Here is a 57671-nt window from a genome sequence, read left to right on the forward strand (position 1 = left end):
ATTTGGGTTGTGCTAATGTTCCTCAGCCTCGCAGGGCTCATCATGACTCCGCTGCTTAGGAAGAGAAAATCACGTGACTGTAAATCTAAACGGCACTGAACGTTTGCTGCAACCAATACTAATCTGCGGGACTAAATGGAGAAAAGTCAACATCCAGCCACGTCCCAGGGCAGATCTCATGCAGACCCACCGGCAAGCCGATTTGATTCCTGATGCGTGTATCATTCCACTTTCATCATACGATATCCAACGCCGATGTGGGTCTGAATATACTGTGGAGAGTCTGGGGTGGGTTCCAGTTTTTTCCGGAGCGTTGCCATAAAGACGCGCAGAGAGGCGATATCATTGTCCCAGCTCCGGCCCCAGATATTCTGCGTAATAAAGGTATGCGTCAATACTTTTCCAACATTTTTGGAAAGCAGGCACAGCAGCTTATACTCGATTGGAGTCAGATGCAATTCCTGATCGTTCCAATAAGCGCAGCCACCGGCATAATCCACCCGCAGCTTTCCATTGACAAATACAGAGTTTGCCGTCAGCATCTCAGCAGTCATAAAGGAAAGCCTGCGCTGCGTCACCCGCAGTCTGGCCAACAATTCTTCCACAGAAAAAGGTTTTGTCAAATAGTCGTCCGCGCCGGCATCCAGCGCCTCGATTTTATCGTTGTCCTCGCTGCGGGCACTGAGAACGATGATCGGCAGATTCGACCACGAACGGATATTCTGGATTACCTGTACACCGTCCATATCCGGTAGCCCGAGATCAAGCAGTACAATATCCGGATTATGGGAGGAAGCTTCCAAAATAGCAGTTGCGCCGTTAGCCGCAACCAAATAACGGTAATCATTGGTTTTTAATGTAGTTGTAATCAGGTTGCGTACCGGAGGATCATCCTCCACAACCAATATCAAAGGTTTATTCATGCAATTCAACCTCCCCTGCCGGTAGTGTAAATGTAAAAACGGTTCCTTCTGGCTGATTATCCGCCACGGAAATCATACCTCCATGAGCCGTGACAATGGACTTGCACAAGGAAAGGCCCAGGCCCAAACTTCTGCGGCTGTCCGCAATAGTATTGGCTCCGCTGTAAAACATATCAAAAATGTAAGGCTTCTGCTCAGCGGGAATTCCCGGACCATTGTCAGAAACAGAGACTACAATCCACTTGTCCTTCTGGCTCGCGCAAATTTCTATGGCGGAACCTGCAGGCGTATATTTTACAGCATTATCAATCAGATTGATTAGGACCTGAACAATCAGCTTCGCGTCAATACGGGCCAGCAGCAACTCCTGGGAGGAACTAACGTGAATACTGTGTTCCTTGCTTTTGCGGTTAATATGCCGCAGAGCCTCCGCAATGACCTCATCCATCAATTCTACCGATTGCGTCAGACGGACCTGTCCGCCTTCGATTCTGGTCATCGCCAGCAGATTTTCCACCAGATTGATCAGCCACATGGAATCGTCATAAATATCCGTAAGGGACTGGACTCTGTGAGTATCATCCATCTTTTGATAGTTCGCCAACAGGTTGCTCGCGCTTCCGGAAATAGAAGTCAGCGGTGTGCGGAGATCATGAGAGATCGCCCGGAGCAGATTTGCCCGAAGCTGTTCGTTTTTTGCCAGTATTGCAGCATCCTCTTTTTCCTTTACGTTTTTAATGTTTTCCAAAGCCAGAGCACACTCTCCAAGGATTGAGAGCAGGACGCTGTTTTCAAAAGAATCCAAAGGGATCTCGTTCATGGCGATTCCCACCACGCCATATACCTGATGATTGACCCGGATTGACAGGTATAGACATTTGGCGCTGGAAAGGGTATCCGTGGTGGCGCCTGCATGCTTATTGTTTTTAAGGACCCATGATGCAACCGCTTTTTCGTTTTCAGAAACCAAGTCGTACAGGTCGCTGTCCGGTACCCGGTAAACGCGTGGCTCCGCCAGGCTACTGCCTTCCAGCGGATAAATTACCAGATCCCTTTTTAGGAGCTTGATAAGTTGCCCGGCTGTTGCGCTCAACACAGCCTGCTCATCCGTTTCCTTTTGAAGAAGCTGATTTGTTTCAAATAAAATTTTCGTTCGATAGGCTGCATGGGCAGATTGCTTTGCATTTTCCTTCAGTTTCGTGGCAAGAGAACCGGTTAAAAACGCAACCATAAACATAATTACAAATGTTACAATATAATTTGAGTCGTTAAAATGAAACGTAAAGCGTGGAACGGTGAAAAAGAAATTGAATACCAGTACGCTCACAAACGATGTCACAAGTCCGCAAAACCGATTTGTTGTAATAATTGATGTAATCAGGACGCCAAAAATATAAACCGCAACAATATTTGCTTCTGTAAATCTAAGAGAATAAAAGACATAGCCAATCAGCGTAGCCGCCAACAGAACCAGTATGCTTTTTGCAATATCCCGGACAGGCATTGCTTTGGACAGTTTCAGTTTGGGAAACCGATATTTTTCGCTGTTATTGACGTCTGGAATTACATGGATGTCCAAATTGGGAGCGGCGGCAATCAGTCGGTCCGTCAGATTGGGCCTGCTGAAAACGCTTTTTTTGGCTGCCGTACTGCGTCCAATCACAATTTGGGAAACACCGGAGAGCCTTGCAAATTCCGCAATCTGATAGGGAACATCTTCTCCATAGCTGGTTTCAATGGCAGCGCCAAGCTGCCTGGCCAAACGCATATTCTCCCGCAGCCTTTTTTTATCCTCCTGATTCATAGCTGCGGTATCCGGCGTCTCCACAAAGAGGGCGGTAAATGCTCCCCTGAACGCCCTTACCATTCTCGCCGCAGTGCGGACGATTTTCGCATTGGAGGGCGAAGATGAAAGGCAGACTAAAATGTGTTCGTCTGTATGGTAATCGCTCCGGCTTTGAATTCGTGCGCTCTCGGTCAGCAAATTTACTCTGTCCGCACAGCGGCGCAGGGCGATTTCCCGCAAAGCGGTCAAATTTTCCACGGTAAAAAAATTCACTGCCGCGCGTTCCGCCTGTTCTTCTCGATAGACATTTCCACTTGCCAAACGTTCCAGAAGTTCCGCCGGCTCTATATCCACCAGCTCCACTTGATCCGCTTCGTCGAAAACAGAATCCGGGATGCGTTCCCTTACCATAATTCCAGTAATCGCAGCGACCGTATCGTTCAGGCTTTCGATATGCTGCACATTGACGGTTGTATAGACATTGATGCCCGCTTTTAATAGTTCCTGCACATCCTGATAGCGTTTTGCGTGACGGCTACCTTCCGCGTTGGTATGCGCAAACTCGTCCACCAGGATTAGCTGTGGCTTTCTTTTCAGCGCGGCGTCAATGTCAAATTCGCGGAGGGTGATTCCGTTATACGAAATCTCCTTTACAGGTAGCTGTTCTAGCCCGGAGAGCAGGGCGGTTGTCTGCGGACGCGCATGCGGCTCAATATACCCAGCCACAATATCAAGTCCGCGCTCTTTCGCCTGATGCGCCGCCTGCAGCATGGCATAGGTCTTTCCAACTCCGGCGGCATAGCCAAAAAAAATTTTCAGCTTTCCACGACTGCCACTGGATATATCATTGCGGATCGCGCGCAATAGCTGATCCGGGTCTTGTCTTGCGATTTCCATCTGCACTCCTCCTTCAGCTTGAAATGTAATTATAACATAAGATGCCAGATCCTTCTACTTTTGCGAGTTGTCTTGTCTTTTATACATCCTACAAAGCAATTGGTGGATGATGTAGTGGCCTCCGTTAGCCATATAACCTTCTGTACGACGGCATCATCAGCAATAGGTTCGATGGATAAACCTCCATATTTCATAGTAACAGGAGTATAGTCCAACAAAACTTTTTTGATACCATAGCACCCGCCAGCGAGACCTTCACTATTTTCAGGCAGAAAAATAATGTCTAGTTTTCGACATAGAAGCCCATTTACCAGTTCATCCTCCGCCCCATAAAAAATTTGGACCGAACTGTCAGGGCATAGTCTGCAATATTGTTCCAAGCTATCGGTCAGGTGATCTGAAAATAATGGATTCGAGAGTCCGATCCGTAAGATGTCCTCGCCAGATGAAAGTTCCAAGCCCTGTACCTGACGGTTGTTCTCCAGAAAACGATCCAGCCTGTTCATCAAAACCCATCCAAAAACAAACACCGCCGCCACAACTGCCAGTAATAACAAATCCTGCATATATTTGTTCCCCGCTGCTCTATCTGCAAAAACATGGTTGCAGATTTTTGTTCCGGCCAAAAGCCGGCATAGTACTCTCCATTACCATTCTTTATCTGGTCCTTATCATAAGGCCGCTCTGATAAAGAGGGCAAAAGGATTTCCGTATCTGTATTAAGAAGGTATAAAGATACAAGATTTGTTTTTTTGGTATGCCCCAGTCCGACTTTAAGAGCGGCTGAAGATTAACACCAACCAAAGAGCCACGCCATTGGGAAAGCAATAACAACGGTACTAATACAGACGCAGATTAAAATAAAGAGTGGCATACCAACAAAGATGGCAAGGAATCCAAGACATGGGTGATCCCAGAAAAATTTTTCTGTTCTTATATCAAGTTCCCGTTCAAATTTTCGCATGGATTTCGAAATGCTCATAACCATTTTCTCCTTTCTTCCCTGTGTCACCAGAATACAGCAAAGAAAATTAAAAGGGGGGAAAGGGGAGGGGAATTTACATTAAGTTTATATTAAATTCAGTAAAGGTTTGGCATACAGCAGAGAAATGCCTTCTTTCACGCGAAAAGCCTTGAGCAAACTCGAATGATGGCGAGAGTAGGTTTTTTTTGCTGACGTAATTTTTGGGTTTACAGGCGCCTCAATATGGGGTACAATAAAAGAGAAATAGGCAGCAAGGGAGGACGACGATGCGCAGGGAAGATAGACGGTATGGCCGCCGGAATAAACAAAAAAACAAATTCGCCATCATCGCCAGTGTCATGCTCGTGATGGTATTAGCGTGTTCCGCCAGTGTTATATCTTGGTGGATTTATAATCAGGAATGCGGGGTCGTATTTGCAGGATCTCCGGCGCATCAGAGCGTGGATGACGCTTCCACCTCTGGGCTGGCGCTTCAGACCGGATCCTTTGATTTGGAGACGATTAACCAGGCTAAGGTCAAGACGCAGACTCTCATGTTTGAGGACTCGTTTACAGCGGATGGCGCATATCTGGTGGATATGCAGGGCAATACCTTGTACGAGAAAAATCCAGATAAGCAATTATATCCAGCGTCTATGACCAAGGTTATGACGGCGCTAGTAGCCGTAGAGAATGGGAACCTGGAGGATACGGTTACAGTTGGCCAGTTGGAAGGGTGCTATGAGGAGGGGAGTAAGCTCACATATTTAGAAGAGGGCGATGTGTGTACACTGCGGGATCTGCTGTACGCCACACTCCTGTACTCTGCCAATGATGCGGCCACAGCAGTTGCCATGTATATCGGGGGCGATGTCGCCACTTTTGCCGGGATGATGAACCAGAAGGCGGCAGAGTTGGGAGCCAACAATACACACTTTACAAATCCACATGGGCTGCACAATGACGATCACTATACAACGCCCAAAGATGTATCCCTGATTATGAGAGCGGCGACTGAGAATCCTACGGTCATGGAGATTATGCAGACGCCTACGTACAGCTGTACCATCACCAGAGAGAACGGTGGCGACAATCAACATCAATATACATGGAATAGCACCAATGTGTATATGCGGGGAAAAGATGCTTTAGAGGGAATCCAGTATATCTGTGGAAAAACCGGGTATACAGGAGAGGCGGGCCGTTGTCTGGTCTCCTATTTTCAGCTGGGTGAGGAATTCTATATCAGCGTCATCATGAACGCAGAGGATTATGCGTCTGCAACAAAGCAGTTGGTCTACTATAAACTGGAGCCGGCTCTGTTGGAAACGGCCATAAGCGCAACAACCGATTCTTAAACGAAAAGTTCGCGACAGCGAACTTTTTTCTTTTTGAGGTCAACCGTGGTTGTAAAAGACCAGGTCGGAGAAAGATCGTTTGGGAACGTGCAGCGTGCCTGTGCTGTCTTCATAGTATTGAATTGCATCGCCGGACATAGGTTCACTGACGGGGCTTTCATCAGGGTATCCGAGAGCGATGACGGAATGAATGAGAAAGCGGTGGGATATGTTGAGGACCTGGGCCAGCACCGGTCGGTTCACAGCGCCGAGCCAACAGCTGCCAACGCCATCTCCCTGTGCGCACAGAATCAAATTTTCTCCACAGGCGCCGGCGTCGGTGTCATACCCGGCAGCCTTGATCTGTGTATCGATAAGCAGTACAATATAGGCCACTGGCCGCTGGTCAGGTTCCGGCGTATGGTCAGGGTACAGGTAAGCCGCCCATTTTGTCGTATCAAATACCGGGCTTAACAGTGAGGGATCATCCACCACAAGATATTTGACAGGCTGAAGGTTTGCGGCCTGCGGCGCCAGTCTGGCTCCATTGATCCACCTCTCGATGTCAGTGCGCTCCAGAGGAATCTGTCGAAATTTGCGAATGGAACGACGATTGATAATTGCGTCGTATACGTTCATGGGTATGCCTCCTATTTCTATTTGCCGCTGAGACGGCGTATGGTACTGGTATCTTACCATATAGGGAAGCACAGTGCAAGTCCTCGTCAAAATCTTTCAAAATCCATACTTTTTATACGAATTCCAAAAATATCTTGTCAGATAAAATAAAACACGATATACTACCAACAGGGATATCAAGAGGGGAGTCTGTATATGGAATCCATTCTATCGATTGAGAACGTTAGCAAATATTTTGGCGGCAAAGCGGCAGTGGAACAGTTTTCGCTGTCGGTAGGGGAGGGAGAGATCTTTGGCTTGCTAGGCCCTAATGGCGCAGGGAAGACAACGCTGATCAAGATGATTGTCGGCCATCTGCGAGTGGACTCGGGCAGCATTATGGTTTGCGGACATGCCATCGGGCAGGAATTTGAGGCGGCGATGAGCTCGGTCGGCGCGATAGTGGAAAATCCGGCGCACTATCTCTATATGTCGGGGTATGAGAACCTAAAGCTGACCTCTATGCTGCATACGGACGTTGAGCGGGGGCGAATTCGCGAAGTCATTGAGCAGACCGGCCTACAGAGCCGGATTCACGACAAAGTAAAACGCTATTCACTGGGAATGCGGCAGCGGCTGGCTCTTGCCCAAACGATTCTACATCGGCCGAAGCTGTTGGTGTTAGACGAACCGACTAATGGCCTGGATCCGGCAGGAATCAAGGATCTAAGGGAAATCCTGCAAAATCTGGCAAGGGAAGGCATGACGGTTGTGGTATCCAGCCATATCTTATCCGAGATGAGTCTTCTCTGCACCCGCATTGGCATTATGCGCAGCGGAAGATTGGTTGCAGACTCCAGTGCACAGGCACTGCAGCGTTCGCAATATGGAAAGATTCGTTTGAGGGTTGGACAGCCGGGGGAAGCGGTTCAGATTTTGGAGTCACAGTTTACGGATATTGCAGTCGAGGTGCAGGAGGATGTGCTCTTGGTGGGCGGCGATGCACTCGATTCAGGACAGTTAAATCGAATGCTGGTTCTCAATGATGTGGATGTCTATGAGGTGGGAGAACAAAAGGAGACGCTGGAGGATGCGTTTATGGAACTGACAGGGGGCGGTGGAATTGCTTAAATTGATTCGGAGTGAACTCTTTAAGCTTCGGAAACGCAAACTGTTCATCGTTCTGCCGGTGCTTATGCTGTTGATCTGCTTTGGCTTTGCAATTTTGCTGAAAGGGATAGCGGCATATTCCGATAGAGACTGGAAAGAAGATCTAAAGAAGCAGATAGTGACAGAACAAGAGTATATCGAATCCATCGATCAATGGGAGTGGATGACGGAACAGGAGCGGGAGGCACAGAAGCGAAGCAGCCAGATTTCCATCATGGCCATGGAGTATCAGCTACAGGAGGATATCCAGAATGGGGATTGGCGCTATCCCCTTATATACGAGTATTTCTATAACCAGACGCTTATTGAGCTGCTGGAGGAGGGACAGGACCCGGAAGACTATAATCTTTCATGGCCGGGCGAATCGGGGACGGATGCCATATCCGAAATTCGGAAACAGAATGATGCGCTGATAAAGCAGATTCAGGAGGAGGATTACCAGCAATACAACCAGAGTCAGTTGCAGGCGTTGCGGGAAGAATACAATTCGGTTTTCAGCTCTGCCACCGATGAGCAGCGGGAGATCTATTCGGTACAGCTGGAGGCTTTGGAGCGGTATGTATCCTGCGATGTGCCGCCTCAGGCGAAGGATAACTGGAAAAGCGTCGCCATTGGCCGGATTCAGCAAAATAAAGAGTATTTGGTCCGATCTAAATACTCTGCCCAGAGAGAACCTAGTTACTTGACAGAGACACAAAAGTCTTACAATGGCGCGCGGGAGGCTGAGGTCGCCGCAGATGAGTATGCCCTGGCCAACCAGAAGATATCCCTCGATTTATACCAAATCGTCGAGGAGGAGGAGACCTTCTCCGATTATATGAGCGTCATGGTTTCCCTGATGCCACTTATGGTTTTGATTGGAATCATTTTAGGGGGAACGATGGTCGCCGGCGAATTCTCCATGGGCACAGTGAAAAGCTGGATTTTATATCCCTATAAGCGGGATAAACTCATGGCTTCGAAGATCATCACGCTGTATTTGGTTTTAAGCGCATGCACCCTTGTTTTCTTTGTCAGCGCGATTTTGGCCGGGTCCATACTCTTCAATTCCAGTGTCGCAACACCTGCTTATTTGAGTTTTACGGGCAGCGGAATTGTATCCATTCCCTTTTTGGCTTTTTCGGCTATGGGCTTTGGGGTGGGACTGCTGGAAGCGCTCGTCATGGGGACGATTGCGCTTCTCATCGGAACCATCAGCCGCTCCAGTGCGCTGTCCATCGGATTGAGTTTATTCGCCGCGCTGGTTGGCCCCATGGGGGTTCGGATTTTCTATTCCGCCATCTATCCATTTGCACCGCTGAAATTTGTACTGTTCGGCAACTTCGACCTGATGCAATATGTGACCAACACTGTGTCGGCGCCCTATGCCACCGCAGGGCAGTCAATGTTGACGATACTCGCGTACTGGACTGTAACCGTCCTCCTGTGTTTCATGACCTTTAGCCGAAAAGAAATCAAAAATTAAAAATGTTCTGCTCAGGGCAGCCGCTGTTGGCGGCTGTCTTTTTGTATGAAAAGCAAGAGTTTTTAATAAAATTGCGCCTCCTGGAAATACTACTATCAAATAGCACGCAGGAGGTATTAACATGCAGCATGAAACCATTCCGCTTCCGAAAACCAATGCCTATGGCTTTTATGAGATCCGCCTAGAAAGTATCGGGGGTTTGGGCGCGAATTTAAGTGGCAAAATTTTAGGCGAGCTAGGCGCACTTTATTTGCGGTATAACACGGCAAATTTTGCCAGCTATGGGTCCGAAAAAAGGGGGACACCAGTTAAGTCCTACATCCGGTATGCAGAGCCAGATAAGGAAATTCGGATTTCAAGTCCGGTGGAGAAGCCGCATCTCATAGGGATCTTTCACGAACGACTGGCGGGAAAAACTGGGGTTTTGGCAGGCGTGGACGAGGAAACAGCAGTGGTGGTGAACACTGCGAAATCCCCGGACGAGATTCGCAGAGAGTTTCAGATGCACGGTGGCGTCCTGACCTGTATTGACGGAATGAAAATCACAGTGGAAGAAAAGACTCGCATGAATATGATCATGTTAGGCGCACTTTGCAAGGCGTCAGGTTTCCTTCCATTTGAGTGTCTGGAGGAGATTATCCGGGAAACTATCGGGCGCAAGTATCCCGCCATGTTGGACAGCAATCTCCGAGGTCTGCGCCGAGGTTTCGAGGAGGGGACGACGAAAGCCTTTCCGAATGATGAGACCTATCCCTATGTTCCCTTTACAGAAGAGAGGCGCAGTTTAGGCTGGGATAATGCACCGTTGGGCGGCGTCGTTGTGACAGCCGGCTCGACGGTTAGCAATGATGTATCGGCAAGCCGGGAAGGATATGTTCCGCTGTTTCATCAGGAAAAGTGCATCCAGTGCGGCATGTGCGATACAGCTTGTCCGGATATGGTCTACCAATTTGTCAAAGGTGAATGGAAGGGAAAACCGGCTATGGTCAATCTCGGACCGGATTACCACCATTGCAAAGGATGCCTGCGGTGCGTGGAGGTGTGTCCCACAGCGGCAATTACAGCCGGAATTGAGTATGAGCAGGATATATGGAAACAGCATGTGCGGAATCAAGATTTGATTGTAGAGCGGCTGGAGTTTGAAGATCTCGGCGCAAATTCCATCGTGAATGAAGAAAAGTATTAGGATTTCATTCATGCCGCATAGCGCGGCAGCGAGGAGGAACTATGAACGAACAAAAACGAGTATTTCACAGTGGCAATGAGCTGGCCGCCTTGGCGGCCAAACAGATACGATATCATGTGATGGGGTATTATCCGATTACGCCGTCGACAAAAATCGCAGAGTATTTGGATGAGCTAAAAGCCGCTGGATTTTCTGACGTGCGCATGATTCCAGCGGACGGCGAACACAGCGCCGCCGGAATCTGCTATGGCGCCTGTACGGCTGGCGGAAGGGTCTTCAACGCCACGAGCGCCAATGGCCTATTATATGCGCTGGAACAGCTTCCCGTGCAGTCGGGAACCCGGTTTCCCATGGTGATGAATGTGGCATGCCGCACGGTGTCTGGGCCATTATCCATCAAAGGAGATCACAGCGACATTATGTACACGCTCAACACGGGCTGGATCATCCTCTTTGCCAAGAACCCTCAGGAAGTGTACGACATGAACCTTTGCGGTTTAAAGATTGCAGAAGCGGTTGCACTTCCTGTTATAGTCGCTTTCGATGGGTTTTTCACGAGCCATCAGGAGCGGGTGGCCATGATCTTTGAGAACGATGAGGATGTGAGATCCTTTGTGGGGGAGACCTACATCGCGCCGTATCATGTTCTAGACCCAGAAAATCCCATTACCATCGGCGCATATATGAACGAGCCGGATATCATGAATAATAAGTATCAGCTGTACCTTGCCATGGAAGAGGCAAGGCATGTCATACCACAAGTATTTCAGGAATACGCCGGCATTACTGGCCGGCAGTACAGCGTTGTTCAGGGATATGGGATGGAGGATGCCCAAGCCGCCTTATTCATCCTTGGATCCAGCTATGAGACAGCCAAGGAAGCGGTCGATCAGCTGCGAAAAGAAGGTTTGCCCGTAGGTGTCTTTACGACAAATGTGCTGCGCCCTTTCCCGAAAATGGAGTTATTCCAATTGCTGAGTCCGAAACTGACGGGGATTCTGGCGGCAGACCGGCAGGATAGCTATGGGGCAGAGGGCGGAAATATGAGCCTTGAGCTAAAAGCAATGTTGCAGGAACACGCCTCATCCATCAAAGTCATATCCAGAATCTATGGATTATCCGGCAAAGATTTCTACGTGGAAGAAGCCGTCTCTATGCTGCGCCAAGCGTATGCGGCTTCTCTAAAACAGGAGGTGGAAGTCTTTGACTATAGTGGCCGGTATCAAGGGGAAGAGGAGGCGGACCGGCAGCAATACTTTGCTCCCATCACCCTATCCAGGTCAACGCCGGGCATCACCTCCGCAGAAACGCTGGAGGACGGCTCGATCAAAATAAAAGGCGGAACGGTTCGGGATGGCCTGCAAATGCCGCGCAGACTGGCGCCAGGTCATGGAGCCTGCCCTGGCTGTGGGATTCCAATCAATGTCAACCTACTGTTAAAGGGTATTGAAGGTAACGTCGTCCTGTTGTTCCACACCGGTTGTGGCATGGTGGTGACGACTCCGTATCCCAAAACAGCGTTTAAAGTCTCCTATGTGCACAATCTGTTCCAGAGTGGGGCGCCAACTTTATCTGGCATTGTTGCCGCTTTTGAGGAAAGACAGAGGCGCGGCGAGCTGCCGGAAGGGGATGATTTTACCTTTGTGATGATCAGCGGGGATGGCGGTATGGATATTGGAATGGGAGCCGCCTTGGGCACGGCCCTGCGCAATCCGCGAATGATTTTGATGGAATACGATAATGGTGGATATATGAATACGGGCTATCAGCTATCCTATTCTACCCCTAAAGGAGCGAAAACCTCCACATCCCACGTAGGGCCAGCACAGTACGGCAAGACTATGTATCATAAGGATACGCCACAGATTTTTTCGGCCACCGGCATACCCTACATCGCCACCGTCGGAGAAAATCAACCGGCTGATTTTATCAAAAAAGCAGCCAAGGCGGCGCGATATGCCCAAAGCCACGGGATGGCTTATATTAAGGCATTATCCGCTTGTCCGCTCAATTGGAACGACAATCCGAGGTATGAGCGGAGTGTCATCGATGCGGGGGTTAATTGCTGTTATCATCCTCTCTATGAGATTGAAAACGGCATAACGACGCTGTCCTATGACCCGGAGGAAAAAGGGAAAAAGATTCCTGTGGCGGAATTTTTCAAGATGATGGGCCGGACGAAGCATCTGATAAAGCCTAATTTTGAAGAGATCATGGAGGACGTCCAGCGAGAGGTGGACCGGCGATGGGAGAGGCTCAAAGCGAGGGCGGAGAGTCCTGTTTTATGAGAAGCTAATTTATAGCGGAAGGCATCTTCTTTGGATATGCCTTCCGCTTACTGTATCATTCCGATAGAGTGGTGCTTGCGATAGTAAAAACGCAAAAAGGTGGCGCCCCTCACAAGGGGACGCCACGCCCACAGTACCTGCCCGAATTAGGCAGGAGGGAATCCCTCTCCCTTTTATGCTACTGTAAAGTCTTCTACAGCACTAGGTCCGAATGTTCACGCAGCTGGAGCAGCCAGTAGGCGACGTGGGATGCAAAGCCATGATTGCAGCTGGCCCTCTCTGTGTCATTTTCCCACAGCGTTCCAGTTTTCACCGCCATCCTATAGAAATAGCCTTTAAATTCCTGCAACATCTGTTCATAACACTGATACCGGTACAGAATATCCAAGCGCAGATAATTGCCGATAAATGCATTGGCAAAGGGGACATCGGGATACGCTTTGGTTTCTTTCCGCTGAGGCCCGAAGTCTGTGAGCAAAGTCTGGAAGAGCTCCGGATACAGCGATGGCGTCGCGACGTCGAAAAAGAAAGCGTAATACTGGCAGACCTCCGTTGTCGTCTCTGTAGGCGTCAGAACTCCATCAATGCGGATGGCGTTGTCGACAAAGAAAGATCCGTTGAAGGATTGTCTTCGAACCTGTTCCTTTATCGTGTGTCCTTTCACGCAGAGAGAGGGCTCATCATACAGATGGCCAGCAGCTTCAAGACAGGCCGCATAGGTCATGTTAGTCGGGTAGTTGACGCCGCAGACCACATCCTTATCGTTGGCGCGGGACCACTCAAGAAAAATCCAGCCATCTAAGTCTTCCAAAAGGCCGTCGCTGTTCTCAAATTTCTTAAAATAGTCCAGCAGAGCAAAAATGTGCCCCTTTAATTCGGCAACCAAGGCTTGATCGCCGCCGCGCGCATAGCGGTATTCTTCCAGCTCCAGCACAAACCACATAGCCCAGTTAGGAATAAAGCCTCCGGAATGATTGGACGGGTAGCACATGGGCAGCATTGCCTCTGGAAGGGGCGGGATGGATTCATAACCAGTGGAGCGCAGATAGTTTTCAAAAAAGTTATACTCCACCAGGGATTTTCCAGTGATGGCAAATTCGCTTCGCCCAGTAAAAAAGCTATCACACAGCCATCCAGCTCGTTCACGTGAGGGGCAGTCCATATAGACATCCGGAGCATTTTGGCGGAACGTATTGACAGCTGCTTCGAAGATTACTTGTATTTGCGGATCCTGGAAGGTGGTCGACGCAACGGGTGGATACGCGATCTCCTTCAGATAGTGGCGGTGGAGTTCCACAGCGCCCTTCGTGACACAGATCTGAATATAGCGGTACGTATAGGGTTCCATGCTGAGAAAAGAGTAGGTTCCCGGGGAAGCCATCAATTTTACGCAGCAAGTGGGATCAAAACGGGTATGACTGAGATGGCCGTCAATCAAGATTTCATCGAAGATGAGGTAGAGTTCACAGGCGTCTTTGACCGTGAAATCCAGTCCAATCAACCCAGTGCTGTTGGAAGCAAAACTGTATTGGATATACGTATTGTCAGTCAAAAGTTGATTTTGAGCAGGCATTTTTTCATGAGGAATACAATCGAGGGAGTGCATTTCTGCATGTAGATTGCATTCCAGCGCGTCGAACTGCTCCACCTTCGCATTCAACATCCGGTCAAAGTACCAGGGGGCTCCCTTGTAGGTTTTGCGTCCCAGGATGCCCGTCTCCGATATGCACTCCGGAGTCAACTCCACATCCACCGGATAGGGGACATTGCGGGTTAAGTAATTTGGAGTATCCTGAACAGCAAGCGTGACAGGATCATGGGCTGTCCGGTCGAAGTCGTAAACTTCGCAGAGGACCCGTTGGTAGGAGAATTTGCTGGCTTTCTGGATTCGCTCTGTCCGAACATAGCAAAGGGGCACATCCCGTCCTGTTGCAAAGACAACGGAACCGTTCGCAGTCGCTTCACAGGTTAGGAAGGATGGATGGTTTGCATACTCATAACTGAATACATTGTAGCCGGCCACGATGATTTCAACCTGATTTGTTTCCCTTTCCAGGTATGGAGTCACGTCGAGATCATCAACACGGAAATAGCCGTGCCCTGCCCTGGCAGGGCCCATCATAATAAAGTGATCGTTAATGAAGAGCTGATACGCAGTCGAAGCGGTCAGCTTAAGTCGAGTCGAGCCAGCGGCCAAAGGAAAGGAAAATACTAAGGTCAAGTTGATTTCTTCCTGGCGATCTTTGGCCCATACAGGCTTTGCAATCTGAAACATAGGACAATACCTCACATTTTACTAGTTTACCGGTTGCTGATACGCACCCGATGCGTATATTGTAGACTAGAATGAAAGAAAAGTCCAGCTTTTTCAGAGATAAAATCCATTGAAACTTCAAATCTAGAGTGCTATAATGAGAGCATACTATTGTTTGCATAAGTGAAGGACAAGAAGGGAGATAGACCCATGACACAGGAAAGGGATCGCAATGTAGAGCGGATTGAAAAGATGCATGGAGGACAGGGGCATGTTTTAATTGAAAGAATCCTCGGAGAGAAGGAACTGAACGGAAAATGTGGATTGTATGCGAAGGTTACCATTGAGCCTAAATGTTCCCTGGGGTACCATGAGCATCACGGGGAGAGTGAGACATATTACATCCTGTCGGGAACCGGCTTGTACAACGACAATGGCGTCGAGATCCCGGTGAAAGCTGGCGATTCGACCTTTACTCCCGATGGCTGTGGTCACGGATTGGTGAATGCGGGGGAAACCGATCTAGTGTTTATGGCGCTCATTATTTTTGATTGAGATGAAAAATAATCGGAATTGTTTCCAACAGGTAGACAGACAGAAGGGGCTCCTACCCCCATTGCGGGCAGGAGCCCCTTCTGCACGATTAAGAAGAGTGCTCTGTCTTTAGCCGATGAATCATTAATTTACACTTGTCAAGACACCATTGAACCCCGAGCCCAAGCTTGTCCATACACCAGGTAATATTTTTCATAGTGGGGTAGGCCAGCAGCGCAAAGACAACCAGGATTAAGGAGCCGCCGAAACTGAGAGGCGTGAGCATAAACAGGTCGCTGAAGAGAAGGCTGGCCAGGATGAAGGCTGCGACCATACTCCCCCATATGAGCCTTCGCTTGATATTGAAGGGAGTGCACACTTTAAACAACATGAGGAGGCCGACGATTCCCATAAGGGTGGCACAGATCGTTGACATTTCGCTGTCGGAAAAATCAAAGGCGAGCCAGAAGAGCAGAACTCCGATCACGACAAACAGATCTGTCAATGCCGCTGGAAAAGCCCGATGCAATACATTTCGCAGAAAATGACCTTTGACGATGTTTTTATTTGGCTCCAGGGCTAAAAAGAAGGAGGGAACCCCGATGGTCAAGGAACTGACCAAGGAGAGTTGGACTGGAGTGACAGGATAGGGAAGAGCCGCAAACAGGGTGATGATCGCCAATAGGAAGGAGAAGATATTTTTGACCAGGAACAGGGAGGCCGCCCGCTCAATATTATTGACGACTCGACGCCCTTCCATGACGACATGAGGCATCGATGCAAAGTTGGAATCCAAAAGAACCAACTGGGAAACATGGCAGGCCGCGTCGCTCCCTGACGCCATGGCAATGCTACAGTCCGCATCCTTCAAGGCTAATACATCATTAACCCCGTCTCCCGTCATGGCAACGGTATGACCCGATTTTTTTAAGGCTTGGACTAACATGCGCTTTTGATCCGGCGTAACCCGGCCGAATACTGTGTACTGATCCGCAGCCTGGAAGATGGCCTCCTTCGTCGTCAGAGTCGAGGCGTCCACAAATCGGTCTGCATTGTCGATTCCAGCCTGCGTTGCAATCTGAGATACCGTGAGAGGATTATCTCCAGAGATAACCTTGATGGCAACGCCCTGCCGAGCGAAGTATTGAAAGGTCTCCGGCGCTTCCTTTCGGATTTGATTGGCCAGAAGAACAAGAGCGATGGGCGTCACAGGGCGGCACAGTGGTCCGCCGTCCAGCGGCCCCTCATATTTGGCAAATAACAGGACGCGGTTGCCCTGTAAGGAGTAGTCCTCAATCTGAGGGCGAAGCGACTCATATGAGCCGTGGAGAATAAATTCGGGGGCGCCGATGACATAGGAGGCATCCCCGTAGGAGACTCCGCTGTACTTGAGGGATGAGGAGAAGGGGGATATATGAGTGGGGGTGCGGTAAGCGGGCATGTGAAAGTGGGCCTTTAGCGCCTGCATTGTGCTATTGTCCCCATCCATGGAAGAGACAAATCCACCCAAAAGCTTCTGAATCTCGCCATCTGTATACTGTTCCGGTTGCAGCGAGATCGTGTCAACAACCTGCATCTGAGGTTCCGTGATAGTGCCGGTCTTATCGACGCACAGAACATCGACGCGGGCCAGAGTCTCAATACACCCCATCTCATGGACGAGGGTTTTATGGCGGGCAAGGCGGATCACGCTGACGGCGAGTGCAACGCTTGTGAGCAGGTACAGGCCCTCCGGAATCATGCCGAGGAGCGCAGCGACAGTGGAGACAACCGACTGTTCCATGGTCAGCTGCAGTGTCCGGTACTGTTGAAAAAAGAGAAGCGCACCGATGGGAATGATTAAGATTCCAATAATTTGAATCAAGCGTGTCAAAGACTTCATCATTTCCGATTTTTTTCGCTTTTTCGCTTTCTTTGCCTCGATGGTGAGTTTTGCGGCGAAGGATTCCGCGCCGACCTTATCGAGCTGCGCACAGCATTTGCCGGAGATGATAAAGCTTCCGGAGAAAAGCGGGTCCCCCTGGCGCTTCGTAATCTCATTGGATTCCCCTGTGATGAGGGATTCATTGACTTGAACTTCGCCCTCCAAGACGATGGCATCCGCGCAGATCTGATTGCCAGCTGAAAATATCACAATGTCGTCCAGCACCAAATCCTCCGTGGAAACTTCCTGTTCTTCATGATTGCGGATTACGGTGGCCTTTGGCGCCGACAGAAGCGTAAGCTTGTCGATGGTCTTCTTAGCCCTCAATTCCTGAAAGATTCCGATCCCCATGTTGGCAAGAATGATCACCATAAACATAAGGTTTTGATAAGAACCCACAAACAGGATACAAGCAGCCAGAAAAAAATAAAGCAGATTGAAAAACGTAAAGACGTTGGAAAGAATAATCTGCCCAACAGATTTAGAAGGAGGATTCACGGAACAATTGGTATACCCGTGTTCCACCCGTTCTTGTATTTGAGCGTCTGTCAGGCCAGCCCGCGGGTCCGGCTGAATGCGCTGTATGGATAGTGCTTGCGTATCATCAGATATACTTTTTTTTCTCATTGTACACACCCCGTCCACTTTTAACTTTCGCTATTTATGTAGCACGTCACACATCGACGGCATCTTTTCTTATTCTAATTCTACCCTATTTTCAAAAAAATGACAAGCGCGAACCATAAGCTTTTGTTGTGATTTTATTAAGTTTATCTTATTTTTACGTCAACTAATGGTCCGCCTCCTGTAACGTACAGTACCGCCCTACGCGGAGCTTTTTCATAAGGCTCCTCATTTCATCCGTTACGCACCGCATTTTACACAGTTGGATTTCGGTAAAATGCCCATTATATTCCAACAGAGGCGACAAATCTTTTACGGACGCATTGTACAGGCCAAAGCACATTCCTTGCAGCCCCGCTTTTTTTAGTCTGCCCAGAGTGCTGATGTCCTCCAGATCGGCATCTTCTATATACAGTTGAGATACCGAATCTCTCCCTTCGAGGAACGATAGATCTTTCAGATTTTTGCCAAAGAATATATACAGTTGGCAAAGCGCGGGGAAGTCGGCAAGAAAGGTATACTCCTCCAGAGGGACAAAGATAAACACCGAGCGGACCTGGATCTGCTTTAGCATTTCGCGGATCTCCGGATCCCGGATGTCCTCCGGTGAGAGGAAGACATCTGGCAGTTTCATATTCATACAGGCTACGGTGCTATCCCAGGGCGCCGGAACAGAATGGCATTTTCCTCCATCTGCTGTGATTCCAAGGAAACAATACTCAGGGTTGCAGGCTTTTAGTTTTTCCATGGCGTTGCCGGATTCTTCGATACAAATTTCTTTTTCCATACGCGTCTCCCTTCTTCGTCAACATAAGCCGAAAATACTATTTTGCTTTATATTGTAACACAGCTCATTTCAAAATACAATAAAGCGACACAGCTGTAAAGGCGTATGGAATGAAGTGTCAGCCAGGCCCCAAAACTTGACAGTGCCAGGGTTTGTTGTTATACTGGAAAAGATGTTGAGAAGGTATTCGAGGGGGAGGATTTCGATGAAATCTGTTGATGTATCCTTATATCTGGTCACCAACAGTGATGGCTGCGATGAAAAACGCTTTTTGTCTATTCTAGAGGCAGCTTTGCAAAATGGAGTGACACTTGTGCAGCTGCGGGAAAAGGAAAAGACAAGCGAAGAATATTATACATTGGCCGTAGCGGTCAAGAAGATAACCGATTACTATGGAGTGCCACTGATCCTGGATGACCGCGCTGACATTGCGCTGGCGGCGGACGCGGCGGGGGTTCACGTCGGGCAGCAGGACTTGCCTGCGGCAAAGGTGCGGCAGCTGCTAGGCCCCAACCGAATCCTGGGAGTGAGCGCAAAAACGGTGGAACAGGCCATCGCGGCGGAGAGCCAGGGGGCAGATTATCTCGGGACAGGGGCCATGTTTCCAACAACAACAAAAGTGATAACCCAGCCTACGTCCTATGATACGCTAAAGGCTATCTGCAAGGCTGTGACAATTCCAGTTGTCGCCATCGGAGGAATCAACGAATCCAATATTCTACAGATGAGCGGCAGTGGTGTTCACGGGGTTGCCGTCGTTTCCGCGATTATGCGCAGCTCTGAGCCAGGGACAGCCGCAAAACGGCTGCGAGAGCTTTCCGACACCTTTCGAGTTCGATAAAAGGGGGATGGACAGATGGCGAAAGCGATGAGCAAAACCAACGCGATGCGAATTTTGGAGCGGGAGAAGATTCCCTACAGGGAGCACACCTATTCTCACGACGATGGAGCCATTGACGGTATCTCGGTCGCAGAAAAAATGGGGCAGGATCCGGGTCAAGTATTTAAGACCCTTATCACGCGCAGCTCCCATGGCGGTATCTATGTCTTTGTGATTCCCGTGGCGAAGGAGCTGGATTTAAAGGCGGCCGCCCGTGCCGCCGGTGTCAAGTCCATTGCGATGATTCACGTCAGCGAAATTCTGGAGATAACGGGATATATCCGGGGCGGCTGCTCCCCCATTGGAATGAAAAAATTGTACCCGACCAGCTTTGACTGCGCATGTCAGAATCTTGAGACTGTCATTGTCAGCGGGGGCAAAATCGGATATCAAATCGAAGTGGCTCCCCAGGACTTGATACGGCTTACCCGCGGAAGTGTCGCGCCTCTGACGAAGGAGGGTCTTTGAGGGCCTTATCCTTTACGAGTTTCACGTACTTTGCCTTTCCGACCTGAATTGTAACAGGAAGTGGGGCGGAGAGCAGGAAATCGCGGAGTATGATTCCCTCGGCTTTGACGCCAGCTTGGGCGACGAGCCTGCGAACCTCACTGCCGCTGGATGCGAGGCCCGCTTGTACCAAAACTTTGGTGAGATCAATGGCTCCCTCCCGCAGCACAGCGCCGGTGACGGGAAAGAGTGGAAGTGTGGCGGGGACAGCCCTTTTTTGAAAAATTTGGATAAACTCCTGGCGCGCCATGTCCGCCGCGGAGGCATCGTGATAGAGGCGTGTAATCTCATGGGCCAGCTCTATCTTAACATCTCTTGGATTTTCGCCCTCCTCAAGTCGAGATTGGACAGTGCGGATGTCCCGCGGGTGCAGGTCGGTGCAGAGCGTGTAGTAGGAGAGGATCTGTTCATCTCCGATTTTCATAACCTTTTGGAACATTGTGTTCGCATCTTCTGTGATTCCGACATAATTTCCTAAACTCTTGCTCATCTTTTCGACGCCATCCAATCCAACTAAGAGGGGCATAAACAGGGCGACTTGGCTTTCCATACCCATGGATTTCTGCAAAGTGCGGCCCATCAAAATATTGAATCGCTGATCCTGACCGCCCAATTCAATATCCGCTTGAATCTGGATGGAGTCCCAGGCCTGCATCAAAGGATAAAAGAATTCATGAAGACCAATGGGTTGCTGCTTCGCGAATCGATTGGCAAAATCATCGCGCTCCAGAATACGGGCGACGGTGACCTGGGAAGCAAGCTCCAGAACCTGACGGAAATTCATTTCTCCCAGCCAGGAGCTGTTAAAAAGAACGGTGGTTTTTTCCCGGTCTAGGATTTTGTAGAGCTGCTGTTGATAGGTCAAGGCATTGGCCTCTACCTGTTCCCGGGTTAGCTGAGGACGTGTTTTCGACTTTCCGGACGGGTCCCCGATAGCGCCGGTAAAATCTCCGATAATAATAATCGCTTCATGACCTAATTCCTGCATTTGGCGAATTTTGCGAAGGACGACGGCATGTCCTAGGTGAAGGTCGGGGGCGGAGGGATCGAGCCCTAACTTAATGCGCAGTGGGCGTCCCTCACGCAACTTCTCCTGCAGATCCTCCGTTTGAATGACCTCCAGCGCGCCTTTTGTGATGATTTCCATTTGTTCGTTCACAGGTAAAAACATGAAAAAAACTCCTTTCGAATTCGATAGATGGGGCATGCATGAATTAATCTATATCCGCCTCACGGCGGACTTTCCGAAGAATAAAAAATCCTTTGTAAGACAGTTGTCTTACAAAGGACGGATCATTCCGTGGTACCACCTTTTTTCGCTCACCAAATTCTGAGAGCCTCATGTAGGTACGGCAGCTATGCGTATACCCCTGCGAAGATAACGGTCGCAACTCCGTCAAAAGACCTACTTCGACACCATGGTCGGTTCAGCCCGCAGCTCCGAGATGTATTTCGATGTGGTTTCTTCCGCCCCTCGCACCGACCGGGAACTCTCTGAGGAGAAACAGGGACATCTACTTCTTCTTTTCATCGCCTTTATAGGGGCCATTGTATCACGGGGATTTTGTATTGTCAAGGGAGGTTCACAAAATAGTACTATTTTTAGTTTTCGCTTGTATTTCCGACTCTTTTTCCGTATACTGAGGAATAGAAACATAGAAATGTAGATTGAGAGGATTTGAAATATGAAACCCAATTCATCCCAGACACGGAATCAAGAGCGCAGCGCGATGTTGCGGGATGAGAAAGTCAGTGTGGTTTTGACTAAATTATCGGTGCCTGCGACTCTTTCCATGGCGGTGAATGCGCTGTATAATATTGTGGATACAATTTTTGTCGGCCGTGGCGTTGGAACCAACGGCATCGGAGGGCTTACGATAGCCTTCCCGATCCAGATGGCGGTCATGGCCGTCAGTCTAATGCTTGGAGTGGGAAGCGCCTCAGCGGCCTCCCGATATTTGGGCGCTAAAGACGAGGAGCGGGCGTGTCACTGCGTTGGAACGGCATTTAGCGCAGGGCTGCTCTGTGGATTGCTGATGGGCATACTGGGGCAGATTTTTTTAGAGCCGATTCTTGTTTTTTTCGGAGCGACAGAGACGTTGTTGGGAAGTGCGCGGGAGTATATGCAGATCATCTTGCTTGGGACGCTATATTACCCTATGGTCCTGGTAGGCAACAACGTATGCCGCTCTGAGGGAAATGCCCGCACTGCCATGTTTTCTATGATTGGCGGAGCTGTCTTGAACATTCTTTTAGACTTTCTCTTTGTGTTTCCACTCGGCATGGGGATACGCGGGGCGGCTTTGGCAACGATTCTGTCTCAGGGTTTCAGCCTGCTATATTTAGCACAGTATTTTATCCGGAGGAAAAGTATCTATCACTTGCGGCCGCGGCATTTTGTGATACAAGTCAAAACACTCTGGGAAATCGTTGGCGTTGGATTTGCTTCCTTTATCCGTCAGATTGCCAATTCCCTGGTTGCGCTGGTTTTGAATAACATGCTCAAAGACTTTGGTGGTGACACGGCCATATCGGTATATGGGATCATCAATCGGATTCTAACCTTTCTCTACATGCCGACTCAAGGGCTAGTGCAGGGCATGCAGCCCATTGTCGGGTATAATTACGGCGCCAGAGCTTACGACCGAGTCAAGAAGGCACTTCATCTATCCATTGTGGCCGGATTGGCATTTGCGGGCGTGTTTACGGCCTTGATTGAACTGTTCCCCGGCTGGATCTTCCGCCTGTTTAATGACGACGCAGTTCTGATTTCGGCCGGCGCCCATGCTTTGCGGCTTGTGTGTGTGCTGTCCCTTTTTGCGGCTGTCCAGATCGTAGGAGCTGGATTCTTCCAAGCGATCGGGCGTGTGATCCCATCCTTTATCCTGACGGCAAGCCGGCAGATCCTTTTCTTTATCCCGCTGGCGCTTATTCTGCCACAGATTGGCGGATTGGGAATGTGGGGAATCTGGCTGGCGTTTCCATTGGCGGATGGGCTGTCCGCTGTTGTTACGGTCATCTATCTAAGGCACTCCCTCACAGTGCTATCTTCAGGGCACGACGGCAATACAAGATAAGGAGGAATCCCCATGATCAAACGGGTCATCAAAGGGACAAATTTACAAATTGCACCTATTGTGCTTGGAACTGCTGATTTTGGAACGGCGATTGACAAGGACACGGCGTATGCACTGCTGGATATGTTTTATGCTCAGGGGGGAACGATGGTTGATACTGCCAGGGTATATGGAAATTGGGTTTCCGGGATGCACAGCCCCAGTGAAAAGCTCATCGGTCGGTGGCTGGCGGATCGAAGGCTGGAAGGACAAATGCTGCTCAGCACCAAGGGGGCCCACCCAGATTTGCGTTCCATGGAGACCCCGCGTATGAGCCGCCGGGAAGTGGAAGAGGATCTGGATGGAAGTCTCACGGATTTAGGAGTGGCGCGCATCGACCTGTATTGGTTGCACCGCGATGATACGAGCCGGCCAGTGGAGGAGATCGTCTTGATGATGAACGACTTTGTTCAGCGAGGCAAGATACGGTATTTTGGAGCATCCAATTGGACAGCAGCGCGTCTGGAAGCTGCCAACACATTCGCTAGCAGCCATGGGATGCAGGGATTTTGCGCGGACCAACTGATGTACAGTCTCGCCACCGTCAATCCCCATGAGATTGGAGACCAAACCCTTGTGGCCATGAATACGGCAAGCCGAGAGTATCACGAAAAAACAGCGCTGCCGGTATTCGCCTATAGTTCACAGGCCGGTGGTTATTTTACGAAATTGGTAGAACACAAAGTGCCGGATGGCTTGCAGCGTAAATACGGCAATACAGCCAACATGGCCATATTCGAAATGCTCAGCGAGATGAAGCGGCATTACGCCGGAAGCTCCGAGGGAACCCTGGCCTTAGCATATCTTCTGGGACAGAGTAAATTTACCTGTTTTCCCATAGTCGGCTGTCGGACGAGTCAACAGCTTGCCGACTCTCTCAGGGCGTGTCAATTCATTTTGCAGCCAAGGGATATACAGCGGTTGTATGTGGCATCCCAACATAATCAGAACGGATCGCAAATGCCGCAGGTAAGACGTGATAAGGGGACGTCCAAAAAAATTAAAATTCACTCTTGACAAATACCTCGATTCGCGGTACTATATAGTCATTCCGTTCGGGGATGTAGCTCAGTTGGTCAGAGCGCTACGTTCACATCGTAGAAGTCGCTGGTTCGAGCCCAGTCATCCCTATTCGAAACGTGATGGGGAGGAGCGCATGTGGTGTGCGCTCTTTTTTTGTCCTATAAAAGAGTCAATTCAACTGTCAGTGTACATCAAAGGGCGGCTGTATTATCTCGCAGGATTGATTTTGCAATGCCAGAAGCAATTCTTCCTGGGATGTAATGGGCTTCTCTGTCATAATACCGCTGTTGCCCACATCCTCAACTTCGTGGCAATCGGAACCGCCCGACATTCGCAGATGATGTTCTCTGGCAAAGGCTAAAGCCAGGTCATTATGAGAATTGTGGCGTGGATTCCCGTTGGCGACTTCAACTCCGTCCAGATACTGTGGGTCCTGCCGGGTTAAATTCGAACGGTATGGATGAGCTTGATAGATCAGGACGTGATGTTCCTGAAGCAGTGAGTGAAGGCGGGGCATATCGAAGCGATAAAGCTCTGGAAAGTCATATAAAAACTGTTCTGTTACGCCGAACAACAGATAATCGTTATTGCTACCCTCGAGCCGCAGCTCCGCGCCGAGAAGCACGGACATCCCTGCCATCTCACCGGCTTGCCTGGCACAGTGATACCCAGTCAGATACTGATCCATCCGTTCTGTCCAGCTTTGGGCCTCCAGGGACTCAAAGTAGTCTTGATAATAATGATCTGTGATGCACAGTCCGCTGTATCCGGCCTTTTTATATAGCGCAATCGTATCAGCCGCTGTCAGGTTGCCGCAGGGGCTGGTCTCCGATGTGTGTACATGGGTATCGAATTTATAGGCCATCCACCATCGCCTCCATCTCTTTCATGACCGCCTTTAGATAGTGCATCTTGAGATCACGAATGGCGAGGGGACACCCGGTTTCACCGCCGATTTCAAAGTTATATACGCCATCGTATTGAATTTGTGCTAGAGACTTTACCACCTTAACAAAATCCACTTTGCCTCGGCCAAAGGGCATGATATGCTGATCACTGCTCCCATCATTATCCGCAATGTGCAACGCCTTTAAATAGGGTGCGGCCTTGTGGATAAAATCGGCCTGGTCATGGCCAGCGAGGTTGAGGTGGCCTGTATCCAGACAGATTCCGAGGTTGGGGCCGCCGACAGCATGTATGATCTGAAGCAACTCATCAACGGAATCCGTTATTTTTAGAAGATTTTCCAGGCAAAGGATCATATCCGTTCCGCTGAGATACCTCGCCAATTTGCGAACCCTGTCAACATTCGTTTCAAGCATAGTCTGTTTGGATGTGCCTTCAGGGAAGGAGTCACTATCGCAGTGCAAGACTGCACGGCGGACGCCAGCGGCATAAAAAAGATCCAGCCAGGATTCAAGGGTGCGCAACACCATATCCTCGTCAGGGGCGCAGAGAGGGCAGGCAAGCCAGAGATGCCCCTGAGGGAATTGGACCTGGTGGGAATCGGCAAAGGCTTTAAATTCTTGCCCCATGGTTTTCGGGTCGCCCATCTGTAAAAGCATGGCGCCGTGTTCGTCCGACAATTCGGAATATGTCCAGCCATTCTTCTGGATTCGAAGGACCATCTCCTTCGGGGATAGATCACGGTAGAAAGATGACCACATACTGATCTTCACGATACAACCTCCTTTAAATATAGTCACGGTATGTTTACCGATGACTACCCTATTATAGCGGGTAGATCCCAAGAAGTAAATAAAGAAAGTTGTCGCATCTTTTCATTATATTGTCGACAAGGAGAAAATGCTATGGTATACTAATCGTGGATTTAGCCAGAGGAGAAGTTTTATGATAAAAGAGCGAAGCGGACACCCACATTACCCCGACAGCACCGATTTTGATCAGACACTGTATGTTGTCAGCTGTGGGTATTCCTTTTTGGAAGACGCCGATCATCATTTCGTGACACGGCGGCCCAGAGGAAGGGATGACTACCATTTTCTGTATGTGGCCAGTGGCAGTGTCCATGTTTGGATACGAGGACAGGAACAGATTGCAAAGGAAGGAACCCTGATCTATTATAAGCTGGGCGATCCGCAACAATATTTTCAAGATCCCCTAAGCCGTCCGGAAGTCTACTGGCTTCATTTCAGTGGCCGGAAGGCTGGCCAGTTTATACAGGATCTGGGGTTTCAGGAGAGTGGTCTTTTTTTCATCGGGAAAAATGCACAGGTCGTTGAATTGTGGGAGTCGATTCTCCGGGAGCTACAACTGAAAAAACTCTATTATTTCAAAATCTGTGCCGGGTACCTTATGCAGCTGCTAACCTGTGCGGCACGTCTGCTCCGGGAGGGACACCATGCATCCTGGGAGAAAGAGGAGAGATGGTCGCAAGTTTTGGCGCTTCTCAATAACGACTATCAGTCTAGCTGTCCCGTTGAGGAGTACGCCAATATTGTGGGCCTAAGCAAATATCGGTTTATCAAAAATTTTAAGACACTGACCGGCAGAACTCCCATCGAATACCGAAATCGAGTCCGGATTCAGCACGCACAGATGTTATTGCAGGATACGGCGTGTTCGATACTGGAGATTGGAGAGCGGACCGGTTTTGAGAGTTCCTCCTATTTTTCCAGTACGTTTAAGCGATACACGGGTGTCTCCCCGGCACAATATCGAAAGACCATGGCGGAGCCGCAGAATGCGAAAAATGAAGAATTTTCGCGAGAAAAAAGTTTCGACTTTTTCCAGAATCTGTGATATAATCATCGAATGTTGGGAGATGTCCTGATAGAAGGGAGAATGCGATGAAAGCACTCATTTTATTTTTGAAAGGAATCGGGGTCGGAATCGCCACATTGGTTCCCGGCGTCAGCGGTGGAACAATGGCGATTATTTTAGGTGTGTATGACCGCTTAATCCACTCCATCAGCTCATTTTTTAAAAGTTGGAAAGAAAACTTACTCTTTTTGTTAATTCTCGGATGCGGCGGCGCTACGGGCCTACTTTTATTCAGCAAGCTGATTTCCTGGAGTCTGGACGTATTTCATGATCCTATGATCTACTTATTTCTCGGGATTGTGCTGGGAAGTATTCCGGTGCTATTAAAAAAGGCAAAAAGTCAGCAGGGAAAGTCGTGGGACTTACTTTTTTTACCTCTTGGCTTTCTGATTGTATTTCTTATGACGCTCCAACCGGTTACCATTGTCAATCTGGCTACAGCGGGGGGGATTGGCAGCTATATTTTTCTTTTTTTTGCGGGGATCATCACAGCGGTGGCGCTGATCCTCCCAGGTATCAGCACATCCTTCATGCTGCTGACTTTCGGACTGTATGATCTGACGTTGGAAGCGTTTAGCACTCTGAATTTTGGGTATCTGATCCCACTAGGGATAGGGACGGCGGCCGGCGTTATCCTGACGACCAAGCTTCTGGAATCTCTCATGCAGAAGCATCCAAGGCCGACATACCTCATGATATTGGGCTTTGTCCTGGGCTCCATTGTGGAAATCTTCCCAGGGGTGCCCAAAGGGAGGGAGCTGCCCCTATCAGCCATTATGCTGGTGCTGGGAGTCATCTTGATCACCTTTATTATTCGCCTTGAAAAAGAAGACGCTTAGAAAGTATGCCGACATCGGGTTTGCATAAGAAGAGGCCTTGAAATCAGTGGGAGGACTGACTTACAAGGCCTTATTTATCCTAAAAGAGAGAGCGTTTGCGGTAAGCGGCCGGCCGCATGCCGGTCAGCCGGTGAAAGAAGTTGGAGAAATAGAATTCATCACAAAATTCTAGCTCGTCAGAGATCATCCGGATACTTAGCGCCGTTGTGTCCAATAGCATCTGAGCTTTTGCGATCAGTTGCCGGTCGATGGTCTGCTTTACGGTGAACCCTGTGTCAGCTTTGTAATGCTTATACAGGGTATTTTCCTTACATCCCATATAGGTGGCGACCGCCTTAGGTGTTAACGCGGCGCTGACATGATCCCTGATATACCGGTGCATCTCTTTATACTTTTCCAAACTCCGCAATGTCTGAAAATCTACCTCCGGTAACAGTTGCAAAAAAGACGCCACGGTTTTGTACAGGTAAGCGGTCAAGGCAACGGTATCCTGGACCTGGCCTGTTTGGACTGCGCGGAAATACGATGTGGCCTCCGCTGGACGAAAAGGGCGTGACAGAATGGAGTTGCTTCCAGCGAAGAGATTGTAGCTGGAATAAACTTCAGCGTTACAATGGACATACCATTTATCTAAGCGCGTCGTACATTGATACGTATTTGTCGTGAAGGGAGGAATTAGGTACACATAGCCAGGGCGGAGAATCACACGCCCCTGTTGATTTTGAATACTCGATTCTCCATCCATCATAAAATACAGTCTTGTAAAGGAGGAGTACACATGGGGATGATACCACTCCGAGCCACCAGAGTAACGCTGACATACGTACAGCGTTAAGGAGAGATTATTGTAAATCGTCAAAAAGGAATTGATTTTAGAATCCATAATTTCACATATTTAATCCTTTTTACTGCATGGACTTTTTCATTTTGTGTGTTAATCTTACCATAGAGTAAGCAGTGATGCAAGGAGGAAAGGAAATGTCATTTGAAAATGGTATGGCGGCGCTTCGGCTGGAGATGACCGACCATGTTTCGAGAACAGAATATTCGGTGTTGGGCCATTCTAAGCTGATCGAGAGGGTAACTGGGATTGACCTATCCCATAATCCGACGCCAGAACAGTGGACGAGAGCCCGCCAAGAATTTATGCGGGCTTGGGATTTCTGCTTTACTTGGAACATTTTAGTCCACAACAGCTATCTCGGACCATATTGCAGTTCCATGGGCCACGCGGAGTATGCGGAGGGCGGAAGCGACCGAAATGATAACATTCATTATCTATTTGACGACGAAGAGGAAGCGCTTCGCTTCGATCCCTTCGAGACGCTGCCAGTCGTTCCCCAGAAGGACATGATCCGTCAGTTTGAAGAGAACTATGAAGCGGTTCAGAGGAGCCATCCTGATACCGTGGCCACGACAGGGATCTATATAACCGGCATGTCTGGTCTGATTGAGATCTTTGGCTGGGATATGCTTCTCACCTGCTGTGGAAGCGATCCGAAACAATTTGGGCATTTGATGAATCGCTATAGCATGTGGGTTGAACATTTTTTCCGCGCGCTGGCAGCCTCCAATGTCCCAACGGTGATGATACATGACGATATCGTCTGGACGGAGGGGGCATTTCTCGCGCCTGAGTGGTATCGAACCTACATCTTTCCTAATTATAAAAGGCTCTTTCGTCTTTTGAAGGATGCAGGCAAGATTCTTGTCTACACCTCAGATGGCAACTACTCAGAATTTATCGACGACATAGCCGAAGTGGGGGTGGATTGCTTTGTCATGGAACCCAGCACGGACATGGCCTATATCGCGGAAAAGTATGGCAAGACCCACTCTTTTATTGGAAACGCAGACACGCGTATTTTATTGGAAGGAGATAAGGATGCCATCTACCGGGAAGTGAAACGCTGCATGGACATCGGGAAGAAATATCCTGGCTTCATCATGGCAGTCGGAAACCATATTCCAGCAAACACACCGGTTGACAGCTGCCTTTACTACGACGAATATTGCAAAATCCTTGGAAAGCGATAGGGACTTTACAAGTGGAAGGATCCGCTGTATAATATGTTTCGACATATTGACAGGGAGGACCGACGATGATCATCGATTTCCATACTCACGCATATCCGGATAAAATTGCGGATAAAGGGGTACAATATATAGGGGATTTTTATGCCCTACCCATGTATGGGAAGGGCACCATCGCACATCTAAAACAGGTGGAGCGCGAAGCGGGCGTTACCTACACCGTTGTGCTGGGCGTTGCTGTGCGGCCAGACTTGGTACAGTCCATCAACAATTGGCTGTTGAGCGTATTGGATGACGAGCTCATTGGATTTGGCACCATCCACGCTGCTTATGAGGATAATGCAGGAGAGATTGCGCGATTTTTAGCAGAAGGATGCCGTGGAGCTAAGATCCATCCGGATATGCAGGAGTATGTCATTGATGACCCTCGTCTAGACTCCGCCTATGATTACCTGTCCCAAGTGGAGGCCCCGCTGATGGTCCATCTCGGAGACGCCCGATATGAATATTCTATGCCGCAACGCCTTGCTAAGGTAATGGATCGTTTCCCGCGATTAAAGGTAATCGGTGCCCATCTCGGGGGATACACGCGCTGGGATGATGCGCTGACTCTATGTGGGCGGGAGAATCTGTGGCTGGACACCTCCAGCGCACTCTGGGCTTTAGATCCGGCTCTGAGCCGAAACATTATCGAAAGACATGGGGAGGATCGGATCCTGTTCGGTACCGACTATCCCGTATCCCTTCCAGAGCGCGAATTTCAACTGCTGGATAGGCTGGGCTTGTCGGACAGTGTGAAGGAAAAGATTCTATATCGAAATGGCGCTGAGCTCCTGAAAATTCCCGCTAGGAAATAGATTCCTAGCGGTGTTTTGTTGAGCGTGGTTCCTTGAATTTTCCAATCCCCTGTGGTATACTGTTATAAATACGAAAGTATCCAAAACGGAGGATCGCTATGAGAAGAATCCTGATGATTGCGACGGGGGGCACCATTGCCTGCAAGAGGACAAAGACAGGATTGGTGCCCTTGTTGACGTCGAAGGAGATCCTCCGTTACGTGCCGGCAATCCGCTCCTTTTGTTCAGTGGATACCCTACAGATTCTCAATCTTGACAGCACCAACCTTCGCCCGGATCACTGGCTTCTCATGGCGAGGACCATCCGCGACCGGTACGAGGACTATGACGGCTTTGTCCTGTGCCATGGGACGGATACCATGGCGTATACCAGTGCGGCGCTATCCTATCTGATCCAGAACAGCGCAAAGCCTATTGTCATAACAGGAGCCCAGAAACCCATCGATATGGAGATTACGGATGCAAAGACCAACCTGCAGGACAGCTTTCGATATGCGTCATGCCCCCAAGCCCACGGGGTTGTCATCGTATTCGATGGAAAGGTGATCTGCGGGACGAGGGCCAGAAAGATGCGAACCAAAAGTAACAATGCCTTTTCCAGCATCAACTTTCCGGACCTGGCGGTGATTCAGGAGGATCGAATCATTCAATATATCCAAGACCCACCGCCGAATTCGCAGCCTATTTTTTATCAGACACTGAATCCAAACGTTATCGTCATCAAGCTGATACCAGGAATGGATCCCCATATTTTCTGCTGCCTGTCTGAGAGCTTTGACGGTGTGATCATTGAGAGCTACGGCGTAGGTGGAATTCCATGGGATACGGAATACAATTTCGCAAGCGCGCTAGATCGGCTGGTTCAAGACGGCAAGATCGTCGTGATGACAACCCAAGTATTGCACGAGGGCAGCGATATGAGCGTGTATCAAGTGGGCCACATGGCGAAAAAACAATTTAGGCTGATGGAATCCTACGATATGACGCTGGAGTCTACGGTTACGAAACTGATGTGGGCGCTTGGACAAAGCAGTGACCCGAAAGAGGTGCGCCGGCTTTTCAACGCCACAATCAATCACGATATGCTGTATCAAGGAGTGAACTGCCAGCAGGAAGAGAAGGAGGGCGCAACATGAAGAAACGTACAGGCACGTTTGCCAGCAGCAACGGACGAGATCGGATTCGCTACTATGTATATAGCCCGGAAGAGAGTCCGAGAGCAATTCTCCAGATATCCCACGGAATGTGCGAGTATCTGACCCGCTATGAAGGGTTCATGGAATACATGGCGGACAAAGGCTTTTTGGTCTGTGGAAACGATCACCTCGGACATGGCGGGTCCGCCGCTTCAAAGGAAGAACTCGGATATTTCGCCAGTGAAAACGGGTGGTCATGTCTTGTGGAGGATCTGCACCGCCTGACCGTCCACATGAAAAAGAAATATCCGTACCTCCCATACTATCTCTTGGGACACAGTATGGGATCCTTTGTGGCACGTGCCTACCTCGTCCGTTATGGGGATGCGCTGGACGGTGCGATTCTATGTGGAACGAGCGGCAGCAATCCCTTTGCAGCGCTGGGGGTACTCATGGCAAAGATGTTGGCGCGCGTAAAAGGAGATCACTACCGCAGCCGATTTCTGAACGACTTGATGTTTCAGTCCTACAACAGCCGGTATCCCAAAAAGCGGACATCCTTTGACTGGCTGACGAGGGAGGAGACCATCGTGGACCGGTACATTCAGGATCCGTATTGCAATTTCGTCTTTACGGCCAATGGGTTTGAGAATCTGCTGTCCATGTTGCGGTATGTTTCGTCGAGTCGATGGTATGCATCGGTGCCCAGAGATCTGCCCATTCTGCTTATCAGCGGCGACATGGATCCCGTCGGTCAGTACGGTAGCGGTGTAAAACAGGTATTTCGACGGTTAAAAAAAGAAGGCGTGGTGGATTTGACCATACGCCTATACGAACAGGGCCGCCATGAACTTTTGAATGAAACCAACCGCCTGGATATCTACTCCGATGTGGTGGATTGGCTGGAGGGATAGAAGTCCAACAGCCGCTGAAAGACTTCGCCGATTTTATGGTGGATCACCAAATCCGCTCTCCCGTCTAAAGGAGTTTCATCCCTGTTGATCAGAACGAGGCCCACATCCCCGTGAAAATATCGGAGGAGGCCGGCTGCCGGGTATACATTGAGCGAGGTTCCACCTACAATCATCAGATCCGCCTCCTGAATCTGGGAGATACTCTGTGAGAGAACGGTTTCATCGAGCGCTTCTTCATAGAGCACTACGTCGGGCTTGATCAATCCGCCGCATCTCGTACAGCGGGGGAGGGGGTCGCCTCGGAGAATGATGTCAAGTCCAAAGGATTGATGGCAGTCCATACAGTAGTTGCGATGGATGGATCCATGCAATTCCAACACCTTTCGGCTGCCGGCCCTCTGATGCAGCCCGTCGATGTTCTGGGTGATCACAGCGGTCAAAACACCTTGACGCTCTAAGAACGCCAATCCTCTGTGGGCAGCATTGGGAACGGCGGAGGGGTGGAGCATATAGTTCCGATAATATTGATAAAAAATATCGGGGTGCTTGACAAAAAAGGTATGGGACAGAATCTCCTCCGGAGGTACCCCGTACTCCTGTACTGTTCGATAGATCCCGGACTCACTTCGAAAATCCGGAATGCCGCTTTCTGTGGAGACCCCTGCGCCGCCAAAGAAGACGGCTTTTTTGCATGTCAGCAGTCCATTGTATAGTTGCTGTACTGAATCCTTCACTGCGATAGACTTCCTTTCAAATCAGATTGCAAGGCGCAAGCCCTAATCTATGGATGCCGCAGGTAACCCTTGCGGCGCTGTCAAGCTTTGATTTCGACTCGTAAGGGCAAACAAAGCTCCTATCGGGACGTTTTATGAAAACAGGCCTCGATCAAAGCGATGACAACGTTGTCATCCTGCAAGGGCTCCTTGACGGCTGACTCCCATAGGGAGGGAGTTTGGACCAACTCAGACAAGGGCTGTTCAAAATACTGGGAGAAGTCGGCCCGGCTGACGCTAAATTCTTTGTCGAGAAAGCGATAGCGAAGCCCCTCTAGATTGTCGATGAGACCAAAAGCGGCGGCGGAGTTGTAGATGAGAGAGCGCATGACGAGCTGCTCTGAGAGAGAAGCTAGGGAAACATTGTAGTTGATCTGGAATGTTAGAGACTCAGGATCGTTTTCATAGCTGGACGGGAGATCTTGCAGCGGGAGATTACCAAATAGATGAATGGTGTTGGCCGCATCTCCCATATAAAGAGATTTATACTGTTGTATCGAGGACAGATCATGGGTGAGGGGATCCCGCTGTCTTGTTTCATATTCCTGCTGGCGTTGCTCCTGCGCCGGCCGGTATACACACTCGATTCCAAGGAGGATCAGCAAACCGATCACAAGTAAAATCGCAATGCTGATATCTTTTTTATGCCTCATCGCCTTGTACCTCCGCTTCCAGGGTTGCCTTGCCTACATGTTGGACAGCGAGCGGAATCCATAGAAAGGTCGCTGGCAAAAAATAGTCCGCAGCCAGAAGTGCAAATTGATAGGGGCCATTGATGTGGATAGGGCGAGAAAACCACAGGTTGCTGCCAAAGCGGATGCCTGTCACCAGGGCCAGATCAAGGAGAAAAAACAGGGCAAAGAGAATCCAAACCCAGCGGGATGCCTTTTGAAGGGAGCGGAGGGATACCCGCGTAACCGTCGATGGAGATAGTAAGCGAGCCAGAAAATAGAGAATCCCCGCTGCGATAATCATTAGAAGATAGGCGGTATTGAGTATACGTCCAGAAGTATGGAACATGCGGAAGGGAAGGGTCACAATCCAGGCCACTGATAGACATAACAGGACATGCTGCAAGATGTTGAGGGCGAAAGCGCGGGTCGATACGGTCAGCCGCTGTTTCGAATCAAGAAAATCTAGAGAGGGAATGCTATTTTTTGCATTCGCAATGGCCTCTTTTTCGGAAAGCCCATGAGAGAGATCATCTGCGATCCGAGCGCGCAAATTTGAAAGAATTTCATCTTGAGCCTCCAGATTGGCCTGGGTTTTCGGGTATCGGGCAAATAATTGGTTGATATAGCGTTCTAAAGAATCCATATGGTTACCTCCAGACAGCCGCCATGCGGCAAATGTTTCAGCAGTGAAATAAATTATATTGGGCAACTTAAGTTTCCTCTTTCAACAGATCCTCAATGAGATCACGGGCCTTGTTCCAAGCGGCGAGGTTTGCCTGCAGCAGGGAACGGCCGACAGGGGTGATGCGGTAATATTTTCGCCGTCCTCCCTGGCTTTCATCGCCCCAGTAAGATTCGATGCATTGCTGTCCCTCCAGCCTGCGGAGACTGGTGTACAGAGAGGGTTCTTTTAATTCGTAGCGGCCATCGCTTTTTTGTGACACTCGCTTGATGAGTTCATATCCATAGCTATCGTGATTGTCCAGAATTCGCAGGAGTATGGTGTCAATATGGCCTCGAATGGAGTCGGCCGACACGGATTCCGATTTACCCATATAGCATTCCCCCCTTTCCGAGATCATTTGGTATGAATGCATTATATAACAAAGTACTATGTATGTCAATGTACTATTTTAAAAATAATATATAAGACTTGACATTCATCTGAAATCAAGCGCTATTAAATATTTGTGGAGGAGGTGCTTGCGCCTGTCAGCGGGTATCCCGTGAATCGTCAGCAAGAAATAGCATCCAGGAAAAATTTTTCAAAAATCAAAATTTTCTCTTTACAAAGACAAGTTTCTATATTATAATATAAAGGCACTGTTTGAGAGGGAATATAGCTCAGTTGGTTAGAGTGCCACGTTGACATCGTGGAGGTCGCTGGTTCGAGCCCAGTTATTCCCATATAAATTCCGGAGGAGGAGATCTTCCGGTTTTTTTATAACAAATTTGTGCACGAGCACAAAAAAATGGGAGGTATAGAGATGGAACAAGACCGCGAGATATATGAGGCTGACCGGCCTTTTCAGGAGCGGGTGCAGGAGCTACTGTCTAAGATGACCTTGGAAGAAAAATTCTCTCAGATGACATTCCGGTCGCCGGCCATCGACCGGCTGGGAATCCCCGCGTACAACTGGTGGAACGAAGCGCTGCACGGCGTGGCGCGGTCCGGCGTGGCGACCATGTTCGCCCAGGCCATAGGACTGGCGGCAACCTTCGATGATGGCCTTGTGCATCGGGTGGCGGATGCCATATCCACGGAGGCCAGAGCGAAATATCATGAATATGAGAAGCATGGGGATCGGGGCATCTACAAAGGTCTTACCTTCTGGTCTCCCAATGTCAATATTTTCCGCGATCCCAGGTGGGGACGAGGACATGAGACCTACGGGGAGGATCCCTATCTGACAGGGCGCATGGGCGTTGCATTTGTTAAGGGGATTCAGGGGGAGGATCCAAAATATTTAAAAGCCGCCGCCTGCGCTAAGCATTACGCTGTACACAGTGGGCCGGAGGCTCTACGGCACGAATTTGACGCGGAAGTATCGGCCAAGGACCTGTGGGAGACATACCTGCCAGCCTTTGAGGATTGTGTGACAGAGGGAAATGTGGAAGCTGTCATGGGAGCCTATAACCGGACTAACGGGCAGCCATGCTGCGGCAGCCCTGTGCTGATTCAAGACATACTCCGAGATACATGGGGATTTCAGGGGCATTTTGTGTCCGATTGCTGGGCGATCATGGACTTTCACCAACATCACCATGTGACGGCCACCGCGCCGGAATCTGCGGCGCTTGCCTTAAACGCAGGATGTGACGTAAACTGCGGCAGTGTGTATCTGCATTTGCAGGTTGCCTACCAGGAAGGACGGATTACGGAGGAGACGCTTGATAAGGCGTTGTCAAGGTTGTTCATGACACGAATGAAGCTGGGAATGTTCGATACCCCTTCCCAAGTTCCGTACACCGCGATCCCATATGAGAAAAATGACTGTGTGGAACATCAGTCCCTCAACCTCGAAGCGGCGGAGAAATCTATGGTCCTCCTAAAAAATGACGGGGCGCTTCCTTTTACAGCCACCTCCATAGGGACCATCGCGGTTATCGGTCCTAATGCGGATAGCCGTGAGGCGCTTAAGGGAAATTATTATGGAGATGCATCCCAGTATACAACAGTTCTGGAAGGAATTCAGAAGTATGTTGACCAGGAGAACTGCCGGGTCCTCTATGCAAAGGGCTGCCATCTGTGGCGAGATCGCGAGTTTGGCGAATCCGAGTTTGATGGCGATGGGATAACGGAGGCCGTCATCGCCGCGGAGAAGGCAGATGCCATTGTCCTGTGCCTTGGATTGGATGCAAGCTTGGAGGGGGAGGAGATGCATGAGTCCAACACCTACGGTAGCGGTGATAAGCCGGATCTTGAGCTCCCCGGATTACAGCAGCGCCTCATGGAGTCCGTCTGGAAAGCGGCTAAGGGCAAGCCCATTGTCCTAGTGCTTCTCAATGGAAGTGCCCTGGCGGTGAATTGGGCACAGGATCATCTTTCGGCTATTGTGGAAGCCTGGTATCCGGGAGCCAGGGGCGGCGATGCTGTTGCCAGACTGCTATTTGGAGAGTTCAGTCCGGCTGGCAGGCTCCCGGTTACATTTTACCGCACAGCAGAGGAATTGCCCGAATTCACAGAGTATTCCATGGAAGGGCGGACATACCGCTATATGGCCCAGGAGGCGCTGTACCCCTTTGGGTATGGACTGACGTATACAACATTCCGCTATGACGCTGTGCCGGACCAGCAGCTAGTCTATAGGAAAGACGAACCGGTGACGGTCTGTGTCGATGTCACCAATACGGGCGCCAGAGATTCCGATGAATGTGTGCAGCTCTATCTCTCCCATACCATTCAGAACGCGCGGCTGTCGCCAAAGTGGAGTTTAAAAGGATTTACAAGGGTGCACATGGCTGCGGGGGAGACCAAACGGCTTACCTTCACATTGACCGCCCATGAACTCCGATCCGTGGAGGAGGATGGAAGCCGCGTCGTGGAGAGCGGCCAGTATACGGTGTATCTAAGTGGCGGACAGCCGGACAACAGGACACGGGACCTGACAGGTATAGAACCGGTGCGCTATGAGATAGTGCTTCGGTAGTGTGAGGTATCAGAAAGTAAAGAACCTTCGGTTCCTTCGGATCAAGGTCCGCCTCCCGGCGGACTTTCCCATAGGACAGAGAGAGACCAGGGACATAGTCGCCTAGAAGGCAGCTATTCCCTGGTCTTTTCATTTTCATCGAGATGGTTTGAAAAATAATTCCATAAAATACTATAAAAATCGGAATTTTTTTTATTTTAGGCTTGAAATTAAGTTTCATATATTGTATAATAATTTTATACTTAAGTTTCGAATGGGATGGAGGAAGGGACAGGTGTTAAAGACGGCAGAGCTAAGACAGCAGCGGACGAGGAATCGACATGGGAACTTTGCATGGCATAGAATCAGCCGAAATTGGGAATTGTACTTGATGATTTTGCCAGTTTTCCTGTTTTTCATTGTTTTTCACTATGTTCCTATGTACGGAATTCAGATCGCATTTAAGAATTTTTCCGGTGTACTAGGAATTTGGGGGAGCCCTTGGGCAGGGGTTGAGCATTTTATCCGCTTTTTCAACGGTACATATTTTAAAGAGATCGTGTGGAATACCATCAGCATCAGTGTGTACTCCCTGCTTGTTGGTTTTCCAGTCCCCATCATTCTAGCCTTGATGCTCAATGAGGTGCGCAACAAGCATTTTAAAAAGCTCGTCCAGACCGTGACCTATGCTCCATACTTTATATCGGTTGTGGTCATGGCGGGAATGATTCTTTTGTTTCTCGCGCCGGAGACAGGAGTTTTCAATCAGATGCGAAAGTTTTTCGGCGCAGAGTCCATCAATTTCATGTATGAAGGGCGATACTTTAAAACGATCTATGTTCTTTCAGGCGTATGGCAATCGGCAGGCTGGGGCTCTATCATCTATTTGTCAGCCCTGGCGGGGATCGACCCGGAATTACATGAGGCGGCAGTCATCGATGGAGCCTCCAGGTTGCGGCGAATCTGGCATATCAATCTCCCGGGGATTCTTCCGACGATCTGTATTATGCTGATTATGAACTGTGGCTCCCTGATGAATGTGGGATTTGAGAAGGTTTTCTTGCTCATGAACGATTTGAATCGATCCCACGCGGAGGTTATTTCAACGTATGTTTACAAGGTCGGCTTGATCAATCGGGAATACTCCTTTTCCACAGCCGTCGGGTTATTTAACTCTGTGATCAACTTTATCATGCTGCTCACAGTGAATACCATAACCAAAAAGCTGAATCAGAGCAGCTTGTTTTAAGGGGGGAAGGCTATGATCGCTAGAAAGAGTAAAGATGACCGTATATTTGATTCCGTCAATATAATCCTGCTGGTCCTCATCCTGATTATCGTATTGTACCCTCTGTATTTTATCATAATCGCCTCCTTTAGCGACCCGCTGGAGGTATTGGCGGGAAAAGTCTTTCTGCTTCCCAAAAAGATCAATGTGGAGGCATACAAGATGGTGTTTCGGGATGAATCAATTGTAACGGGATACCGCAACACCATCCTGTATACCATCCTTGGAACGGCCATCAATATTGTCATGACGATACTGGCCGCCTATCCCTTGTCCCGGAAGGATTTTGTGGGCCGCGGGTTTTTTACCCTCATGATGGCCATCACCATGTTTTTCAGCGGCGGGTTGATTCCCACCTATCTGTTGATTTCCAACACGCTTCATATGCAGGACACCATATGGGCTATGGTGCTGCCGGGAGCGGTCTCCGTGTGGAATACAGTGATTATGCGGACTTATTTTCAGACCAGTATTCCGGAGGGACTGCATGAGGCGGCCGTGGTGGATGGATGTAGCAGCACAAAACTCCTGTTAAAAATCGTACTGCCGCTGTCAAAACCAGTAATCGCCGTGCTGGTGCTCTTCTATGGAGTGGGGCATTGGAACAGCTTTTTCAACGCACTAATCTATTTAAGTGATAAAGATAAGTATCCGTTACAGCTGATATTGCGCTCCATCTTGATTCAAAATACCATGTCGGAAGATATGATGACCGATGTGGATTCTCTGGCCAACCGCAAGGTTTTGGCGGAGACGATCAAGTATGCGCTGATCGTTGTGGCGTCGGCTCCGATTATTATGATCTATCCATTTTTACAGAAATACTTTGTCAAGGGCGTCATGGTCGGCGCCATCAAAGGGTAATCAACCTGCGCTGAGCAGGAAAAGTAAAAGGAGGATATCAAAATGAAGAAAAAAGTGAGACGAGGTTTTGCTCTATTGCTGGCAGTGACCGTGATGGTATCACTGGTCGCCTGCCAGGAAAAGGAAAAGAAGCCTGCGGAATCATCTGTGCCAGCCAACGGTAGCGAGATCTCTGGGCAGGAATCGAAACAGGAGGAGACGGTTACGCTGCAGGCATTTGCCGTGGAAGGACCCTATACCAAAGGAGATTTTAATGACCTCCCACTGTGGAAGACCGCAGAGGAGGCCACCGGGGTGAAGGTGGTATTTGAATCGACGCCGAGCGCCTCCGCCTCGGAGAAGCTGGGATTGAAATTTGCATCCAATCAACTCCCGGATCTGTTTTTCAAGTGCGCTCTGGGAAATAATGACATCACGAGATACGCGCAGGAAGGCTCCCTCATACCGCTGGACCAGTATCTGGATAAAAACGCGCCCAATTTTAGCCAATACCTGAACGACGACGTATCCATCGAGAAAAATATTCGAATGGCGGATGGACATATTTACGGATTCCCGTACTTAGTCACAGCTGCCCCCTCCCGTATCTCCGCCAAGTATTTTATGAATGAAAAATGGCTGGAGGCACAGGATCTGACCATGCCGAAGACGACCGAGGAGTTGCTGGAGATGCTTCGCAAGATGAAGGGCTACGACTTCAACCAAAATGGAGAAGCCGACGAGATTCCTCTTGCGGTGGAGAGCTATAATCATCTTGCTTTAGGCCTGATGGGGGCTTTCGGTTTGCTCACCCGGGGAGGCGCACAGCAGACATGGGATATAGATCCCCAGACGGATGAGCTTCGATTCGTCAAGACCACAGACCAGTATAAAGAGTATCTGGAATATGTCCATACACTGTATGAAGAAAAATTGATTGACCAGGAATGCTTTACCATGGACCTGACGAAGCTGACGGCCAAGGCACAGCAGAATATCCTTGGACTTGTTATTACCATGAATACCAACTATCTGGGAGACTATAAAGAGGATTACACCTATTTGCCGGCGGCATTGATTGGCCCCCATGGGGATCAGATTTATGGTGCCAGAACCATACCGGTTGCAGGTCAGAACACCTTTCTCACCAGCGTGAACAACTATCCGGAAGAAACGATCAAATGGGTGGATTACTTCTATTCAGATGAAGGGATCGAAGCGTATTTCATGGGAGTGAAAGGTGAGACGTATGAGATTGGGGAAGACGGGAAGCCACAATTTACGGACATGGTTACCAATAACCCAGACGGTCTGAATATGGAGGAAGTCCTGGGGCGGTACGTCTGCTGGAGTGGCGGCGGCAATCCATCTGTGGCCGATGACCTACATTTTGGCAATCATCTGATTCCGGAGACCACGGTCAAAGCAGCGGAAGCTTTGATGGCATCCACACCGGATGAGATCTGGGGAACATTTGTATATTCCGTGGAGGACACCCAGCGGCTCTCCATTTTGCAGCAGGATATTGACACCTATCTCAGTGATATGACCGCCAAATTCATCACAGGCGAAGTCGGATTCGATCAATGGGATGCGTATAAACAAAGGATTGAGCAGCTGGGCCTGGAGGAATACCGGCAGATCACCCAGCGCGCGCTTGACACCTACAATCAACAGTAACCGGATACAGCCGTAGTCACTGGCACAGGCGCAAGTGGAAATGAGGGGGGATCCCTCAGAGGGATTGCCTCGAGTCGGTCGATGAACAGCTTCGGAGTGATTCGAGACAATCCTTTCTTGTAAAAGGAGGATGGAAAAATGTATCAAAGCCGATATCATTTTACGAACGGAAAGATGAGCGTTGCCGTTGACAGCATGACCGGGGAACTCCTGGAATTGGTTCACGCGCAGAGCGGTGAAAATCTGATCAAAAACTCATCCTTTCAGCTGCCACAGCCTTTTATACTGCGGGGGAGAGCGGGAGAAAGGACGGTGACTTTGCACCCAGGAAATGCAAGACAGATAGCGGAAGACGAGGGACTTCGAGCGAAGATATGGCAGGTGCATCGCCAGGATGAGGAACTGGAGGTCCATGTTCTGTATGAAAGGCTCATGGGAGATGGGCGGATCTATGATGTCCGGGCGGAGTATGTGATATGCCTTGGAAGACAGGAGGCGAAGAGTACCTGGCAAATGACCTTCGAAAATAAAGAGCCGGGGCTGTCCATAAAAGAAGCACAATTTCCCTGTATCAACGGTGTGTATTGGGGAAGCCGCTGGGAAGACAATACAATGGTCTATCCCTATCATGCGGGGATTCAGCTGAAAAATCCTATTCAGGCACTGGAGACGGAGCCAAAACGGATCTACTGGAAATGGCAGGAATACCGCTATGCCTACCTCATAGACGGATTGGTGGGGACAGCGGATTCGAATGGGCTGTACGCGCTAGAATGCAAATATTCTGGAAACCTATCCATGACATGGCTCGACTATTATGGCGAGGAATATGGGCTGTACTTTGGATGCCATAATCCAGACCCGGATGTGTGCGCCTTGCGGGCGGACACGTGGGGAAGCAAAAGCCCAGGGATGAACTTTTCCTTCCGGTTTGATGTGGGGGAGAATCTGGAAACCTGGACCTCTCCGCCGGTTGTTGCGGCCATTCATTCTGGCGACTGGCACAAAGGCGCCGCCATATACCGCGATTTCAGGCAGCAGTATATGCCTGCGGTCATGCCGAGGCCGGAGTGGTTTGAAAAAAGTCCTGGCTTGATAGCGCACTATGATTTTCAATATCAAAACGGTGGAATCGTGCATACCTATCAAGATCTGGGGCGATTATTGGACGAGGCGGAGGACTTTGGGATCGAGCATCTGCTCTTGGCTGGGTGGCATCGAGATGGATTTGACCAGGGATTTCCCATGTACCAGTGGAATAAAGATTTGGGGGAGGAGCGAGAATTTCAGGAAGGCGTTGCCGCCATCCGCCAAAAAGGCGGGCACGTCTCTCTCTATATCAATTCCCGGCTGGCCAACCTGAAATACGGGGAGTTGCAGGAATTGATTCAGAAATATGGTGTAAAACTCCATAATCAAGAGCTTATGACAGAATGTTATGGGCGAGATGACGTAAATTTTGCAGTGATGTGTGCTGGCAGCCAACAGTGGCAGCAATGGCTGGAACATGCTGTATCCTACGGGACGGATACAATCGGCGTAGACGGCGTGTATTTGGATCAGCTGGCCATGGCACCTCCTTGCCGCTGTTATAGTCAGGAGCACACCCACACCGGGTGGAATCAAGGCTATCAACAGTTGTTGGAGCAGATCCTGTCAAAGTCAGGGAATGATTTCAATGCCATCCACGAGGGGGTATCGGATCTGTATGGGACTCTATCGTCAGGTCAATTAATCTCAACCTTTTTTTATTACCATAATGGCGCCTACCCAGAGATGTATAAATATACATTTCCAGACCATATACTGGTGGATATGTTGTATCCAGAGAAAAATATGGCCATGCGCCCCGTCCATGTGGGGCAAGTCTCTACCGCTATGATTCAAAAAGCCTTTGTGCTAGGCAGCTATTATTGGATTTATGATTTGGTGGATGACAATACGTTTACGCGGGATCCAAAGCAATACGCCTTTCTCAAGCAGGTTATTGCACTGCGCAAATTCTGGTTAGAGAGGTGGGGCATGGGAACTTTTCTGGACACCGATCATATTGTACAGACGGCAAAGGGATGGACCGTCAAGGTCTATGCCCTGCAGGATGGGTATCTGCTGGCCTGCGCCGCTGAGGCGAATGAGCCTGGATGGGTGGAATTGGATATTGCACATCTGGACAGCGCAGTGCAATATCCGTTGGAAAGGCCGGAAGAGGAGACACCGTGTCAAATTCAGCAAAAGAAGAGCACGTGCACAGTTGAAAATTTACAATCTCCTCTGACCATTATAAAAATTAAGGGATTGGGGGAGAGTCACCATGGACTACGCCAAGTTGGTCACTGAAAAGGTGAACGCATCAACAGAAAACATCGATCTCTGCTCTTCCCGAGAGATTGTTGAGCTAATCAATCGGGAAGATCAAAAAGTGGCGAGGGCGGTGGAGAAGGAGCTGCCTTTCATAGCAGAGGCGGTTGACAGCATTGTGGAGCGGATGCGGCAAGGGGGACGATTATTCTATATTGGCGCTGGGACAAGCGGCCGCATTGGAGTCCTGGATGCGTCGGAATGCCCGCCTACCTTTGGAACCGATCCGTCATTGGTGCAGGGGATTATTGCGGGAGGCGATACAGCCCTCCGGACAGCCATTGAAGGCATTGAAGATAGTTTTGAAAGCGGCGTGGAGGACATCCGAAAGATAAACATTGGGGCTTCGGATACAGTAGTGGGCATCACGGCCAGCGGGAGTGCCCCCTATGTAATCGGAGGGTTGGAGGCGGCAGGAAAAAAGGGCGCCCTCTGCATTGCCGTGTGCAATACCCGGCCTGCCGCCGTGGAAGCCTATGCGTCTGTGGTCATTGCGCCGGTGGTAGGCCCTGAGGTGATCATGGGCAGCACGCGGATGAAGGCGGGGACCGCCCAGAAGATGGTGCTTAATATGCTGTCCACAGCCTCCATGGTCCGGTTAGGCAAAGTCTATAAAAATCTTATGGTGGATGTCATGCCCACCAACAACAAATTGGCGGATCGGACGATTCGGATCATCATGGAGGCCTGTAACATTAATCGGGAAAGGGCGCAGGATGCCTTAGAGAAAGCCCAGGGACGTGCAAAAGCAGCGATTGTCATGGTTCAGTATGGATACTCTCTGGAAGAGGCCCACCGGTATCTGCAAAGAAATGATGGTTTTATTCGAAAAATACCAATGCCGGAGGAGGCTTGATTACAGATGGAGTACGTCATTGGTCTGGACGGCGGAGGGAGCAACACGACCTTGAAGGCTGCTACCTTGGAACAAGGGATTGTATTTGAAGCACAGGGGGCATCCTGCAACTTGAATGCGGCTACGGCTGAGCAGGTTCGCGACAATCTCCACAGTTTGCTCCGCATCTTTTTACGGGAAGGCTATGAAGTGTCTGAGTGCCGGGGAATATGCCTCGGGGCCTCGGGTGCAGGCGATCCTCAGGTGCAGGAGCGGTTAAAAGGAATGCTCCGTGAGATATTTCCAGCTTGCCCTATCCAGGTGGCGCATGATGCTTTGACAGCATTACACGGCGCCTTTCCAGATGGAATCGGCATCGTCATCATTGCAGGCACAGGTTCCATCTGTTACGGCCAAAATGTGAGGCGCGAGTTGGTCCGAACCGGAGGCTGGGGCCATGTGATGGGAGATGAGGGCAGCGCCTATGATATTGCAAGACAGATTCTGCAAGCTGTTATGCGCAGCTATGACGGGCGGGGGCGGGAGACGGTTTTGACGCAAGGCCTGCTGGACTATTGGAAGATTTCATCTCCAGCGCAGATACCGGAGATGGTATACCGCTGCGGGAGAGACAAGAAAGCGATTGCGGCAATTGCCTTTTTGTGTGATATCGGTTATAATAAAGGGGATACAATATGCCACGAGATCGTGGACTCCGCGGCCCAAAGTCTTATAGAATTGATTCTCTGCACAGCAAATCGGTTGAGTGGATCGGGTGAGGTTTTGCGCTGCGCGTACACCGGTGGAGTGTTGGACCACTTTACAGATCTTCGAGGGCGAGTGGAGCAAAGGATAAGAGCCCACGGACAGAGCGTCATCTGGACAGGAGAGAAAGCCGACGCGGCACTGGGATGTGTCCGGCTGGCGTTACAGACACAGGAGTGATGGAGGATGGCAGGAATCATTCTGCGAGTGACAGAGTTGCTGGAGTTTTTCAACCCTTCCGAGCGAAAGGTTGCCGCTTACATATTGGACCAGCAGCAGAAAGTGGTGGGAATGACAGTGGGGGAGCTGGCAGAGCAGAGTCAGACCAACAAAGCAACCATAATCCGGTTTTGTAAAAAGGTAGGTTGTAGTGGGTACCGGGATTTTTCCATTCAATTGGCAGCGGAACTGGCAGTCACACAGAATCATTCTCAGGAGGAAGAGTACACGGATGTCCGGGTCGGGGATGATATTGGCAGCATTATGAAAAATGTTTGTGCCAACAATGTGCGCGCCATCGAGGATAGTTTGCTGCTGTTGGACAGCGCGGTTGTGCAACAGGCGGTGGATATGCTCATCGCAGCCCACCGGGTCAATGTGTATGGGATTGGCGCGTCAGGAGTGGCGGCCCAGGATATGCAGCAAAAATTTGTCCGAATCAACAAGAATTGTGCCGCCTACGAGGATTCCCACATGCAGCTGACATCGGCCGCCAACCTTAACCCGGGGGAAGTCGCCGTGATTTTGTCCTGGTCCGGTGAGACGAAAGAGATGATTGAAGTCGCCAAGATGGCGAAGAAAAATCAGGCGGGCATCATTACCATCACCCGATATGGGCAAAATCCGCTCTGCGAGTATGCGGATGTGAAACTTTTTTTGAGCTCCCCCGAGACGTCCATCCGCTGCGGCGCCATGAGTTCCCGGATCGTTCAGATGACGATGATTGATATCCTCTTTTCCTGCCTCGTCAGTCAGGATTACCACAATGTAAGGCGATATCTGGAGAGAACTCGTCAGGAGGTCCACAAAAACTGGGCGGATAAAGAAAAAAATAAGTGAGCTACGGTTTTATTAAACTGTAGGATCTCGTGCAGGAGAGATGTTGTATGGACTGTAAAGTATGTCGCAAGGATGGGAACTTGCAGTTGTTGATTGACGGAGAGCCACAAGCGCTGTCCGCCTATATGACCTACAATCCTCGAAGCGAGGAATATGCAGCGTTTGCAAAGGCGGGCGTACAGATTTTCAGCATGGGGGTCTATGTGGGAGATCGTGGGATCAACAGCTTCAGCGGAATTCATCCTTTTCGTGAGGGGTATTGTAAAGGACCGGGCGTATATGACTTCACACAGGTGGATGAGGATATGGAGCGCATTTGCAGGGAGAGGCAGGATGCCCGGATCATCATCAGAATCGATTTGGACAGCCCCATTTGGTGGGATCTATGCCATCCGGAGGAGCTGTTTCGAAACTACAGTGGGAAGTCTATGCGTCAGTCTTTCGTCTCTGTGGCATGGCGGGATGCGATGGGAACCGCTCTGTGTGCCTTGATCCGCCATGTGGAGGCTTCCCATCTGGGAGACAACGTCATCGGATATCAGGTGGCCGCTGGCAAGACGGAGGAATGGCTGTACCATTTGTCTTTTATTGGAGAATACGGGGATTACAGCGAAATCAATCGACAACGGTTTATCCAGTGGCTTCAGGAGCAATACGGAGAGATTCAGAATCTGAATATCCACTGGAATCAACACTATGAAGATTTTTCTGATATTTCCCTGCCCCATCCGTTCCGTCGCAGCTTTTGCACGGAAGGCGTCCTCCGGAATCCAGGGCGAGAGCAGGATGTAATCGATTTTTATCAATATCACAGCGAGATGATGGCCGATGCCATCCTCTATTTTTGCCGAAGGGTTAAACAGGAGACCGGAGGGAGACGCATTACCGGTGCTTTTTATGGCTATGTAGGAGAACTGATGGACGGAGAGTATGGCCATCATGCTCTTGGGAAACTGCTGGAATCGCCGGATTTGGATTTTCTTGCCAGCCCCAACAGCTATATGGAGCTGCGAGCTCCTGGCATTGATTGGCCCTTTATGTCGGCAGTGGATTCCGCCTTTCTCCACGGCAAATTGTGGTTTATCGAATCGGATACGAGGACGAATCTGACACAACCCCTGGCCAGTGCAATGCCGAGTGTCTGTCCGGACAATCCTAGCTATGATTTTCAAGGCGTTTGGAAAGGGCCGGAGTCCGCGGAGCTGTCCCTGTCTCTCTTACAAAAAGGATTTGGGAAGGTGCTCACCGGGCGGGCCGGAACCTGGTGGTTTGACATGTGGGGCGGATGGTATCACAATCCGATCTTCATGGACTTCATGAAGACAGCCCACGGGATGATGGAGGAGGATCTGTTGAACCCGGCCGGATCCGCCGCACAGATTGCCGTCATTCTCGATGATCGATCCTACGCATATTTTGGACTCAACACCCCGGTGCTCAGCGAACTTGTCTATAGTCAGAGACAGGAATTTGGCAAGATGGGAGCGCCTTTTCACACGTATCTCCTACAAGACCTGCTGCACCCTGAGTTTCCTGCCGGCGACTATCGAATGATCATTTTCCTCAATACAATCAAACAGCCGGACGATATTCGCCAGGCGATACAGAAGCGCTTACAGAGAGATCAGAAGACGCTGGTCTTCATCTATCTACAGGACCGGTATGATCAACATAATAAAATTCGAAAGGATCCCATCACGGGGTTTTCTGTGGAGTACAGGGAAGAGGATGAACCAGTGCAGGCTTGCTATAGAGGGGTCACGTTTCCGCCAATCCCCGTATCCTGTCCCCGTTTTACAAAGAAGGATTTTATTCCCTTGGGGTATTGGAAAGACACCTCGATACCGGCAGTGGGGATGCAGGTGAAGCCAGAGTACACCAGCGTGTACAGCTTAGCGCCGCACCTTCCCGCCTCGTTATTGATGGATCTGGCAATGCACAGCGGGGTCCACCTGTTTAGCTTGACGCAGGATGTGATCTATGCCAATGACCGGTATCTATTCATTCACGCCTCTCAAAAGGGGTCTAAACGGCTATATTTTCCGTCTTTCACCCGTGTCTCCGATGTGTTTTCAGAGAGGCAATGCGCCCAGTGGTGTACGTTCATGGATTTTGAGATGGAACAATATGAGACCCGGGCCTTTCGATATGAACCTCAGTAAAAATTTACAGAGCATTGGACGGCGGCAGACAGGTCTGATTTTGACATACATAGTAGGTGGTTTGTCCGCGCAACAGAGGGTATTCATCGGTGGGCCCGTGAAAGACAGTCACATTGGCGTACAGCGGAAGCTGTGGCCGCACCGTATCCCACTCACTGGGGTTGCACAGTACAACGGTGATGTTGGGAGGCGGGTTCAAATATAGGAGCAGGGAAAGCAAAAACATGCTGTGGCCGGCTGGATATTTCTCCGCTTCCCCGGAGAGATAGGCCAGCTGTGCCGCAGCGGCCTCTTCCAGCCGCTGTTTATGGGTCATCTGCGCTAAGCGGACGAGATTGTATGCCATCATGGCGTTGCCGCTAGGCAGAGCGCCATCATAGGTTTCTTTCGGGGTTAGCACGAGGGACTCATTGCCCTTGCCGTTTAAGCGAAACCCGTTGCCTTTTCCATCGCAAAACCGCTGTACTGCTTCATGGCAGATGGTTTCCGCTTTCTCCAGATAGAGGGATTCACACGTTGCATCATAGAGGTTCAGCAAGGCCGCGGTATAGTAGGCGTAATCGTCAAGAAAGCCTGCGCCAGAGCGCTTGTCGCTCCGACAGCTGACATACAGAATCGAACCGTCAAGGAGATGGTTTTCGATATATTGCTGCGCCCTTTTAGCCGCGCAAAGGTATTGCGGTTTTTCAGATACCCGGTATAGGAAGGAGAGCGCCGAGATCATCAAGGCGTTCCACGCAGTCAGGATTTTGTCATCCAAATGGAGCTTTGTCCTTTTTGCGCGGTATTCGTAGAGCGTTGACAAAGCGTCTTCGTACTCAGTACCGACCTCTTCCCCGTGCAGACGGTTGGGAATATTCTTTCCTTCAAAATTGCCATGCTTCGTGATGCCAAAATATTGGTTGAATTTTGGGCCTATGGTTTCCCCTAATACTGATAGGATCTCATCGTATTCGAAGAGATAATATTTTCCTTCCACTCCGTCGCTGTCCGCATCCTGGGCTGAATAAAAGGCCCCCTCCGGGCTGACCATCTCCCGCAGAATGTAGGCAGCAGTTTTTTCCGCCGTCTCCAGATGCTGCACTTCCTTCGTCACAGCATAGGCCGCCGTATAGGCTAAAATCAACAATGCATTGTCATAGAGCATCTTTTCAAAATGGGGCGCTAGAAAATAGCGATCCGTAGAATACCGTGAGAAGCCGTAACCTATATGATCGAAAATGCCACCTTTGCGCATCTGGGTGAGCGTTGTGGAGGCCATGGCAAGGGCCTGCGGATCTTCCCTAAACTGGGAATACGCCAGAAGAAATAGAAGGTTGTGAGGTGTTGGAAATTTGGGCGCACTGCCAAACCCACCGTATTGCCGGTCATAGGAGTCCCGAAACTGCTGGACGGCAGTCTCCGGCAGCGCTGGGTTTATTGGGCCTGCCTTTGTAACCAAATTTTTTAAAAGATCGATCATTTTCTCTGCGGACTCGAGAAGTTCGGACCGGTTGTTCTGCCACTTATGGGAAATCGCCCGAAGAAGATCTCGAAAGCCGATCATTCCATATTGGGATTGGACGGGAAAATAAGTGCCCGCAAAAAATGGTTTCTGCTCCGGCGTCATAAAGATGCTGGTGGGCCAGCCGCCGCTGCCTGTAAAAGTCTGGCAGACCGCCATGTACACGCTGTCGATATCCGGCCGCTCTTCCCGGTCGACTTTAATCGAGATAAAATTCTCGTTGAGTAGTCTGGCGGTCTCCTCATCCTCAAAGCTCTCGTGGGCCATGACATGGCACCAGTGGCAGGTGCTGTACCCAATACTTAGAAATACCGGTTTTTGTTCCCGTCTCGCCCGCGAAAATGCTTCCTCGCCCCAAGGATACCAGTCCACTGGGTTGGCGGCGTGCTGGAGCAGATACGGACTTGTCTCATGAATCAAATGATTGCTCACGCAAAATCCCTTCATTTCGTATAGTTTAAAAATTCTGATGCTGATGCTTGTCGTCCCATGTCCCTGTGCTGATATGTGTAAACACATCTCAGCACAAGGACATCCTCCGGGACTTTCATAGTATATGCGAAAATATTGGGAGTAAACCTGGCCCTGGTATCGGAACACTCCCAGTTTTTACCTTGCTTCTTGTGTTGAAATTTGTTACAATATGTAGAGCAACAGAATCCATCAACCGAAAGAGAGGACATGACATGCTGTTTATCGAATATCCCAAATGTTCCACTTGCCAGAGGGCAAAAAAGTGGCTGGAGCAGAATGAAATCCCATATACCGATCGCCATATTCAGGAGGAGAATCCCACCTATGAGGAACTCAGAGAGTGGCTTGACAAAAGTGGTTTGCCCCTGCGCAAATTCTTTAACACAAGTGGAATGCTCTATAAATCCATGCAGTTGAAGGACAAGCTGCCGGGTATGTCCGAGGAGGAGCAGCTCCGCCTGCTGGCCAGCGATGGAATGCTCGTGAAGCGTCCCATCGCTGTGAAGGGGGATACGGTTTTGGTGGGGTTTACGAGTGACGAGTGGGAGAGGTTGAAAGGATGATCGACCTCGAGTGGCAATAGACCAAAGGGAGATTCTATGAACATCTCGAACAAAATGATACATCCAGAAATAAGAACCATAGGGAAAATTATACGCTTTATAATACCGTATTTCAAGACATCCACGTTCAAGTTGAGTCGTCATATAATAGGAGTTTTGAAGAAAAAAAGCTGCAAGGATATGTGCTATGAGCAGATTTATATACCAAGAAAGGAAAGACGTGTCACCGAAGATTTGTTGCGGATATGTGTATATAGTCCCTTTGAGAGGAAAAAGAAAGCTACCGGTATTCTATGGATTCATGGAGGAGGATATGGCCTCGGAGTGCCAGAGCAAGATGAGGCTTTTATAAGAAGATTTGTTTTAACATACAACTGTGTTGTTGTTTCGCCAGATTATTGTCTTTCTACGATTGCGCCATATCCTGCGGCTTTGGAAGATTGTTATACAGCACTTATGTGGTTGAAGGAAAATGCTGCTTTATATGATATATGTCCCAATCAGTTAATGGTAGGCGGGGATAGTGCCGGAGGTGGACTGACAGCAGCATTGACAATTTATGCACGAGATAAGCGAGAAGTTGCCATTGCCTTTCAAATGCCTCTTTACCCTATGTTGGATGACAGAATGATTACAAAATCGTCTCAAAACAATGATGCACCCGTATGGAATACGAAATCAAATGAAAACGCTTGGAAACTATACCTTGGTTCATTATACGGTACAGAAGATATTTCCCCCTATGCAGCCCCGGCGCGATTGACTGACTTTAGCAATCTTCCTCCTGCTGTTACGTATGTAGGAGATTTAGAGCCTTTCTATGATGAAACAGTGAATTATATGGAACAACTAAAGGCGGCAGGCGTTTCAGCAAAATATAAAGTGTTTACAGGATGTTATCATGCTTTTGACATAATGGCGGGAAAATCAACCCCAGCAAAAGAGGCTGTGGAATTTTTAATGAAGAATTTTGAGTACGCACAAAATCACTACTTTAAAGAACAACCATTCATTGTATAATGTGTATAAATATGCGCGGTTTTATTTATCGTATATGCCACTTGCAATAGGAGTACATTCATGGTAGTATCAGTATATATACATAAATAATACTTGATTCAGGGGGAAAACCCCATTTTATTTGTATGAAATGTTGCATTCGGTGTGTAAGGGTTAGCATGAATTAAAATGAATTTTACTTGGTAACGATTTTACGAAAGGGAGGGGAAAAGTATGCGAAAAGTCTGTCTTTGTATCAGCATCCTGATTCTCGTGGTAACCATCATCCTGTCCAATTATGTCTTCTTTGCCGCTCGCCATGTGGATTTTTTTCCTGTATATAACTCCTATTCATACTTTTATCAGAGCTTTCAATCTATTTTAGTTTTTCTCTTTTCCATTCTCTTTACCGTGGGTATACACGGCGAGATCAAGATCAAGCGAGCTGTCGGTATCACCCTGGGCGTTCTCTTCTTCTTGCTGTCCATCCACTCGCTAATAATCTACATCCCTCTTCTAAGTCGGGTGACGATTCCGGATATCGGATATCTCTATTATAACGATAAGTTTGGAAACCTAGAGCCAGTATTTGCCTATTTGGCAGGCCTCTTTATCGCAAGCTCCATTCAGAAGCAGACAAATAGCTAACATTGTAGTAAACCGAATCGCAACAGCGGCAGATATGATATATCCCCTTAGAGTAGACTAAGGGGACTATTTATTGAGTGCCGTCCAACTAGTCCTGGACAGTGCTGATGGTTCCGCTCCCAGACGTGGTTTTGATTGAAAAGTGATGGGTTCCATCACCATACATCAAGGTATTGTCCCTGCGAGTCCCATCCTCCGTCTTCAGCCGGCCACTGACGCTGGAAAAATCCACTTTCACGGAAGAAGACTTCGGTATGGTGAGCCGGATGCTTCCCGAGGTAGAGCTGAACCGGCCATTGCCCTTGACTGGGGAAGTATACTCGAGCTCAATGCGCCCCGAAGTCGTATCCGCCGCCATATCGGTCCACTGTCCCGTTCCCTCGATGGCACCACTGGTGCTGTGGAGTTCCATGGTATCCGCTTGGATTCGATTTAGAAATAGGCTTCCCGATGTGCTTTTCGCGTAAACGCTGTTGCACTGAAGGTTCTCCAGGCTTATTTTGCCAGAACTGGCGGTGGCGGACACCTTGCCGGAGACTTGGCTGTTCGTCAACGCAATCTTACCAGATGTGGCGTGGAGTCGAGTTTCGGAGGCGGAGAGATCGTGTAGCTGAATTTTTCCGGATGTTGTTTGAAGATCCAGAGACTCTGTCACCATTTTACTGATAGACACCTTGCCCGAGGTGTTCCTTCCGCTGATGGACAGTGAAAGTTCCGTCGGACAGTAGACCGTAACACGGCTGTCACCCCACCCTGCGAAGAGACTGAAAAGTCCCTGAAAGGCCGAGTCCTCCTGCCGCAGGCTAACCGTGTTGTGTCCTTCCAGAGAGGCAGAGAAGTCGATTCCCTGATTTTTGGGATAGATGGCCTCTACTTTAATGGTTTGGTCCGCCGTGGGTATGATTTCAAGAGGTAAGTTTGTCAGGTGAAAGGTTAAGTTTGTGATGTCCTGAGAATCAAAGGTTTTTTCAAAAGTTGTCATGGTCGTTCCTTTCCGTGCAGCGTAGGACTGCACACCATAGATTCCAATTTCAAGCCCGACGCCGATGCCCGTTAAAATCGTCGCGCAGATAAAGATGACCAACATAATCTTAAGCCAGCGTTTCATATTGAACCTCCATTCTGTGATCGGTATGTCATCCCATAGCTTTGCAATTCCAGTGAAGATAGCGGGCCGTCAGCTTGTAGAAGCCTTTATTGAGCAAGGTAATGGCATAAAAGAGCAGAATTCCTCCGCTGATCAGCGCAATCCCAGCCATAATGGCGTTAAAGTAAGACAATGGCGTATATAATGTAATCCAGTCGAACACCATCATTGGCGCGATGATTCCGGCGGCGATACAGAGGATTCCTGATAGGATCAGGGCAATCGCTACAAACCACATACTAAAGAGTACAGCTGCCACCCCGATCCAGGGCCCCAGGACGACAACCAGATTGAAAAATGCTAGAACACAGAACATAACAAGCTGTCGAAGACATCCGCCTGACCTTGAACCATTGGCCGAGGAAGCTGTCCTGATTGGAGGGGGCGGGGGCGGCGGCCCTTGGTTTGTAAAGGGAGGCGGTCCCTGCCGTGGAGTCTGACCAGAGATGAGGGGAGGCGTGGACGGACGGGGTTGCGCGGTTAAGGGCGGCGTCTCAGAGGGTTCTGTCACATCCGCGCCAGACTGGACCGCCTCCTGGCGCAATTGTTCCCCAATTATTTTCGGATCACCTAAGCGAACGCAAATTTCATCTTCTGATTCCCCATTTAAGATCCCTGCATCGAAATGTTCCTCAAAATCTGATAAGACTTCCCGGATGTATTCTGAGGGCAGCCCAGCTAACGATTTTTGCATTTCGCTCATGAACCATGCTTTTGTATGTGGAGTATCACACATGGGGATCTCCCTCCTTTACGATTAAATTCACACCTGTCACAAACGCATCCCATTCCTCTACGAGCGCGGCCTTCATGCGAATGCCTTCCTCCGTGATTTGATAATATTTTCGAGGAGGCCCCTCCGATGATTCTTTCAGGTACGTGGTCAGCAGACCATCATTTTTGAGCCTGCGCAGAAGAGGGTAGATGGTCCCCTCGGTGATATCCACCTGATGCGAGATTTTGCTGACTAATTCATACCCGTAACAATCCTGCCGGTGAAGGACCGCTAGTACACAAAGTTCTAAGGCGCCCTTTTTCAATTGTGTATTCACTGACACCCTCCTTCCGTTCTTTGTTTCAGTGAGACAGGAACAGCTGGCAACTGGTTACTAAAGAATAGTATATCACACATTACTGTGCAATGCAAGGTACTGTGAAAAATATTTCTGCGGAGATTGGTATGATTGTAAACTTAACAAAAAATATAGTTGACAATCGTTGCCGTTATCCTTATAATGAAATCAGAAATTTTGCTCTGATCCATGGTGAAAGGACGTGCCCCCATGTCACTCTATAGCATAAAAATGCGCGCAAGCACAAACCAAACTCATATCTCTGGGGCGGAAAAGATTATCCCCTATGATCAAATCGGCCCATTTGTAAATCAGCTTGTGCAGCGGGGGATGCATCATCCCAAGGGAAATCCGGATTCCTTGAATCTCAAAATCGAAACGATCGATGAGCGCGATATTCTATATATAGAGGCTCTTCCCGTCCGGACAATCGAGGTCGGCAGCTGCCGGGACGGGATAGAGGAAATCCGGAAATTTCTCCTCTCACTGGGCCTTGCGCATCCTGACAATATACTACGGTTTCTGTCAGAAACGTATGCCATGCGCGGGGCTATATTGCTGGATGTGGATACCCTGGAACGGCTTGAACCTGACGGAAAACGTGGGGTTCGCGCCACGTATATGGACGCGGACAGGACCTCGGGAGGTCCATCCGGTAACGGAAAAGATCATTATGCGGAGGCAATTGTGCTGGCAACAAAAGTTGCACATGCTCCCAATCTCATCGGTGAAATTTGTATTTCCGATGATCCCGATTATGTCACAGGATACGTGGCATCAAAGACCACAGGGTATACCCGGATTACCAAAATGAAAGAATTGGGCAGCGAAAACGGTGGGAGAATCTTTCTATATCGGGGCCGCAGAGAGGATGTAGCAAAAACCATATCTTTTTTAGAGAAACAGCCAGTTATTGTCCGAAACATACAACCTCTGGAGGTTCCCACACACGCCATCGATAAATTTTCCTTTATCGATGCGGCGCTACAGGAAATGCAGGAGGCTCATCTATACAGAAGCCTGAAAACAGTCCAGTCCGCGCAGTCGTCAACTGTACAATCCCACGGCCGAGAGATGATCATGATGGCTTCGAACAGTTATCTTGATATGTCGAGGGTGGAGGAGGTGAGAGACTATGCCGCGTATGCTCTCAAAAAATATGGCACTGGCTCGGGAGGTTCACGCCTCACAACAGGCAATACCATTCTGCACGAAATGCTTGAAAACAAAATTGCAGAGTTTAAGCATACGGAGGCTGCATTGGTCTTCAATACAGGGTATGTTGCCAATCTTGCCACAATCTCAGCACTGATGGAGAAACCGGATATCATTTTCAGCGATGAACTCAACCATGCAAGTATTATCGACGGTTGCCGCCTCAGTGGAGCGAAGACCGTTATATACAGACATAATGACATGAGAGATCTGGAAGAAAAGATTTTGGCCAATCCATGCCATAAAGGGCTTATTGTCAGCGATGCTGTTTTCAGCATGGATGGCGATATTGTCAACCTTCCACAATTGGTTCAGATTGCGGACCGGTATCATCTGCTCTCCATGGTTGACGAGGCGCACGCAACGGGGGTTATCGGCAAGACAGGCGGAGGCATTGTAGAGCATTATCACAATACATACAGACCGGACATTGTGATGGGGACTCTCAGCAAAGCCATAGGCAGTGAAGGTGGTTTTGTCTGTGGACGCAAAAATCTTATTGACTATCTCAGAAATAAAGCAAGGGGCTTTATCTTTTCGACCTCCCTGTCTCCTGTCACGATGGCCGCCTCTTACAAAGCCTTGGAGTTCATTGAAAAAAATCCCCAGCGTGTCACGGACCTTCAAAATAATGTTCAATTTTTCTGTGATTGCCTGCGGCAAAGAGGACTCCCTGTTTCTTCTGATACCGGCATTATCCCCATTATCATCGGAGATGAAGAAAAGGCTCTCCAGGTGTCACAGGAGCTTTTTAATAGGGGGTATTATATATCGGCAATCCGATATCCGACTGTAAAAAGAGGCAGTGCAAGGCTCAGAATTGCCCTTATGGCCACCCATACACAGGACCAATTGCAAAGGGCAGCGAGTGCGATTGTTCAAATCTTAAAGGAAAAGGAAGTTTTGCCATGGTGACCACACTGAAGAACAAAGTTTTACAGGGACAACTGCCGGTGAAAGAAGAGCTGCTCTCCCTGTGTGATGCTCCTCTGGAAGAGCTCTGCGCAGCTGCCGACGAAATCAGAGACTATTTCTGTTCCAATACATTTGATTTATGTACCATTATAAACGGCAAGAGCGGCCGATGCACCGAAGACTGTAAGTATTGTGCCCAGTCGGCATTCTATCACACCTG

50 protein-coding genes, 2 tRNA genes and 1 other annotated feature (1 of these 53 running past the window's edge) are annotated in these 57671 nt (G+C 49.3%); of the genes, 32 read left to right on the forward strand and 20 right to left on the reverse strand.

From position 1 onward, the window contains the following. Nucleotides 1-221: 221 nt before the first annotated feature. The 4 genes from H8730_RS06065 to H8730_RS06080 form a co-directional block, all read right to left on the reverse strand. Nucleotides 222-923, reverse strand: a complete 702-nt coding sequence (locus tag H8730_RS06065) for a response regulator (protein ID WP_177717167.1) — start codon at nucleotides 921-923, stop codon at nucleotides 222-224. Beyond that, nucleotides 916-3606 carry a sensor histidine kinase gene (locus tag H8730_RS06070; RefSeq protein WP_177717170.1) on the reverse strand — a complete coding sequence of 897 codons (2691 nt, stop codon included), beginning with the start codon at nucleotides 3604-3606 and terminating at the stop codon, nucleotides 916-918. Before H8730_RS06070 ends, H8730_RS06065 begins: the two co-directional genes overlap by 8 nt. 29 nt (nucleotides 3607-3635) lie before the next feature. After that, nucleotides 3636-4172, reverse strand: a complete 537-nt coding sequence (locus H8730_RS06075) for a type 2 periplasmic-binding domain-containing protein (RefSeq protein ID WP_177717173.1) — start codon at nucleotides 4170-4172, stop codon at nucleotides 3636-3638. A gap of 224 nt (nucleotides 4173-4396) precedes the next feature. Continuing rightward, a complete protein-coding gene (locus tag H8730_RS06080) occupies nucleotides 4397-4588 on the reverse strand; it encodes a hypothetical protein (protein WP_177717177.1) in 192 nt (63 codons plus the stop codon). Nucleotides 4589-4857: 269 nt separating this feature from the next. Between H8730_RS06080 and H8730_RS06085 the strand changes: the two genes are divergently transcribed. Further along, nucleotides 4858-5928, forward strand: a complete 1071-nt coding sequence (locus H8730_RS06085) for a D-alanyl-D-alanine carboxypeptidase family protein (RefSeq protein WP_177717180.1) — start codon at nucleotides 4858-4860, stop codon at nucleotides 5926-5928. A 39-nt stretch (nucleotides 5929-5967) separates the two neighbouring features. Here the strand turns inward: H8730_RS06085 and H8730_RS06090 are convergent, their stop codons facing one another. Beyond that, nucleotides 5968-6546 carry a nitroreductase family protein gene (locus H8730_RS06090; protein WP_177717182.1) on the reverse strand — a complete coding sequence of 193 codons (579 nt, stop codon included), beginning with the start codon at nucleotides 6544-6546 and terminating at the stop codon, nucleotides 5968-5970. Nucleotides 6547-6741: 195 nt separating this feature from the next. Here H8730_RS06090 and H8730_RS06095 point away from each other — a divergent pair, with 195 nt between their 5' ends. The 4 genes from H8730_RS06095 to H8730_RS06110 all read left to right on the forward strand — a co-directional run bounded on the left by H8730_RS06095 (nucleotide 6742) and on the right by H8730_RS06110 (nucleotide 12634). Further along, nucleotides 6742-7656, forward strand: coding sequence for an ABC transporter ATP-binding protein (locus tag H8730_RS06095; protein ID WP_177717186.1), 915 nt, complete (start codon nucleotides 6742-6744; stop codon nucleotides 7654-7656). After that, on the forward strand, nucleotides 7649-9160 hold the full coding sequence (locus H8730_RS06100) for an ABC transporter permease (protein ID WP_177717189.1): 1512 nt from the start codon (nucleotides 7649-7651) through the stop codon (nucleotides 9158-9160). Before H8730_RS06095 ends, H8730_RS06100 begins: the two co-directional genes overlap by 8 nt. 121 nt (nucleotides 9161-9281) lie before the next feature. Further along, the gene (locus H8730_RS06105) at nucleotides 9282-10346 is read left to right on the forward strand and encodes a 2-oxoacid:ferredoxin oxidoreductase subunit gamma family protein (RefSeq protein ID WP_177717193.1); all 1065 of its coding nucleotides are present in this window, start codon (nucleotides 9282-9284) and stop codon (nucleotides 10344-10346) included. 41 nt (nucleotides 10347-10387) lie between these two features. Continuing rightward, nucleotides 10388-12634, forward strand: a complete 2247-nt coding sequence (locus H8730_RS06110; protein ID WP_177717196.1) for a thiamine pyrophosphate-dependent enzyme — start codon at nucleotides 10388-10390, stop codon at nucleotides 12632-12634. Between the two features lie 193 nt (nucleotides 12635-12827). On the opposite strand, the gene H8730_RS06115 is transcribed toward H8730_RS06110, so the two are convergent. Further along, nucleotides 12828-14909 (reverse strand): alpha-L-rhamnosidase-related protein, encoded by a 2082-nt coding sequence (locus tag H8730_RS06115; RefSeq protein ID WP_177720085.1) that lies wholly within the window; start codon nucleotides 14907-14909, stop codon nucleotides 12828-12830. Nucleotides 14910-15098: 189 nt separating this feature from the next. On the opposite strand from H8730_RS06115, the gene H8730_RS06120 reads away from it, so the two are divergent. Beyond that, nucleotides 15099-15443, forward strand: a complete 345-nt coding sequence (locus tag H8730_RS06120; protein ID WP_177720086.1) for a cupin domain-containing protein — start codon at nucleotides 15099-15101, stop codon at nucleotides 15441-15443. Nucleotides 15444-15531: 88 nt separating this feature from the next. Here the strand turns inward: H8730_RS06120 and H8730_RS06125 are convergent, their stop codons facing one another. Next, nucleotides 15532-17973, reverse strand: coding sequence for a cation-translocating P-type ATPase (locus H8730_RS06125; protein ID WP_177717501.1), 2442 nt, complete (start codon nucleotides 17971-17973; stop codon nucleotides 15532-15534). A gap of 163 nt (nucleotides 17974-18136) precedes the next feature. Further along, complete coding sequence (locus H8730_RS06130) at nucleotides 18137-18757, reverse strand: hypothetical protein (RefSeq protein WP_177717503.1); 621 nt, start codon at nucleotides 18755-18757, stop codon at nucleotides 18137-18139. A 205-nt stretch (nucleotides 18758-18962) separates the two neighbouring features. On the opposite strand from H8730_RS06130, the gene thiE reads away from it, so the two are divergent. After that, nucleotides 18963-19598 carry a thiamine phosphate synthase gene (gene thiE / locus H8730_RS06135; protein ID WP_177717505.1) on the forward strand — a complete coding sequence of 212 codons (636 nt, stop codon included), beginning with the start codon at nucleotides 18963-18965 and terminating at the stop codon, nucleotides 19596-19598. Nucleotides 19599-19613: 15 nt separating this feature from the next. Further along, nucleotides 19614-20105, forward strand: coding sequence for a Cys-tRNA(Pro) deacylase (gene ybaK / locus H8730_RS06140; RefSeq protein ID WP_177717507.1), 492 nt, complete (start codon nucleotides 19614-19616; stop codon nucleotides 20103-20105). Here ybaK and tyrS read toward each other — a convergent pair. Continuing rightward, on the reverse strand, nucleotides 20062-21315 hold the full coding sequence (tyrS, locus tag H8730_RS06145) for a tyrosine--tRNA ligase (RefSeq protein ID WP_177717509.1): 1254 nt from the start codon (nucleotides 21313-21315) through the stop codon (nucleotides 20062-20064). The genes ybaK and tyrS overlap by 44 nt on opposite strands. A 110-nt stretch (nucleotides 21316-21425) precedes the next feature. Further along, nucleotides 21426-21684, reverse strand: a binding site (T-box leader). A 145-nt stretch (nucleotides 21685-21829) separates the two neighbouring features. On the opposite strand from tyrS, the gene H8730_RS06150 reads away from it, so the two are divergent. The 3 genes from H8730_RS06150 to H8730_RS06160 all read left to right on the forward strand — a co-directional run bounded on the left by H8730_RS06150 (nucleotide 21830) and on the right by H8730_RS06160 (nucleotide 24391). Next, nucleotides 21830-23221, forward strand: coding sequence for an MATE family efflux transporter (locus tag H8730_RS06150; protein ID WP_177717511.1), 1392 nt, complete (start codon nucleotides 21830-21832; stop codon nucleotides 23219-23221). Nucleotides 23222-23233: 12 nt separating this feature from the next. Next, the gene (locus H8730_RS06155) at nucleotides 23234-24277 is read left to right on the forward strand and encodes an aldo/keto reductase (protein WP_177717513.1); all 1044 of its coding nucleotides are present in this window, start codon (nucleotides 23234-23236) and stop codon (nucleotides 24275-24277) included. 40 nt (nucleotides 24278-24317) lie between these two features. After that, nucleotides 24318-24391, forward strand: a tRNA-Val gene (locus H8730_RS06160). Nucleotides 24392-24464: 73 nt separating this feature from the next. On the opposite strand, the gene H8730_RS06165 is transcribed toward H8730_RS06160, so the two are convergent. Both H8730_RS06165 and H8730_RS06170 read right to left on the reverse strand, forming a co-directional pair. Beyond that, nucleotides 24465-25148 carry a PHP-associated domain-containing protein gene (locus H8730_RS06165; protein ID WP_177717515.1) on the reverse strand — a complete coding sequence of 228 codons (684 nt, stop codon included), beginning with the start codon at nucleotides 25146-25148 and terminating at the stop codon, nucleotides 24465-24467. Continuing rightward, nucleotides 25138-25962, reverse strand: a complete 825-nt coding sequence (locus H8730_RS06170; protein WP_177717517.1) for a TIM barrel protein — start codon at nucleotides 25960-25962, stop codon at nucleotides 25138-25140. Before H8730_RS06170 ends, H8730_RS06165 begins: the two co-directional genes overlap by 11 nt. A gap of 172 nt (nucleotides 25963-26134) precedes the next feature. Here H8730_RS06170 and H8730_RS06175 point away from each other — a divergent pair, with 172 nt between their 5' ends. Continuing rightward, on the forward strand, nucleotides 26135-27046 hold the full coding sequence (locus H8730_RS06175; protein WP_177717519.1) for a helix-turn-helix domain-containing protein: 912 nt from the start codon (nucleotides 26135-26137) through the stop codon (nucleotides 27044-27046). A gap of 47 nt (nucleotides 27047-27093) precedes the next feature. Further along, nucleotides 27094-27906, forward strand: a complete 813-nt coding sequence (locus H8730_RS06180; RefSeq protein WP_177717521.1) for a DUF368 domain-containing protein — start codon at nucleotides 27094-27096, stop codon at nucleotides 27904-27906. Nucleotides 27907-27985: 79 nt separating this feature from the next. Here the strand turns inward: H8730_RS06180 and H8730_RS06185 are convergent, their stop codons facing one another. After that, nucleotides 27986-28789, reverse strand: a complete 804-nt coding sequence (locus tag H8730_RS06185; protein WP_177717522.1) for a helix-turn-helix domain-containing protein — start codon at nucleotides 28787-28789, stop codon at nucleotides 27986-27988. A gap of 95 nt (nucleotides 28790-28884) precedes the next feature. On the opposite strand from H8730_RS06185, the gene H8730_RS06190 reads away from it, so the two are divergent. The 4 genes from H8730_RS06190 to H8730_RS06205 all read left to right on the forward strand — a co-directional run bounded on the left by H8730_RS06190 (nucleotide 28885) and on the right by H8730_RS06205 (nucleotide 32847). Beyond that, nucleotides 28885-29943 (forward strand): uroporphyrinogen decarboxylase family protein, encoded by a 1059-nt coding sequence (locus H8730_RS06190; protein WP_177717524.1) that lies wholly within the window; start codon nucleotides 28885-28887, stop codon nucleotides 29941-29943. A 65-nt stretch (nucleotides 29944-30008) separates the two neighbouring features. Further along, a complete protein-coding gene (locus H8730_RS06195; protein WP_177717526.1) occupies nucleotides 30009-30797 on the forward strand; it encodes an amidohydrolase family protein in 789 nt (262 codons plus the stop codon). A gap of 98 nt (nucleotides 30798-30895) precedes the next feature. Then, nucleotides 30896-31933 (forward strand): asparaginase, encoded by a 1038-nt coding sequence (locus tag H8730_RS06200; RefSeq protein ID WP_177717528.1) that lies wholly within the window; start codon nucleotides 30896-30898, stop codon nucleotides 31931-31933. Further along, nucleotides 31930-32847, forward strand: coding sequence for an alpha/beta fold hydrolase (locus H8730_RS06205; RefSeq protein ID WP_177717530.1), 918 nt, complete (start codon nucleotides 31930-31932; stop codon nucleotides 32845-32847). Before H8730_RS06200 ends, H8730_RS06205 begins: the two co-directional genes overlap by 4 nt. Here the strand turns inward: H8730_RS06205 and H8730_RS06210 are convergent. The 4 genes from H8730_RS06210 to H8730_RS06225 all read right to left on the reverse strand — a co-directional run bounded on the left by H8730_RS06210 (nucleotide 32814) and on the right by H8730_RS06225 (nucleotide 35349). Beyond that, nucleotides 32814-33587: an NAD-dependent protein deacylase gene (locus tag H8730_RS06210; protein WP_430385372.1), complete on the reverse strand. Its 774-nt coding sequence runs from the start codon at nucleotides 33585-33587 to the stop codon at nucleotides 32814-32816. The genes H8730_RS06205 and H8730_RS06210 overlap by 34 nt on opposite strands. A 113-nt stretch (nucleotides 33588-33700) precedes the next feature. Beyond that, complete coding sequence (locus H8730_RS06215; RefSeq protein WP_177717534.1) at nucleotides 33701-34273, reverse strand: DUF4825 domain-containing protein; 573 nt, start codon at nucleotides 34271-34273, stop codon at nucleotides 33701-33703. Beyond that, nucleotides 34263-34937 (reverse strand): hypothetical protein, encoded by a 675-nt coding sequence (locus H8730_RS06220; protein WP_177717535.1) that lies wholly within the window; start codon nucleotides 34935-34937, stop codon nucleotides 34263-34265. The genes H8730_RS06215 and H8730_RS06220 overlap by 11 nt, the downstream gene beginning before the upstream one ends. 67 nt (nucleotides 34938-35004) lie before the next feature. Continuing rightward, entirely contained in the window at nucleotides 35005-35349 is a 345-nt protein-coding gene (locus H8730_RS06225) for a PadR family transcriptional regulator (protein ID WP_177717536.1), read from the reverse strand. A gap of 278 nt (nucleotides 35350-35627) precedes the next feature. Here H8730_RS06225 and H8730_RS06230 point away from each other — a divergent pair. The 10 genes from H8730_RS06230 (at nucleotide 35628) to H8730_RS06275 (ending at nucleotide 48913) form a co-directional block, all read left to right on the forward strand. Beyond that, nucleotides 35628-35701: transfer RNA gene (locus tag H8730_RS06230), tRNA-Val, on the forward strand. 80 nt (nucleotides 35702-35781) lie between these two features. Next, on the forward strand, nucleotides 35782-37944 hold the full coding sequence (locus tag H8730_RS06235; protein ID WP_177717537.1) for a glycoside hydrolase family 3 C-terminal domain-containing protein: 2163 nt from the start codon (nucleotides 35782-35784) through the stop codon (nucleotides 37942-37944). A 274-nt stretch (nucleotides 37945-38218) separates the two neighbouring features. Further along, the gene (locus H8730_RS06240; RefSeq protein WP_249289576.1) at nucleotides 38219-39172 is read left to right on the forward strand and encodes an ABC transporter permease; all 954 of its coding nucleotides are present in this window, start codon (nucleotides 38219-38221) and stop codon (nucleotides 39170-39172) included. Between the two features lie 12 nt (nucleotides 39173-39184). Beyond that, nucleotides 39185-40075, forward strand: a complete 891-nt coding sequence (locus H8730_RS06245) for a carbohydrate ABC transporter permease (RefSeq protein WP_177720335.1) — start codon at nucleotides 39185-39187, stop codon at nucleotides 40073-40075. 42 nt (nucleotides 40076-40117) lie between these two features. Next, nucleotides 40118-41734, forward strand: coding sequence for an extracellular solute-binding protein (locus H8730_RS06250; protein WP_177720336.1), 1617 nt, complete (start codon nucleotides 40118-40120; stop codon nucleotides 41732-41734). Between the two features lie 138 nt (nucleotides 41735-41872). Continuing rightward, on the forward strand, nucleotides 41873-44071 hold the full coding sequence (locus tag H8730_RS06255) for a DUF6259 domain-containing protein (protein WP_177720338.1): 2199 nt from the start codon (nucleotides 41873-41875) through the stop codon (nucleotides 44069-44071). Next, complete coding sequence (murQ, locus tag H8730_RS06260) at nucleotides 44046-44948, forward strand: N-acetylmuramic acid 6-phosphate etherase (protein WP_177720340.1); 903 nt, start codon at nucleotides 44046-44048, stop codon at nucleotides 44946-44948. Before H8730_RS06255 ends, murQ begins: the two co-directional genes overlap by 26 nt. A 6-nt stretch (nucleotides 44949-44954) precedes the next feature. Beyond that, nucleotides 44955-45872 (forward strand): BadF/BadG/BcrA/BcrD ATPase family protein, encoded by a 918-nt coding sequence (locus H8730_RS06265; protein ID WP_177720343.1) that lies wholly within the window; start codon nucleotides 44955-44957, stop codon nucleotides 45870-45872. A gap of 6 nt (nucleotides 45873-45878) precedes the next feature. Beyond that, nucleotides 45879-46751 carry a MurR/RpiR family transcriptional regulator gene (locus H8730_RS06270; RefSeq protein WP_177720345.1) on the forward strand — a complete coding sequence of 291 codons (873 nt, stop codon included), beginning with the start codon at nucleotides 45879-45881 and terminating at the stop codon, nucleotides 46749-46751. Nucleotides 46752-46798: 47 nt separating this feature from the next. Continuing rightward, a complete protein-coding gene (locus H8730_RS06275) occupies nucleotides 46799-48913 on the forward strand; it encodes a beta-galactosidase (RefSeq protein WP_177720347.1) in 2115 nt (704 codons plus the stop codon). Between the two features lie 4 nt (nucleotides 48914-48917). Here H8730_RS06275 and H8730_RS06280 read toward each other — a convergent pair whose 3' ends face one another. Further along, the gene (locus H8730_RS06280; RefSeq protein WP_249289577.1) at nucleotides 48918-50849 is read right to left on the reverse strand and encodes a thioredoxin domain-containing protein; all 1932 of its coding nucleotides are present in this window, start codon (nucleotides 50847-50849) and stop codon (nucleotides 48918-48920) included. A 254-nt stretch (nucleotides 50850-51103) separates the two neighbouring features. Between H8730_RS06280 and H8730_RS06285 the strand changes: the two genes are divergently transcribed. The 3 genes from H8730_RS06285 to H8730_RS06295 all read left to right on the forward strand — a co-directional run bounded on the left by H8730_RS06285 (nucleotide 51104) and on the right by H8730_RS06295 (nucleotide 53101). Then, nucleotides 51104-51454, forward strand: a complete 351-nt coding sequence (locus tag H8730_RS06285) for an arsenate reductase family protein (RefSeq protein WP_177720349.1) — start codon at nucleotides 51104-51106, stop codon at nucleotides 51452-51454. A gap of 36 nt (nucleotides 51455-51490) precedes the next feature. Beyond that, nucleotides 51491-52474, forward strand: a complete 984-nt coding sequence (locus H8730_RS06290; RefSeq protein ID WP_177720351.1) for an alpha/beta hydrolase — start codon at nucleotides 51491-51493, stop codon at nucleotides 52472-52474. Nucleotides 52475-52687: 213 nt separating this feature from the next. Next, nucleotides 52688-53101 carry a hypothetical protein gene (locus H8730_RS06295; RefSeq protein ID WP_177720353.1) on the forward strand — a complete coding sequence of 138 codons (414 nt, stop codon included), beginning with the start codon at nucleotides 52688-52690 and terminating at the stop codon, nucleotides 53099-53101. 88 nt (nucleotides 53102-53189) lie between these two features. Here H8730_RS06295 and H8730_RS06300 read toward each other — a convergent pair whose 3' ends face one another. From H8730_RS06300 to H8730_RS06310, 3 genes are read right to left on the reverse strand one after another with little or no spacing between them, the layout of a single operon-like run. Beyond that, entirely contained in the window at nucleotides 53190-54209 is a 1020-nt protein-coding gene (locus tag H8730_RS06300; protein ID WP_177720355.1) for a DUF4097 family beta strand repeat-containing protein, read from the reverse strand. A 28-nt stretch (nucleotides 54210-54237) separates the two neighbouring features. Continuing rightward, entirely contained in the window at nucleotides 54238-54984 is a 747-nt protein-coding gene (locus tag H8730_RS06305) for a DUF1700 domain-containing protein (RefSeq protein ID WP_177720357.1), read from the reverse strand. Continuing rightward, nucleotides 54977-55300, reverse strand: coding sequence for a helix-turn-helix transcriptional regulator (locus tag H8730_RS06310; protein ID WP_177720359.1), 324 nt, complete (start codon nucleotides 55298-55300; stop codon nucleotides 54977-54979). The genes H8730_RS06305 and H8730_RS06310 overlap by 8 nt, the downstream gene beginning before the upstream one ends. Before the next feature lie 231 nt (nucleotides 55301-55531). Here H8730_RS06310 and bioF point away from each other — a divergent pair, with 231 nt between their 5' ends. Both bioF and bioB read left to right on the forward strand, forming a co-directional pair. Next, a complete protein-coding gene (bioF, locus tag H8730_RS06315) occupies nucleotides 55532-57451 on the forward strand; it encodes an 8-amino-7-oxononanoate synthase (protein ID WP_177720361.1) in 1920 nt (639 codons plus the stop codon). Further along, a protein-coding gene (gene bioB, locus H8730_RS06320) for a biotin synthase BioB (RefSeq protein ID WP_177720363.1) crosses the window boundary here: on the forward strand, nucleotides 57445-57671 show its 5' portion. The gene runs 739 nt beyond the window's last position; the window shows 227 of its 966 coding nt (coding positions 1-227); it begins with the start codon at nucleotides 57445-57447; its stop codon lies beyond the right edge, outside the window. Before bioF ends, bioB begins: the two co-directional genes overlap by 7 nt.

The organism is Bianquea renquensis (assembly GCF_014384895.1).
Lineage (GTDB): Bacteria > Bacillota > Clostridia > Lachnospirales > Bianqueaceae > Bianquea > Bianquea renquensis.

Excerpts from the sequence above, each read along its gene's own strand:
- H8730_RS06215 (WP_177717534.1), bottom strand. The coding sequence starts at position 34,273 with ATGAGGCATAAAAAAGATATCAGCATTGCGATTTTACTTGTGATCGGT.
- H8730_RS06190 (WP_177717524.1), top strand. The coding sequence starts at position 28,885 with ATGTCATTTGAAAATGGTATGGCGGCGCTTCGGCTGGAGATGACCGAC.
- H8730_RS06285 (WP_177720349.1), top strand. The coding sequence starts at position 51,104 with ATGCTGTTTATCGAATATCCCAAATGTTCCACTTGCCAGAGGGCAAAA.
- H8730_RS06185 (WP_177717522.1), bottom strand. The coding sequence starts at position 28,789 with ATGGATTCTAAAATCAATTCCTTTTTGACGATTTACAATAATCTCTCC.
- H8730_RS06085 (WP_177717180.1), top strand. The coding sequence starts at position 4,858 with ATGCGCAGGGAAGATAGACGGTATGGCCGCCGGAATAAACAAAAAAAC.
- H8730_RS06290 (WP_177720351.1), top strand. The coding sequence starts at position 51,491 with ATGAACATCTCGAACAAAATGATACATCCAGAAATAAGAACCATAGGG.
- H8730_RS06180 (WP_177717521.1), top strand. The coding sequence starts at position 27,094 with ATGAAAGCACTCATTTTATTTTTGAAAGGAATCGGGGTCGGAATCGCC.
- H8730_RS06245 (WP_177720335.1), top strand. The coding sequence starts at position 39,185 with ATGATCGCTAGAAAGAGTAAAGATGACCGTATATTTGATTCCGTCAAT.
- H8730_RS06265 (WP_177720343.1), top strand. The coding sequence starts at position 44,955 with ATGGAGTACGTCATTGGTCTGGACGGCGGAGGGAGCAACACGACCTTG.
- H8730_RS06225 (WP_177717536.1), bottom strand. The coding sequence starts at position 35,349 with ATGGGTAAATCGGAATCCGTGTCGGCCGACTCCATTCGAGGCCATATT.
- H8730_RS06250 (WP_177720336.1), top strand. The coding sequence starts at position 40,118 with ATGAAGAAAAAAGTGAGACGAGGTTTTGCTCTATTGCTGGCAGTGACC.
- H8730_RS06295 (WP_177720353.1), top strand. The coding sequence starts at position 52,688 with ATGCGAAAAGTCTGTCTTTGTATCAGCATCCTGATTCTCGTGGTAACC.
- H8730_RS06105 (WP_177717193.1), top strand. The coding sequence starts at position 9,282 with ATGCAGCATGAAACCATTCCGCTTCCGAAAACCAATGCCTATGGCTTT.
- H8730_RS06165 (WP_177717515.1), bottom strand. The coding sequence starts at position 25,148 with ATGGCCTATAAATTCGATACCCATGTACACACATCGGAGACCAGCCCC.
- H8730_RS06095 (WP_177717186.1), top strand. The coding sequence starts at position 6,742 with ATGGAATCCATTCTATCGATTGAGAACGTTAGCAAATATTTTGGCGGC.
- H8730_RS06125 (WP_177717501.1), bottom strand. The coding sequence starts at position 17,973 with ATGAGAAAAAAAAGTATATCTGATGATACGCAAGCACTATCCATACAG.
- H8730_RS06255 (WP_177720338.1), top strand. The coding sequence starts at position 41,873 with ATGTATCAAAGCCGATATCATTTTACGAACGGAAAGATGAGCGTTGCC.
- H8730_RS06175 (WP_177717519.1), top strand. The coding sequence starts at position 26,135 with ATGATAAAAGAGCGAAGCGGACACCCACATTACCCCGACAGCACCGAT.
- H8730_RS06305 (WP_177720357.1), bottom strand. The coding sequence starts at position 54,984 with ATGTGTGATACTCCACATACAAAAGCATGGTTCATGAGCGAAATGCAA.
- H8730_RS06075 (WP_177717173.1), bottom strand. The coding sequence starts at position 4,172 with ATGCAGGATTTGTTATTACTGGCAGTTGTGGCGGCGGTGTTTGTTTTT.
- H8730_RS06275 (WP_177720347.1), top strand. The coding sequence starts at position 46,799 with ATGGACTGTAAAGTATGTCGCAAGGATGGGAACTTGCAGTTGTTGATT.
- H8730_RS06205 (WP_177717530.1), top strand. The coding sequence starts at position 31,930 with ATGAAGAAACGTACAGGCACGTTTGCCAGCAGCAACGGACGAGATCGG.
- ybaK (WP_177717507.1), top strand. The coding sequence starts at position 19,614 with ATGGCGAAAGCGATGAGCAAAACCAACGCGATGCGAATTTTGGAGCGG.
- H8730_RS06155 (WP_177717513.1), top strand. The coding sequence starts at position 23,234 with ATGATCAAACGGGTCATCAAAGGGACAAATTTACAAATTGCACCTATT.
- H8730_RS06235 (WP_177717537.1), top strand. The coding sequence starts at position 35,782 with ATGGAACAAGACCGCGAGATATATGAGGCTGACCGGCCTTTTCAGGAG.
- H8730_RS06220 (WP_177717535.1), bottom strand. The coding sequence starts at position 34,937 with ATGGATTCTTTAGAACGCTATATCAACCAATTATTTGCCCGATACCCG.
- tyrS (WP_177717509.1), bottom strand. The coding sequence starts at position 21,315 with ATGTTTTTACCTGTGAACGAACAAATGGAAATCATCACAAAAGGCGCG.
- H8730_RS06080 (WP_177717177.1), bottom strand. The coding sequence starts at position 4,588 with ATGAGCATTTCGAAATCCATGCGAAAATTTGAACGGGAACTTGATATA.
- H8730_RS06150 (WP_177717511.1), top strand. The coding sequence starts at position 21,830 with ATGAAACCCAATTCATCCCAGACACGGAATCAAGAGCGCAGCGCGATG.
- H8730_RS06065 (WP_177717167.1), bottom strand. The coding sequence starts at position 923 with ATGAATAAACCTTTGATATTGGTTGTGGAGGATGATCCTCCGGTACGC.
- H8730_RS06115 (WP_177720085.1), bottom strand. The coding sequence starts at position 14,909 with ATGTTTCAGATTGCAAAGCCTGTATGGGCCAAAGATCGCCAGGAAGAA.
- H8730_RS06070 (WP_177717170.1), bottom strand. The coding sequence starts at position 3,606 with ATGGAAATCGCAAGACAAGACCCGGATCAGCTATTGCGCGCGATCCGC.
- H8730_RS06120 (WP_177720086.1), top strand. The coding sequence starts at position 15,099 with ATGACACAGGAAAGGGATCGCAATGTAGAGCGGATTGAAAAGATGCAT.
- H8730_RS06130 (WP_177717503.1), bottom strand. The coding sequence starts at position 18,757 with ATGGAAAAAGAAATTTGTATCGAAGAATCCGGCAACGCCATGGAAAAA.
- H8730_RS06200 (WP_177717528.1), top strand. The coding sequence starts at position 30,896 with ATGAGAAGAATCCTGATGATTGCGACGGGGGGCACCATTGCCTGCAAG.
- H8730_RS06300 (WP_177720355.1), bottom strand. The coding sequence starts at position 54,209 with ATGAAACGCTGGCTTAAGATTATGTTGGTCATCTTTATCTGCGCGACG.
- thiE (WP_177717505.1), top strand. The coding sequence starts at position 18,963 with ATGAAATCTGTTGATGTATCCTTATATCTGGTCACCAACAGTGATGGC.
- bioF (WP_177720361.1), top strand. The coding sequence starts at position 55,532 with ATGTCACTCTATAGCATAAAAATGCGCGCAAGCACAAACCAAACTCAT.
- H8730_RS06270 (WP_177720345.1), top strand. The coding sequence starts at position 45,879 with ATGGCAGGAATCATTCTGCGAGTGACAGAGTTGCTGGAGTTTTTCAAC.
- H8730_RS06110 (WP_177717196.1), top strand. The coding sequence starts at position 10,388 with ATGAACGAACAAAAACGAGTATTTCACAGTGGCAATGAGCTGGCCGCC.
- murQ (WP_177720340.1), top strand. The coding sequence starts at position 44,046 with ATGGACTACGCCAAGTTGGTCACTGAAAAGGTGAACGCATCAACAGAA.
- H8730_RS06195 (WP_177717526.1), top strand. The coding sequence starts at position 30,009 with ATGATCATCGATTTCCATACTCACGCATATCCGGATAAAATTGCGGAT.
- H8730_RS06090 (WP_177717182.1), bottom strand. The coding sequence starts at position 6,546 with ATGAACGTATACGACGCAATTATCAATCGTCGTTCCATTCGCAAATTT.